Annotated in this window: 55 protein-coding genes and 1 pseudogene (1 of these 56 cut by a window edge); 16 read left to right on the top strand and 40 right to left on the bottom strand. The window is 69.3% G+C overall.

Annotated features, from left to right (window positions below; genetic code table 11):
- Positions 1–650 precede the first annotated feature (650 nt).
- From GVY64_RS04045 to GVY64_RS04035, 3 genes are all read left to right on the top strand, one after another.
- Entirely contained in the window at positions 651–1,187 is a 537-nt protein-coding gene (locus tag GVY64_RS04045; RefSeq protein WP_442939513.1) for a M23 family metallopeptidase, read from the top strand.
- A 124-nt stretch (positions 1,188–1,311) separates the two neighbouring features.
- On the top strand, positions 1,312–1,824 hold the full coding sequence (locus GVY64_RS04040) for a DUF1990 family protein (protein ID WP_159838792.1): 513 nt from the start codon (positions 1,312–1,314) through the stop codon (positions 1,822–1,824).
- 78 nt (positions 1,825–1,902) lie between these two features.
- Positions 1,903–2,394, top strand: coding sequence for a hypothetical protein (locus GVY64_RS04035; RefSeq protein WP_159838790.1), 492 nt, complete (start codon positions 1,903–1,905; stop codon positions 2,392–2,394).
- 12 nt (positions 2,395–2,406) lie between these two features.
- On the opposite strand, the gene GVY64_RS04030 is transcribed toward GVY64_RS04035, so the two are convergent.
- The 5 genes from GVY64_RS04030 to GVY64_RS04010 all read right to left on the bottom strand — a co-directional run bounded on the left by GVY64_RS04030 (position 2,407) and on the right by GVY64_RS04010 (position 7,176).
- Entirely contained in the window at positions 2,407–4,308 is a 1,902-nt protein-coding gene (locus GVY64_RS04030; protein ID WP_159838788.1) for an alkyl/aryl-sulfatase, read from the bottom strand.
- 48 nt (positions 4,309–4,356) lie between these two features.
- Complete coding sequence (locus GVY64_RS04025) at positions 4,357–4,665, bottom strand: DUF202 domain-containing protein (RefSeq protein ID WP_159838786.1); 309 nt, start codon at positions 4,663–4,665, stop codon at positions 4,357–4,359.
- Positions 4,662–5,027, bottom strand: coding sequence for a YidH family protein (locus GVY64_RS04020; protein WP_159838784.1), 366 nt, complete (start codon positions 5,025–5,027; stop codon positions 4,662–4,664). The genes GVY64_RS04025 and GVY64_RS04020 overlap by 4 nt, the downstream gene beginning before the upstream one ends.
- Positions 5,028–5,580: 553 nt before the next feature.
- Positions 5,581–6,303, bottom strand: coding sequence for an acetoacetate decarboxylase family protein (locus GVY64_RS04015; RefSeq protein ID WP_159838782.1), 723 nt, complete (start codon positions 6,301–6,303; stop codon positions 5,581–5,583).
- A 126-nt stretch (positions 6,304–6,429) separates the two neighbouring features.
- Entirely contained in the window at positions 6,430–7,176 is a 747-nt protein-coding gene (locus GVY64_RS04010; RefSeq protein WP_159838780.1) for a TetR/AcrR family transcriptional regulator, read from the bottom strand.
- A gap of 54 nt (positions 7,177–7,230) precedes the next feature.
- On the opposite strand from GVY64_RS04010, the gene GVY64_RS04005 reads away from it, so the two are divergent.
- From GVY64_RS04005 to GVY64_RS03995, 3 genes are all read left to right on the top strand, one after another.
- A complete protein-coding gene (locus tag GVY64_RS04005) occupies positions 7,231–8,694 on the top strand; it encodes an MFS transporter (RefSeq protein WP_236566593.1) in 1,464 nt (487 codons plus the stop codon).
- A 108-nt stretch (positions 8,695–8,802) separates the two neighbouring features.
- Positions 8,803–9,117 (top strand): hypothetical protein, encoded by a 315-nt coding sequence (locus GVY64_RS04000; RefSeq protein WP_159838778.1) that lies wholly within the window; start codon positions 8,803–8,805, stop codon positions 9,115–9,117.
- Positions 9,118–9,289: 172 nt separating this feature from the next.
- Positions 9,290–9,955: a serine protease gene (locus GVY64_RS03995; RefSeq protein ID WP_159838776.1), complete on the top strand. Its 666-nt coding sequence runs from the start codon at positions 9,290–9,292 to the stop codon at positions 9,953–9,955.
- A 36-nt stretch (positions 9,956–9,991) separates the two neighbouring features.
- Here GVY64_RS03995 and GVY64_RS03990 read toward each other — a convergent pair whose 3' ends face one another.
- Positions 9,992–10,717: an FHA domain-containing protein gene (locus GVY64_RS03990; protein WP_236566592.1), complete on the bottom strand. Its 726-nt coding sequence runs from the start codon at positions 10,715–10,717 to the stop codon at positions 9,992–9,994.
- A gap of 169 nt (positions 10,718–10,886) precedes the next feature.
- On the opposite strand from GVY64_RS03990, the gene GVY64_RS03985 reads away from it, so the two are divergent.
- Positions 10,887–11,384, top strand: coding sequence for a GNAT family N-acetyltransferase (locus tag GVY64_RS03985; RefSeq protein ID WP_159838774.1), 498 nt, complete (start codon positions 10,887–10,889; stop codon positions 11,382–11,384).
- Between the two features lie 12 nt (positions 11,385–11,396).
- On the opposite strand, the gene GVY64_RS03980 is transcribed toward GVY64_RS03985, so the two are convergent.
- The 13 genes from GVY64_RS03980 to GVY64_RS03920 all read right to left on the bottom strand — a co-directional run bounded on the left by GVY64_RS03980 (position 11,397) and on the right by GVY64_RS03920 (position 25,593).
- Positions 11,397–12,320 carry a tyrosine-type recombinase/integrase gene (locus GVY64_RS03980; RefSeq protein WP_159838772.1) on the bottom strand — a complete coding sequence of 308 codons (924 nt, stop codon included), beginning with the start codon at positions 12,318–12,320 and terminating at the stop codon, positions 11,397–11,399.
- 54 nt (positions 12,321–12,374) lie between these two features.
- Positions 12,375–13,553 (bottom strand): DNA-processing protein DprA, encoded by a 1,179-nt coding sequence (gene dprA / locus GVY64_RS03975; RefSeq protein WP_236566602.1) that lies wholly within the window; start codon positions 13,551–13,553, stop codon positions 12,375–12,377.
- A 296-nt stretch (positions 13,554–13,849) separates the two neighbouring features.
- The gene (locus GVY64_RS03970) at positions 13,850–15,358 is read right to left on the bottom strand and encodes a YifB family Mg chelatase-like AAA ATPase (RefSeq protein ID WP_159838768.1); all 1,509 of its coding nucleotides are present in this window, start codon (positions 15,356–15,358) and stop codon (positions 13,850–13,852) included.
- Complete coding sequence (locus GVY64_RS03965) at positions 15,359–15,715, bottom strand: YraN family protein (protein ID WP_159838766.1); 357 nt, start codon at positions 15,713–15,715, stop codon at positions 15,359–15,361.
- A gap of 102 nt (positions 15,716–15,817) precedes the next feature.
- The gene (locus GVY64_RS03960) at positions 15,818–16,123 is read right to left on the bottom strand and encodes a DUF2469 domain-containing protein (protein ID WP_011210678.1); all 306 of its coding nucleotides are present in this window, start codon (positions 16,121–16,123) and stop codon (positions 15,818–15,820) included.
- Between the two features lie 46 nt (positions 16,124–16,169).
- The gene (locus tag GVY64_RS03955) at positions 16,170–16,955 is read right to left on the bottom strand and encodes a ribonuclease HII (protein WP_201297898.1); all 786 of its coding nucleotides are present in this window, start codon (positions 16,953–16,955) and stop codon (positions 16,170–16,172) included.
- 46 nt (positions 16,956–17,001) lie between these two features.
- Positions 17,002–17,784: a signal peptidase I gene (gene lepB / locus GVY64_RS03950; protein WP_416382514.1), complete on the bottom strand. Its 783-nt coding sequence runs from the start codon at positions 17,782–17,784 to the stop codon at positions 17,002–17,004.
- Between the two features lie 76 nt (positions 17,785–17,860).
- Entirely contained in the window at positions 17,861–18,202 is a 342-nt protein-coding gene (gene rplS, locus GVY64_RS03945; RefSeq protein ID WP_040780792.1) for a 50S ribosomal protein L19, read from the bottom strand.
- A gap of 322 nt (positions 18,203–18,524) precedes the next feature.
- Positions 18,525–18,815, bottom strand: coding sequence for a hypothetical protein (locus GVY64_RS03940; RefSeq protein WP_236566591.1), 291 nt, complete (start codon positions 18,813–18,815; stop codon positions 18,525–18,527).
- Positions 18,816–18,877: 62 nt separating this feature from the next.
- A complete protein-coding gene (locus GVY64_RS03935; RefSeq protein WP_159838762.1) occupies positions 18,878–19,795 on the bottom strand; it encodes a hypothetical protein in 918 nt (305 codons plus the stop codon).
- Positions 19,796–19,822: 27 nt separating this feature from the next.
- The gene (locus tag GVY64_RS03930; protein WP_159838919.1) at positions 19,823–22,216 is read right to left on the bottom strand and encodes a Tex family protein; all 2,394 of its coding nucleotides are present in this window, start codon (positions 22,214–22,216) and stop codon (positions 19,823–19,825) included.
- Positions 22,217–22,321: 105 nt separating this feature from the next.
- The gene (locus tag GVY64_RS03925; RefSeq protein ID WP_159838760.1) at positions 22,322–23,962 is read right to left on the bottom strand and encodes an AMP-binding protein; all 1,641 of its coding nucleotides are present in this window, start codon (positions 23,960–23,962) and stop codon (positions 22,322–22,324) included.
- The gene (locus GVY64_RS03920) at positions 23,959–25,593 is read right to left on the bottom strand and encodes an AMP-binding protein (protein ID WP_159838758.1); all 1,635 of its coding nucleotides are present in this window, start codon (positions 25,591–25,593) and stop codon (positions 23,959–23,961) included. Before GVY64_RS03920 ends, GVY64_RS03925 begins: the two co-directional genes overlap by 4 nt.
- Positions 25,594–25,692: 99 nt before the next feature.
- Between GVY64_RS03920 and GVY64_RS03915 the strand changes: the two genes are divergently transcribed.
- Positions 25,693–26,544 carry a helix-turn-helix transcriptional regulator gene (locus tag GVY64_RS03915; RefSeq protein ID WP_159838756.1) on the top strand — a complete coding sequence of 284 codons (852 nt, stop codon included), beginning with the start codon at positions 25,693–25,695 and terminating at the stop codon, positions 26,542–26,544.
- A 315-nt stretch (positions 26,545–26,859) separates the two neighbouring features.
- On the opposite strand, the gene trmD is transcribed toward GVY64_RS03915, so the two are convergent.
- From trmD to ftsY, 13 genes and pseudogenes are all read right to left on the bottom strand, one after another.
- Positions 26,860–27,564, bottom strand: a complete 705-nt coding sequence (trmD, locus tag GVY64_RS03910) for a tRNA (guanosine(37)-N1)-methyltransferase TrmD (RefSeq protein WP_159838754.1) — start codon at positions 27,562–27,564, stop codon at positions 26,860–26,862.
- A 73-nt stretch (positions 27,565–27,637) separates the two neighbouring features.
- Positions 27,638–28,162, bottom strand: a complete 525-nt coding sequence (gene rimM, locus GVY64_RS03905) for a ribosome maturation factor RimM (protein WP_159838752.1) — start codon at positions 28,160–28,162, stop codon at positions 27,638–27,640.
- The gene (locus GVY64_RS03900) at positions 28,163–28,405 is read right to left on the bottom strand and encodes an RNA-binding protein (protein ID WP_011210690.1); all 243 of its coding nucleotides are present in this window, start codon (positions 28,403–28,405) and stop codon (positions 28,163–28,165) included.
- A 64-nt stretch (positions 28,406–28,469) separates the two neighbouring features.
- A complete protein-coding gene (gene rpsP / locus GVY64_RS03895) occupies positions 28,470–28,901 on the bottom strand; it encodes a 30S ribosomal protein S16 (RefSeq protein ID WP_159838917.1) in 432 nt (143 codons plus the stop codon).
- Between the two features lie 229 nt (positions 28,902–29,130).
- Positions 29,131–29,868, bottom strand: coding sequence for a class I SAM-dependent methyltransferase (locus tag GVY64_RS03890; protein WP_159838750.1), 738 nt, complete (start codon positions 29,866–29,868; stop codon positions 29,131–29,133).
- A gap of 49 nt (positions 29,869–29,917) precedes the next feature.
- A pseudogene (locus GVY64_RS03885) lies at positions 29,918–30,903 on the bottom strand (LLM class F420-dependent oxidoreductase).
- Between the two features lie 54 nt (positions 30,904–30,957).
- Positions 30,958–32,052, bottom strand: coding sequence for an amidohydrolase family protein (locus GVY64_RS03880; RefSeq protein WP_159838915.1), 1,095 nt, complete (start codon positions 32,050–32,052; stop codon positions 30,958–30,960).
- A 152-nt stretch (positions 32,053–32,204) separates the two neighbouring features.
- Positions 32,205–33,767, bottom strand: a complete 1,563-nt coding sequence (gene ffh / locus GVY64_RS03875; RefSeq protein WP_159838748.1) for a signal recognition particle protein — start codon at positions 33,765–33,767, stop codon at positions 32,205–32,207.
- A gap of 104 nt (positions 33,768–33,871) precedes the next feature.
- Positions 33,872–34,186, bottom strand: a complete 315-nt coding sequence (locus GVY64_RS03870) for a hypothetical protein (RefSeq protein ID WP_236566590.1) — start codon at positions 34,184–34,186, stop codon at positions 33,872–33,874.
- 121 nt (positions 34,187–34,307) lie between these two features.
- Positions 34,308–36,800: a [protein-PII] uridylyltransferase gene (locus GVY64_RS03865; RefSeq protein WP_442939512.1), complete on the bottom strand. Its 2,493-nt coding sequence runs from the start codon at positions 36,798–36,800 to the stop codon at positions 34,308–34,310.
- Positions 36,801–36,864: 64 nt separating this feature from the next.
- The gene (locus GVY64_RS03860; RefSeq protein WP_159838907.1) at positions 36,865–37,203 is read right to left on the bottom strand and encodes a P-II family nitrogen regulator; all 339 of its coding nucleotides are present in this window, start codon (positions 37,201–37,203) and stop codon (positions 36,865–36,867) included.
- A 5-nt stretch (positions 37,204–37,208) separates the two neighbouring features.
- Positions 37,209–38,588 (bottom strand): ammonium transporter, encoded by a 1,380-nt coding sequence (locus tag GVY64_RS03855; RefSeq protein ID WP_236566589.1) that lies wholly within the window; start codon positions 38,586–38,588, stop codon positions 37,209–37,211.
- 340 nt (positions 38,589–38,928) lie between these two features.
- The gene (ftsY, locus tag GVY64_RS03850; protein ID WP_159838746.1) at positions 38,929–40,422 is read right to left on the bottom strand and encodes a signal recognition particle-docking protein FtsY; all 1,494 of its coding nucleotides are present in this window, start codon (positions 40,420–40,422) and stop codon (positions 38,929–38,931) included.
- 193 nt (positions 40,423–40,615) lie between these two features.
- Between ftsY and GVY64_RS03845 the strand changes: the two genes are divergently transcribed.
- A complete protein-coding gene (locus GVY64_RS03845; RefSeq protein WP_019048221.1) occupies positions 40,616–41,005 on the top strand; it encodes a DUF2237 family protein in 390 nt (129 codons plus the stop codon).
- Between the two features lie 119 nt (positions 41,006–41,124).
- Here GVY64_RS03845 and GVY64_RS03840 read toward each other — a convergent pair whose 3' ends face one another.
- Positions 41,125–41,898 (bottom strand): TetR/AcrR family transcriptional regulator, encoded by a 774-nt coding sequence (locus GVY64_RS03840; protein ID WP_159838744.1) that lies wholly within the window; start codon positions 41,896–41,898, stop codon positions 41,125–41,127.
- A gap of 106 nt (positions 41,899–42,004) precedes the next feature.
- On the opposite strand from GVY64_RS03840, the gene GVY64_RS03835 reads away from it, so the two are divergent.
- Together GVY64_RS03835 and GVY64_RS03830 are read left to right on the top strand one after the other, a co-directional pair.
- On the top strand, positions 42,005–42,922 hold the full coding sequence (locus tag GVY64_RS03835; RefSeq protein WP_159838742.1) for an NmrA family NAD(P)-binding protein: 918 nt from the start codon (positions 42,005–42,007) through the stop codon (positions 42,920–42,922).
- A 260-nt stretch (positions 42,923–43,182) separates the two neighbouring features.
- Positions 43,183–43,380 carry a hypothetical protein gene (locus tag GVY64_RS03830; protein ID WP_159838740.1) on the top strand — a complete coding sequence of 66 codons (198 nt, stop codon included), beginning with the start codon at positions 43,183–43,185 and terminating at the stop codon, positions 43,378–43,380.
- Positions 43,381–43,392: 12 nt separating this feature from the next.
- Here GVY64_RS03830 and smc read toward each other — a convergent pair whose 3' ends face one another.
- A complete protein-coding gene (gene smc, locus GVY64_RS03825) occupies positions 43,393–47,004 on the bottom strand; it encodes a chromosome segregation protein SMC (RefSeq protein ID WP_159838738.1) in 3,612 nt (1,203 codons plus the stop codon).
- A gap of 432 nt (positions 47,005–47,436) precedes the next feature.
- Here smc and GVY64_RS03820 point away from each other — a divergent pair, with 432 nt between their 5' ends.
- Positions 47,437–49,062 (top strand): hypothetical protein, encoded by a 1,626-nt coding sequence (locus tag GVY64_RS03820; RefSeq protein ID WP_159838736.1) that lies wholly within the window; start codon positions 47,437–47,439, stop codon positions 49,060–49,062.
- A gap of 57 nt (positions 49,063–49,119) precedes the next feature.
- Here the strand turns inward: GVY64_RS03820 and GVY64_RS03815 are convergent, their stop codons facing one another.
- Entirely contained in the window at positions 49,120–49,545 is a 426-nt protein-coding gene (locus GVY64_RS03815) for a DUF1707 SHOCT-like domain-containing protein (protein ID WP_159838734.1), read from the bottom strand.
- 223 nt (positions 49,546–49,768) lie between these two features.
- On the opposite strand from GVY64_RS03815, the gene GVY64_RS03810 reads away from it, so the two are divergent.
- Both GVY64_RS03810 and GVY64_RS03805 read left to right on the top strand, forming a co-directional pair.
- Entirely contained in the window at positions 49,769–50,854 is a 1,086-nt protein-coding gene (locus GVY64_RS03810; protein WP_159838732.1) for an S-(hydroxymethyl)mycothiol dehydrogenase, read from the top strand.
- On the top strand, positions 50,848–51,477 hold the full coding sequence (locus tag GVY64_RS03805; protein ID WP_442939515.1) for an MBL fold metallo-hydrolase: 630 nt from the start codon (positions 50,848–50,850) through the stop codon (positions 51,475–51,477). Before GVY64_RS03810 ends, GVY64_RS03805 begins: the two co-directional genes overlap by 7 nt.
- Positions 51,478–51,511: 34 nt before the next feature.
- On the opposite strand, the gene GVY64_RS03800 is transcribed toward GVY64_RS03805, so the two are convergent.
- From GVY64_RS03800 to GVY64_RS37145, 5 genes are all read right to left on the bottom strand, one after another.
- A complete protein-coding gene (locus GVY64_RS03800) occupies positions 51,512–52,381 on the bottom strand; it encodes a potassium-transporting ATPase subunit C (RefSeq protein WP_159838728.1) in 870 nt (289 codons plus the stop codon).
- Between the two features lies 1 nt (position 52,382).
- A complete protein-coding gene (gene kdpB / locus GVY64_RS03795; protein ID WP_236566600.1) occupies positions 52,383–54,440 on the bottom strand; it encodes a potassium-transporting ATPase subunit KdpB in 2,058 nt (685 codons plus the stop codon).
- A 100-nt stretch (positions 54,441–54,540) separates the two neighbouring features.
- Complete coding sequence (kdpA, locus tag GVY64_RS03790; protein ID WP_159838724.1) at positions 54,541–56,211, bottom strand: potassium-transporting ATPase subunit KdpA; 1,671 nt, start codon at positions 56,209–56,211, stop codon at positions 54,541–54,543.
- Positions 56,212–56,298 (bottom strand): K(+)-transporting ATPase subunit F, encoded by an 87-nt coding sequence (gene kdpF / locus GVY64_RS39040; protein ID WP_063709536.1) that lies wholly within the window; start codon positions 56,296–56,298, stop codon positions 56,212–56,214.
- Positions 56,295–56,399 carry a potassium-transporting ATPase gene (locus tag GVY64_RS37145; RefSeq protein ID WP_236566588.1) on the bottom strand — a complete coding sequence of 35 codons (105 nt, stop codon included), beginning with the start codon at positions 56,397–56,399 and terminating at the stop codon, positions 56,295–56,297. Before GVY64_RS37145 ends, kdpF begins: the two co-directional genes overlap by 4 nt.
- Before the next feature lie 268 nt (positions 56,400–56,667).
- Here GVY64_RS37145 and GVY64_RS38610 point away from each other — a divergent pair, with 268 nt between their 5' ends.
- Positions 56,668–56,793, top strand: a complete 126-nt coding sequence (locus tag GVY64_RS38610; RefSeq protein WP_268895584.1) for a hypothetical protein — start codon at positions 56,668–56,670, stop codon at positions 56,791–56,793.
- Positions 56,794–56,880: 87 nt separating this feature from the next.
- Positions 56,881–57,671, top strand: the beginning of a protein-coding gene (locus GVY64_RS03780; RefSeq protein WP_159838720.1) for a sensor histidine kinase. The gene runs 1,756 nt beyond the window's last position; the window shows 791 of its 2,547 coding nt (coding positions 1–791); its start codon is at positions 56,881–56,883; the stop codon falls past the right edge of the window.

Below are 57,671 nucleotides of genomic sequence, written 5' to 3'. Positions count from 1 at the left end.
CCGGTTGACGCAGCGAATCGGTGATCCACTGCCCTGGCGCCGCCGAATCGTCGGACCCGACCACGAAGGTGGGGACCAGCCGGCGATTCCCTGTTCCGAACACGCTGCCGCGAACCCAGATGTATCGAGTCCGATTCGAACAGCGCCGCTATGAACAAGCACGGGTGGCGCGCGAAGTCGGTCCATGCAGGCACGGACCGCTCGATCAGTTTACGGCCTTCCGGCACGCAGATCTAAATCGGTCCGAGCCGAAAGCTGTGACCAGGGAAAACAGCGGCTTTTCACAGGCCGGCGAGTTATCCCCATTCCGTAAATGGAGCCCTCGGCGACGCCGGAACCACGGAAGGCTGGAGCCATGAAACCGATCTCCACCGCGACCACTTTCCTCGTACCGCTCTTCTTCGTGCTCGGCGTCGTGACCGCACCGCCGAGCGGAGCCCGAACGCCTGCCGAGCGACCCGCACCGGGGGCGTGCACGGGATCGGTCTGCCTGCCGTCTCTGTCCGGCTTGCTGCGCCGCACGCCGCTTCCATTCCGGCAATCCGGCCTCGATACGGGCGGCGACCGGACGCCTTCCGCCTCCGCTGATGAACTGTGCGCACCGCCCGTACCCCTCTGTGGGTCGTAATCGGCCTGCTGACCGGGCCCGAATGCCCAGTCCGAACGCCTTGCGACGTGGTCGGCGTCTTTCCTCGGCGCTGGCTCTGGGTATCACCGCGATCGTCGCGACGACTCCGGCCGCGACAGCCGGATCCGACGGTCGGTTCGGCTGGCCGCTGCAGCCGCGCCCGGCGGTACTACGACACTTCGACAAACCAGCGCAGAACTGGCTGCCGGGACATCGCGGGGTCGATCTGGCCGGGGCGGAGGGGCAAACGGTCCTCGCGGCCGGGGACGGGATCGTCGTGTTCGCCGGAACGGTGGCCGACAAGCCGGTCGTGTCCATCGAGCACCCGGGCGGGCTGCGTACGACCTATGAGCCCGTACGCGCCGAGATTCCCGTGGGAAGGCGGGTCGGACGCGGCACCCGGATCGGCACGCTGGAGTCCGGCCACCCGGGATGCGCGACGGCGTGTCTGCATTGGGGAGCCCGCGTAGAAGGCGATCGCCGCCGTAACCGTGAGTATCTGGACCCGCTCGGACTGCTGCGCCTCACTCCCCTGCGGCTCAAACCGGTGCGCCCCTGAATGTGACGATCCGCGGCTTCGTTCGCGGGTCGGCTCAGGTCTTCGGAGCAGCCGGGACAGTCAGGACCGGCGTGTCGGCGATCCGCGGTGGCGGGACCGGGCCCGGTGGGGTGAAGATCGGGGCATGGCGGATGGGTTGTCGCCGTTTACGTATTCCGAGGTCGGTGCGACGCGGGATGGACTGCCGGAGGGCTATCACGGGTTGCGAGTGCGGCGGCGTCTCGGCCGGGGGCGCGCGCTGTTCGAGCGCGCGGGTGCGGAGATTCTGAGCTACCGCGTGCAAAAGGGCACCGGAATCTTCCGGTCCGCCGATACCCCGACGGCTGAGCCCGGCACCGCGATCACCGTGCGGCTCGGATTCGGTCCGTTCGGGATCACCGCCCCGTGTCGCGTGGTTTACGTCCTCGATGAAACCGACCGGCGGGGTTTCGCCTACGGAACCTTGCCCGGCCACCCGGCGTCGGGCGAGGAATTGTTCGCCGTGGAGTACGACCGCGCCGACGACACGGTGTACGGGCTGATCGTCGCGTTCTCCCGCCCCGCCACCTGGTACACCCGGCTCGGCGGACCCGCGGTGCGGCTGATCCAGCGTTTCGTCGCGGGCCGATACCTCGCGACGTTGCCGACGTCCGATTGAGCACAGTGCCGACGAATCGGTTCGCAGCAAAACTTTTGACCACCGGCAGTGGACCGGGACGCAGGCGATACTGTTTCGGTGACCGGCGAACCCGAGATGGCCGAAAGTCTCCCGGATCTCCCTGTGGAAAGTGACGCACCCTCGCCCATTTACGGCGAGGCGCTCGACAGCCGCGCCGAAATCCAGGAGATCATCGATTCTTCCCGACTGATGGGCGTCGAAGCCCTGTCATTCGATCAGATGACGACCTACATCACGGCGAAACGCGAATACCAGGCATCAGCCTATGCCGACACAGAAGCCGTCGATCGGGCGCGGCGGGACCATGAGCTACAGGCGGAGTCGCGACGCACCGAGCTGATCAAGGAAGAAGCGGAGGCGAAGAACAAGATCTTGGAGGCTCGCTACCGCGCAGGACTCGCCGCCGCGCTCGTGGCGGGCACGGTCGCCGGTGTCATCTTCGGCATCGTCAAAGGTCTGCCCGCCCAGGAACTTACGCAATACCTGGCGCCCGTGTCGGGCCTCGCCGGGATCGTTGTCGGCTACTTCTTCGGCCGGGAGGCTCGATGATCAAGGCTCGAACTAGGGTGTGACGATCGCGAAATCGGGATCGGGGGCGTCGAAGATGTCCACCAATTCGGCGAGCTTGGTGACATCTCCCTCGATGACGATGTCGCCCGCGGCCGCCGCGACGCCGAAGTCCTCGCCGGCCAGCAACACCCGGATCAGGGTGTTCTTGGCCAGCGTGAAGGTGGCGTCCGGTTCGGGCAGTTTCATGCCCGGCGCGACGTCGAAGTGGGTCAGGCGGCCGTTGCGCAGCTCCAGCCGGTGCGTGCGGTCCTGGTCGGTGAGAATCCAGTCCGTCACGAGCCGGTGGTTCCACGCCTTGGGGCCGTCGACGCGCAACGCCAAGGCATCGAAGATCTGGTCGACGGACAGAGCCGCCACCATGGTGGGTGATTCGGTCTTGGTCGGCGTGCCGAACGAGCCGTAGCGCAGCTCGTAGGCTCCGCTGAGATAGAAATTGCGCCAGGTCGCGTTCTCCGCGCCGTAGCCGAGTTGTTCGAAGGTGCTGGCCTGCAACTCTTTCGCGGCGTCGTTGTCGGGGTCGGCGAAAATGACGTAGTCGAGCACCTGCGCCACCCAGCGGTAGTCCCCCGCGTCGTAGGAAGTCCGCGCTTTACGCAGCACTTCCTCCGCGCCGCCCATGAATTCGACGTGCCGCCGGGCGGATTCGACCGGCGGATGTTGCCAGAGGTGCGCGGGATTGCCGTCGAACCAACCCATGTACCGCTGGTAGATGGCCTTCACGTTGTGGCTGACCGAACCGTAGTAGCCGCGCGCGTGCCAGGCTTCCTCGATGGCGGGCGGGAGGGTGACCAGTTCGGCGATCTCCGCGCCCACGTACCCCTGGTTCAACAGGCGGACGGTCTGGTCGTGCAGATACCCGTACAGGTCCCGTTGCAGCGAGAGGAATTCGACCAGCCGGGCGGTGCCCCAGATGGGCCAATGGTGCGAGGCGAAGACGACGTCGGAGTCCCGGGCGAACAGGTTGATCGCCTCGGTCAGGTATCTCGCCCAGATGTGGGCGTCGCGCACCAGCGCGCCGCGCAACGTGAGCACGTTGTGCAGGGTGTGGGTCGCGTTCTCCGCCATGCAGAGGGCCCGGCGGTCGGGGAAGTAGAAGTTCATCTCCGCGGGGGCTTCGGTGCCGGGTGTCAGCTGGAAGACCATCCGGATGCCGTCGATCGTCTCCTCTCGACCGGTGGCGGTGATGTCGACGGTCGGCGGGATCAAGGTGACCGTGCCGACCGACGTGGTCTGCCCGAGGCCGGAACCCACCGCGCCCAGCGGTCCGCGGGGCAGCACCGCGCCGTACATGTACCCTGCGCGGCGCGCCATCGCCGTGCCCGCGTAGACGTTCTCGGCCACCGCGTGTTCCAGGAATCCGGCAGGCGCCAGCACCGGACAGCGCCCGTCCTCCACCGCCTCGACGGTGGTGACTCCGGAGGCACCGCCGAAATGGTCGGCGTGCGAATGGGTGTAGATCAGGCCGGTCACCGGGCGGTCGCCGCGATGGGCGCGGTAGAGCGCGAGACCGGCCGCCGCGGTCTCGGCCGAGATGAGCGGATCGATCACGAGGACGCCGGTTTCACCCTCGACCAGCGTCATATTGGAGATGTCGAGACCACGGATCTGATAGATGCCTTCGGTCACCTCGAACAGCCCTTGTCGCACCGCGAGGCCGGACTGCCGCCAGAGGCTCGGATGGACCGAGACCGGGCAGGGTTCCCGCAGGAACGAATAGGAGTCGTTGTCCCACACGACCGTTCCGTCGTCGGAGGTGACCACGCCGGGCTTCAGCGCGGCGATGAAACCACGCTCGGCATCGGCCGCATCGGCTGTGTCGGCGAAGGGCAGTGTGGCGGCGGCCCGCCGATGCTCCGCGACGATGAAGTCACTCGGCTCGCTCGCTGTGCTCATTGTCGTCCTCCTGTCGTCTCGACCAACGTTGCTGGACCGCTCCCCCGTTCAGGGAAGCGGATCGAGGAAACCGCCTACGGCGGCGGCCACCGCGACCAGGACCACCGCCGCGGCCGTGGCAGCGATGACGCGACCGCCATGGGCGTAGCGGCCTCCGCGCAGGCTCCGGTTGCGCAGATAGCAGGTCCCGGCCAGCGCCGCCATCGTGATCGCGGCGCCGACGGGCGCGACCGCGGCCGCGTGCCGGCCGCTGCCGAGTGCCTGATGCATGAACAGCGTGCCGACAACCATCGCCGACACGGCCGTGCGCCGCCACGCCAGCGCGGTGCGTTCGGCGGACAGATGTGGCGCGCTCATCGCAGCAGCACCGCCACGGCTGCCAGCACGGAGACGATCGCGATGCCTGCCGACAGGATCGGCACCAGCACCGTCTCCGGCAGCGGATCTCCGCGCCGCATGGCCACCCCGACGCGCCGCCAGTGCCCGTACGCACCGACCGCGACGACCGCCGCCAGGGCCAGGCAACTCAGCGCGATAGCGCGCCGCAATCCGCCGATCCGGAACGACTGCACCAGCGTGTGCACGGCGACGCCACCGGCCAGCAACCCCAGCGCGGTGCGCATCCAGGCCAGGAACGTGCGCTCGTTCGCGAGCGTGAAGCGGTAGTCGAGTTCCTCTTCGCCCTCTTCCGATTCGGCTTCCGGATTCGGCAGCGTCACGCCGCCTCGGTTCGGGTCGGCAGAGGCCGCGTCCCCGCGCACGCGCGTCCGGCGGCGCCGGTTCGCCCACACCGAATGGCGTGGACTCTTCTTGCGCGAAGCGGTGTCCCGGTGCACAGGGTGATGCCGGACTGCACGGTGCTCACGACGAACCACGCTAGTGCGGACCGCCGGAACTCGCGCCGGGCGATCACCGGCCACGGTAACGCGCTGCATATCGGTTCGCGCGCCGGACGCGCCCTCTCCGGGGACACGCACATCGCCGCAGTATTCGAACGGCAGAGCGCGAGTCGGCACCTTCCCGATTCGGCTGGCAACCTGAATTCGAGGACTGGCACAGCAGCGCGCGATTCTCCCGCCGATCGGCAGCTGCCGCACGATCTAGCCAGTTCGCAGCCTTGTTCGGCGACGCGTTTCCGGGCGGCGACGGTCACGGGCACACTCCATACTGAGCGTTCGGCAAACGATCGGCTACGTCAGGCTAACCGGAGCCGCGCCGGACCGTCCACGCTCCTCGCCCCGCCGTGACCGGGTGGTTATGCGGCCTAGCGGGTCAGATCGCGGTCGCGTCTTCGAAGGTCATGGCCAGTCGCGACACCGACGAAGACATCAACGCGCGCCGGGGCAGTCCCAGCGACCGGAGTTCCGCGGCGATCTCGTGGTCGCCCAGGGTCAGCCTCGCCCCGCCCAGGCGCGCTCGCATACCGGAGGGACGCATCTGCCAGCGCGTGCAGCGAGTGACGCCCTCGATGTGCGAGTAGGCGTCGAACGAGGACGCGGCGCCGCGGTTCGGGGCCGCGAACCCCGGCCGTACCGTGAGATCCGCGATGAGCCGCCCGTCCTGGTGCAGCGCGCCGCTGCGCGTCCGACTGCCGTGGTCGACGACGAAGTCGGCGAGTTCCTTGGGAAAACCCCAGATACCGCGCCCCGCGGCCAGGGTGAAATCGCCGTCCACGGGCAGCCGGTGGATCAACACCCCCGCACGCCCGGTGACCAGCGCCTTCAGATTGCCCGGTCCCGATGCCGCGGTGTGGTGGCGCACCATGAAGGAGACGCCGAACTCGTTGTAGGGGCCCAGATCGCCGTCGACGTAGTCGACGAAGACCAGCGTGCACATCGCGCGTCCGCCCGGGAGCCGAAGAATCTGCAGGCCGGAGTAGTCGATGAGGCGCTGCGCGGGCCCCGCGGGCACCAGATAGGTCGCCATGAACGCGTGCGCGAGCCGGATGCGCACCGGCATGCGCACCTCTCGGCCGAGAACGGTGTGCGTGCTCATATCGAAGCCTTTCTGCGCAGCAGCGCCCCGCGTCGTCATGCGCCCTGCGGACACATGCATAGAACACGTTTCAATTTATCGGCACAGTACCGACCTACGGTTGCTTTTCAATATGTAGAACACGTTTCACGCCCGACCGGGGTCACTCGCCGGAGACTCCTGCCCGGCTTCCCGCCTGTTGCGCAAACGGGCTTCGAGGCCGTCGAGGACGCAGAGCAAGCCGAAGTCGAACGCCATCGCACGTGCGGCCTCCTGGTCGGTCGGCACGGTCGCCTGATAGTCCGCGAGCATCTCGGGATAGTCGCCGGCCACCTCCCCCATCACGCGCAGCATGCCGTCGGCATCGATCTCCATACCTTCGGACACTTTGTCCCAGGCGATCTCCGGGATGACCTGACCGAGGACGAAACACATCACCGTTCCGCTGGCCAGGTAGATGTCCACACCGCGAAAACCGGCTCGGACGAACGCGCGGCGCAGCCGATCGCTCAACCGCAGCGAGTTCGGGCCGATACTGGGCAGTTGCCCGACCAGCGAAGCCATCCAGGGATGCTCCCTGATGGTCGCGCGCAGGCTGTAGGCGAAGGTGTTCAGCAGCTCACGCCAGGAGGTCTGCTCGGGCTCCGGCGTGCGCACCAGACCCCAGAACTCGTCGAGCACCAGCTCGAGCAGTTCGTCCTTGTTGGACACGTGCCAGTAGAGACTGGTCGCACCCGCGCCCAGTTTCGCGCCGAGCTTGCGCATGCTCAGCGATTCCAGCCCTTCGGCATCGAGTATCTCGACGGCCGCCGCGATGATCTGCTCGCGGCGCAGCCCGGACGACTTGGGCTGGCGCGGCTGCTTGGTCCATACCGATGCGAACTGCTTGGTCACAACACGATCTTATAATCGCTCGCACACTGTTCGAGTTTCTCGTACGCTGTGCGAGTGGAATCGAACGTTGTACGAGACCCCCGCCGCTGGTGGGTCCTGGGGGTCCTCTGTCTGTCCTTGCTCGTGCTGATGCTCGACAGCACCGTGCTCAATCTCGCGATCCCGTCGCTGATCCGGGAACTCGGCGCCACCCCGTCGGACGTGCAGTGGATTCTGGACGCCTACGTGTTGGTGTTCGCCGGGCTCCTGCTCACCGCGGGCAGTCTGTCCGACCGGTTCGGCAGGCGGCGAGCGCTGATCACCGGATTGGCCGTGTTCGGGGTGGCGTCCCTGGCCGCCGTGCTGGCGACCGAACCGTGGCAGGTCGTGGCGGCCCGCGTCGCGATGGGCGTCGGCGGGTCGCTGCTGATGCCGTCGACCCTGTCGATTCTGATGACCACCTTCGCCGAGGACGAACGACGCACGGCGATGGCGGCGTGGTCGACGGTCTCCATGGTCGGCATCGTCGCCGGACCGACGCTCGGAGGCTTCCTGCTCCAGCACTACTGGTGGGGTTCGGTGTTCCTGCTCAACATCCCGGTGGCGCTACTGGCGATCGTCGCGGCTGTCGTCCTGATGCCGGAGACCACCGGCGAGCAGCGGCCGATCGACCTGGTCGGCGTCGTCCTGTCCGTCGTGGCGCTGAGCGCGACGGTCTACGTGATCATCGAGCGGGAGTGGAACATCGGCGCGATCGTCGCGGCGGTCGGCGCGGCGATCGCCTTCGTCGTCTGGGAGAGCCGGTCGGAGCATCCGATGCTGCCGTTGGCGGTGTTCCGCAGCCGCGATTTCACCGGCACCTGCTTCACCCTGCTGCTGATGGTCTTCGGCATGGGTGCGGTCATGCTGATGCTCACCCAGTACCTCCAGTTCGTCCTCGGCTACGGCCCGATGAAGGCCGGGCTGGCGCTGCTGCCGTACGCCGTGGCCGCGGCGGTCTGCAACGGTCTCGGCGCGACGCTCGGCAAGACGCTGAGCAACAAGACGCTCATCGTGTCGGGCCTGCTCGTCATGGGTGTGGCCTTCGGCATCCTCGCGGCAGGCAGCGGGTATGTGTGGGTGCTGGTCAGCATGCTGGTGATGGGCGTCGGCGGCGGGCTGGCGGGTCCTGCGGCCTATGCGGCCATCATGAGCGCGATCCCGCTGGAGCACGCCGGTGTCGGCTCCGCGATGAACGACACGATCCAGCAGGTGGGCATGGCGATCAGCATCGCCGTCCTCGGCAGTGTGCTGGCCGGCGTGTTCACCTCGCACATGCCCGCCGACGCCCCGGATGCGGCGCGCGAATCCATCGGCGCGGCCTTCCAACTCGGCTACATCGAGCCCGCCAAGGATGCCTTCACCGCCGCCATGTCCACCGGCGCGTGGATCAGCGCCGGCTTCACCATCGCCGCAGCCCTGCTCGGCGCGGTGCTGCTGCGCGCCCGGCGGCCGCAAGCAGCCGGGCAACCGGAAACCGCTCCGGTCGCGCAGGGCTGATCGGGCCTGCACAATAGCGATTCCGATGTCTCCGCGGTTCCCCCGGTATGAATGATTCCGACCCCCGGGCTCATGGTCTAGCGCGCGCCCGCCGAGAAGAGTTGATGTGTGTTCACAATGACGGCCTTCAACAAACGAGGGCTGGTGAAGCAATCAATCGCTGGAGACATCATGATCACGAACAAAATGCGCGTAACGGCGGCGGCGGTAGCGCTCGCACCGATCATCGCCCTCGGTTCAGGTTTCGCGTCCGCTGCTCCGGACGTAGCACCAGGACCTGTGCAAGTGGCGGATAATGCGGTACCGGCTCAGGTCGAGCCCGCGACATTGGGCCTGATTTGGCCGCTCGGCATTTTCTGCGCCCCTCTGCTGCTCCTTCCGCCGGTGGTCAACGCGGTTGCCGTGTTCGTCTGCGCCGCTTGACCGCATTCGTCAGAAGTGCCTCGAATACGGGTGCGCCTCGGGCTGTGACCAGCCCGAGGCGTCCGCCTTTCTCAGCGCTCTGCTGATTTCGTTTCGGACTTGCGGAAGCACCGATCCGATGAACATCCGGGAATCAATCGTGACGCCTGGATAAGTGCGGTTGAATTACCGGATGACCAAGTTCAGGAAACTCGTGGGCGCTGCGGCGGCATCAGCCGCTGTCACCGCGCTGTTCGGGGCACCCGGGACCGCGCAGGCCGAGACGCCATCCGTGCTGGGTGGCGGCTCCGGCATCGTCGTCGGCGGTCAGAACATCTGCACGCTCACCACCATCGGGCGCGACACCGGCGGTCGCCTCGTCGGGTTCACCGCGGCCCACTGCGGTGACGCGAATGCCGCCATCGTCCCCGAAAGCGATCGCGGCGCCGGTACTGTCGGCACGGTCGTCTTCGCCAACCGCGAATTGGATTACTCTGTGATCGAATTCGATCCGGGTAAGGTCACGCCGGTCAACCAGGTGGGCGGCACGACCATCACCGGTCTGGGTGGGCCTGCGCGGCCCCCGGACACCGTCTGCAAGGAAGGCCGGACGACCGGCCGGACCTGCGGACCGGCCTACGGCGACATGCTCACCGGCGGCACTTCGACGTGGACGCAGACATGTGTAGTCGAGGGCGATTCGGGCGCTCCGCTCGTCGTCGGGACCACACTCGTCGGCATGGTCAGCGGCTACTTGGCCGTACCGTGCCTCGGCCCGCAACTCGGCACCGACATCACCGCGGTCGTCGCCGACATCAATGCGCGCGGCGGCGCGGGCGCGGGTTTCCAACCGATCTGACCGGACCGGGAATCTTCCGACGAGCCGGCCGGAGCCTTACCTCTCCTGATCGGTGACGACACCGAATTCGATAGCGCGTTCGACCAGGAACAGTCGTTTCTGGTTCGGCGGTAAGGCTTCGACCTGGAATATCCGGAACAGCGCACGCATGTGCGTCTTGACCGTCGAAAGGCTCAGGCACAAATCGTCCGCGATCTGCCGGTTGGAGGCCGGGTAGGAATAGGCGTCGCGCGCGTCGTACGGACGGCACAGCGCCGAGAGAACCAGATACTGGGCCGGCGTCAGTGAATTACGGGTCGGCAGGGGTGAATGCGCGAGCGTCATTTCCTCGTGGAAGGATTCGGCGATTCGGAAGACGAATGCCGACCGACCGACGCGAATCGTATCCCCCGAACCGAGTTTCCGCCGTCCGCCAACGCGTTCGCCATTGACGAATGTCCCATTCTTGGACAAGCCGTCGTCCACGATGGTCCAGCATCCGCCGATGCGCTCCAGAATCGCATGCAGCCGGGACACGGTCGGGTCGGAAGGCACGATGATATCGGCGGCGCCGGACCGCCCGATCGTCATTCTGGACGCGCCGCCGTCGAGCGAGATTTCCCGCACACCTTCCTGCGCGACGGACTGTGGCGAAATGGAAGCAGGACGCTCCCACGCGGACTGTCCCGCCAGTGGGTACAGTTCGCGACGCAGGGCCTGTGGTCCGCTGGACGTAGACATCGTTCGTCTTCCCACTCGAAGTACGCCGGGAACTGCGGGCACCGATTCGCTACTCCCAGGGTGCCCTTTCTCGGTGGCGGAAACATGCAGATTCGACTACTTCGTCCCATGAGTGAGTCGCTATCGGACTTCAGACACGGGAACCGGCATGAAACCAACCGATCAGTCGGATAATCGTCATCCGGGCGGGCGAACGGCCCACAACAGCCGGATGAGCGTCCTCATCCGACCGCGCACCGAAGCCGACCTCGACGCCTGCGCCGCGGTCCTGCGACACGTCCACGACGTCGACCGATATCCCGAGGTCTGGCCTACCGACCCCGCCGGCTGGCTGGCACCGCCCAAACTCCTCACAGCGGTCGTCGCCGACCGCGACGGCACCGTAGTCGGGCACATCGGCCTGGGCACGAGTGACAACACCCCGGAGGCCGTGCGTGAATCGGCGGGCGCGGAAGCGGTCGTGTCGGTGATCCGGTTGTATGTCCGCCCGGATGCCCGCCGAGCGGGAGTGGGCTCACGATTGCTGGCCGAAGCCGCACGCATCGCCGGGAGCTGGGGGCAGCGCGCCGTCCTCACGGTGGCGTCCGACAGCACAGCGGCGATCACCCTCTACGAGCGGCACGGTTGGCGGCAGGTGCACAGCGGGCCCGGCGGCTGGCACACCGCGGACGGCCGGGAGGCTCGAGTGCACTACTACGTCGGTCCCTGATCCGTGCGCCGGTCAAGCCCGGGGATGGGCCTGGTCGTGCACCTTCTTGAGCCGGTCGATGGAGACGTGGGTGTACAGCTGCGTGGTGGCCAGACTGGCGTGCCCGAGAAGTTCCTGCACCACACGAAGATCGGCCCCGCCTTCGAGGAGGTGGGTCGCGGCAGTGTGCCGCAGACCGTGCGGACCCAGGTCCGGCGCACCCGGGATGGCCGAGACCACCTCGTGCACGACGGTTCTGGCCTGGCGTTGATCGAGACGCCTGCCACGGCGGCCGAGCAGCAGCGCTCGACCGGACTCGGCGGTGGCGAAGGCCGGGCGTCCGTAGCGCAGCCAGTTGCCGACCGCCTCGTCGGCGGGCGCGCCGAACGGCGCCGATCGCTCCTTGTTGCCCTTCCCGAGGACGCGCACCACGCGCCGTTCGCGGTCCACGTCCTCGACGTCCAGGCCGCACAGCTCACTGACCCGGATGCCGGTGGCGTACAGCAACTCCACTATCGCCCGGTCTCGCAGTGCCATCGGATCGCGCTGCGCCGCACCGGATTCCGCGGCGTCCATGGCGCCCAGCGCCTGTTGCCGCCCGAGTACAGCGGGAAGGACGCGGTGCGCCTTCGGGGAACCCAGCCGCAGCCCCGGATCAGCGGGCAATCGGCCGGTCCGGCTGAGCCAGGCCGTGAATGTGCGCGCCGACGACGCGCGCCGTGCCACAGTCGTGCGCGCCGCGCCCGCCGCCGCTTGCTGGGCCAGCCACGAACGCAGCAACAGCAGGTCCAATTCGCGGATCGCCGAATCCGCCGACCGCGTGTACAGGTGCGCCAGTAGGGATCGCGCGTCCCCCAGGTATGCGCGCGCGGTGTGCTCGGAGCGGTTGCGTCCGAGCCGCAGATGCCTGCCGTACTCCACCAGCAGCGCTTCCAGGTCTTCGGGCAACTCCTCCATGCTTCCACCGTCCCGATCCGCGGCGCGGATCGCAAGCGGCCGCGCCGAACGCGCTCATCCGCGCCGCGCCCTTCGATGCCAACCGTTTTCGTCACTGGCCACCAGACCCGCCAATTCGAGCGCGGACAAGGTCGCACGAACCGCCGGAAGGTGCAGGCCGCACTGCCGCGATATTTCCAGTGGCAGCCGGGAACCGATCCTCGGCAGCGCGGCGAAGACCAGCGCCTCGTCTCCGGCCAACTGGTCCTCCGGGTTGCCGCCCGCGGCCGCCGCTGCGGGGAGCGACAGCCGTAACGGCCCCGCTTCGTCGACGACTTCCTCCGCTTTGGTCACCAGGAGGGCTTCGCCGTCGCGGATCATGCGGTGACAGCCCACCGAAGCGGCCGAGGTCACCGGGCCGGGCACGGCCAGGGCCGGACGCCCCAGGCGACGTGCCCATTTGACGGTGTTCCGCGCACCGCTGCGCAGCCCGGCCTCGATGACGAGCACGCCGTCGGCGAGGGCGGCGATCAATCGGTTCCGCGCGAGGAACTGGTGCTTCTGCGCGGAGACGCCAGGCGGGTATTCGCTGACCACCAAGCCGGACTCGGCTATGTCGGTCAGCAAGCGCTCGTGCTGCGCCGGGTAGGGCCGGTCGATACCGCAAGCCAGCACGGCGATCGTAGGGCCCTCTACCGCCAGCGCCGCCCGGTGCGCCATGGCGTCTATCCCGAAGGCGGCCCCGGAAACAATGGTCCACCCCTGTGCGGCGAGATCGCCCGCGATTTCACCCGTGACCCGGTTGCCGTACCCGGTGCTGCACCGCGCGCCGACCACAGCCACAGCACGCTCGCTGGACTCCAGCAGCGAGCGCGGGCCGCGCACCCACAACACGAGCGGTACGGCGCCGTCACGATCCCGGCCCGGCTCGAGCTGGGCGAGACCGAGCATGCGCCAAGCGGGCCACTCCGGGTCGTCCGGCGTCACCACCCGCCCGCCGATCCGCTCGATCATCTCCAGATCCCCGGCCGCCACATCGACCTCGCGGCGCTGCGCCGTCGGCCCGCGAAGCGGTTCGGGCAAGGCGCACTCGCGCACCGCACGCGCCGCCTCCACCACCCCGACCGACTCGACCAGCGCCGACAGCGGCGCACACGGCCCCTGCACCACCCGCGAGAGGTACACCCACGCGAGCCGCCGGGCATCCGGTTCGCCGGACGGCGCTCCGGAACCGCACGCGGGCGCCCGGACCACCGAGCGCCCGGCCGCGACCGCAGACCCTCGGGCCACCGCGCACGAGTCGGCGACCGTGCGCACGTTCGCCGCTGCCGGTACGTCCGCCGCAGGCGGATGCGCGACCGCAGGCGCATTCGCGACGACCACTTCCCCGCCTCCAGGCAGATTTGTGGCGGCAGGTGCGTCCGCGGCCGCGGGTAGATGCGCAACGACAGGCAAGTTCGCGAGAGCAGCCTCGTCCCCGTCCGCAGCGTCGCGTACGGTCACCGCCGCAGGCGGGTTTCCGGTCTCATCTTCGGCGGGCGTCATCGCGCTCACTGGGCACCCCGCTGGCGAAAGTTGAGAGCGGCCAGAACGTCCTGTGCCGAGGGCAGCCCACCGCCGCGCAAGTCGGAAATCGTCCAGGCGACGCGAATGGCCCGGTCCGCACCACGCGCGGACATGCGACCGAGACGTAGTGCGGCCTCGACGGGCGCGAGCGATTCGCGCGGCAATCGGAAGCGTTGGCGCAAGATGTGGCCGGGCACCTCGGCGTTGGTCAGCCAGCCGTATTCGCGCCAGCGCTCGGCGGCGGCGCGCCGAGCGACGGCGACCCGGCCGCGGACCACCTCGCTGCTCTCCGCGGCGTCGGTGCTGAACGCCGCGCCGGACTGCCCGTGCATCCGCACCCAGATGTCGATCCGGTCCATCAGCGGCCCGGACAGCTTGCCGAGATAGCGGCGGCGCGCCAGCGGCGCGCAGATGCAGTCGACATCGCGCGCCGGGGCACACGGGCACGGGTTGGCAGCCAGAACCAGCTGGAAACGAGCTGGATAACGCGCGACACCGTCGCGCCGGGCGATACGCACCTCCCCTTCCTCCAATGGCGTTCGCATCGCTTCCAGCACCTTCGTACCGATCTCGGCGCACTCGTCCAAGAACAGCACGCCGCGGTGGGCCCGGCTGACCGCGCCCGGCCGGGCGGTCCCCGACCCACCGCCGATCATCGCGGTCACCGAAGTGGAGTGATGCGGGGCGACGAAGGGTGGCGCGGTGACCAGCGGATGATCTCCCGCCAGCGTGCCCGCCATGGAGTGGATCGCGGTCACCTCCAGCGCCTCGGCCTCGGTGAGAGGTGGCAGCAGACTCGGCAGACGTTGCGCCAGCATCGTTTTACCGATGCCGGGCGGCCCCGTGAGCAGGAGATGGTGCCCGCCCGCCGCGGCCACCTCCAATGCCCAGCGGGCCTCGTCCTGCCCCACCACTTCGCTGAGATCGCCGCCATGGCGCACCGTGTCCGGCAGGTCACCGTCCGGCTCGTCGAGCGCGCCTTCCCCGCGCAGCCAGGCCACGACGGCACGTAGGCTGCGCGCCCCGAGAACCTCGATGCCCTCGACCAGTCCCGCTTCGGCCATGGTCACCGCCGGGACCACGACCGTGGACCAGCCGGCCTTGCGCGCCGCGAGCACGGCGGGCAAGATGCCGCGCACCCGCCGCACCCGGCCGTCCAGCGCGAGTTCGCCGAGCAGCACGGTCTTCGCGAGCCGATCGGAGGGAACCGAGCCGGACGCGTCCAGCACCGCGACCGCGAGGGCGAGGTCGTAGACGCTGCCCAACTTCGGCAATGTCGCGGGCGACAGCGCGAGGACCACCCGGCCGTCGGGCCACTTCTCCCCCGAATTCGCCACCGCGGAGCGCACCCGGTCGCGCGACTCCTGCAACGCGGTGTCGGGGAGCCCGACCAAGTGGACCGACGGCAGGCCTTGCCCGATATCGGCCTCTATCTCGACGAGCAGACCGTCCACGCCGGTGACCGCGACCGAGTGCGCCCGGCCGAGGGCCATTCAGAACACCGCCCGGAGATGATCGATGACCGGTGTGCGACCACGCGCCACCAGCACCGACACCACGTCGAACCGGATGCGCCGCCACGGTCCGTCCTGCTCGGCCAGCCACAGCAGAGCCAACCGTCGAATCCGCTGCTGCTTGGCGAAGGTGACCGACTCGGCCGGAGTTCCGTAGCCCACGCCGGAACGGGTCTTGACCTCCACGAACGCGGTCACGTCCCCGTCTGTGGCGATCAAGTCGAGTTCGCCGTATCGGCAACGCCAGTTCCTGGCGACGATCTGCATTCCGGCGGCGCGCAGAAATGCCGCCGCCAGTTCCTCCCCGTGCGCGCCGAGCGCCTGTCTGTCTGTCACCCGGCCAGCGTGCGCCGGACCCGGAATCAGGTCAGCACCGTCGACCTGGGAAAAGGGAAAGCCTGTTGATAACCGAGTCGCTGTGCAGAACTGACGGCAGGCTCACTCGGGCAACCGCAGGTCCGGCTTCTCCAGCTCCTCGATGTTGACGTCTTTGAAGGTGATGACCCGGACGTGCTTGACGAAGCGGGCCGGGCGGTACATGTCCCACACCCACGCGTCGCTCATCCGCACCTCGAAGTACACCTCGCCGTCCGCGTTCTGCGGGCGCAGCTCCACGGAATTGGCCAGGTAGAAGCGGCGCTCGGTCTCCACCACGTACGAGAATTGACCGACGATGTCCTTGTACTCGCGATACAGCGAGAGCTCCATCTCGGTTTCGTACTTCTCGAGGTCCTCGGCACTCATCGGGTGGGACGTCCTCCTTCTCGCCGCATCGCGTCGTGTGGTGACATCATCGCGCATGCGCTGCGTCGGTAGCTACTCGGCCAGCCGTACGCCCGTCCGGAAACTGCTCCGACAGCGCCTCCTCGACGCCCTCGGCCAGCAGTGCGTCCGCCTCGTCGGCGGCCGCCGCGACCGGCCGCAACCCGGCGGCTTCGCGCACGTTGCGCCACGAGCGGCGGTGTTCGCTGCTGGGTCCGAGGCGGTGCAGCGCGGCGGTGTGCTCGGGCGTGTTGTAGCCCTTGTGGGCGGCGAAGCCGTAACCGGGGAACCGCTGGTCCAGCTGGACCATGATGCGGTCCCTGGTGACCTTCGCGAGGATGCTGGCCGCCGCGATGCAGGCCGCCGCGCCGTCGCCCCCGATCACGGGCAGCGAGGGCACCGGGATGCCGGGCACCCGGAATCCGTCGGTCAGCACGTATCCGGGAGTGCGCCCGAGCCCGGCCACGGCGCGGCGCATCCCCTCGATATTGGCGACGTGGATGCCGATCGAGTCGATCTCCCAGGCCGGGATGACGACGACCTGGTAGGCGAGCGCCAGACGAACGATCACCGGATACAGCTCTTCACGGGTGGCCTCGGTGAGCTTCTTGGAGTCGTCGAGGCCGGCCAACTTGTCATACGCCTTCGGAGCGAGCAGGCACGCGGCCACCACGAGCGGTCCCGCACAGGGTCCGCGCCCTGCTTCGTCCACACCGGCGACCGGCCCGAGACCGCTGCGGATCAATGCCGCCTCGAGCGTGCGCAACCCTCCGGCCCTGCGCATCACCACGCGCGGCGGCCAACCGTTACCCACCGGCACTCGCCCTTGCCCCACCGTCCAATTATCCTGCGCCGCGCGCTCAGTTCTCCTGGGGATTCTCCGAACGGACCGGGCCGATCCGGCCGGGCGGCCAGATCTTGAACACCGCCTTGCCGCGGACATTCTCCACGGGGATGGTGCCCTGCAATTCGTCGGTGATATGGGCGCGGGAGTCGGCCGACTGGTTGCGGTTGTCGCCCATCACCCACAGATGACCCTCGGGCACCTTCACGGGCTTGAACTCGCGTCCGCCGCTCGCGTTGTACGGCTGGCCCGGAACGTAGGGGGCGAGATAGCGGGCGTACGGCTCGTCCAGCGGTTTGCCGTCCACGATGACCCGGCCCTGCGGATCGCAGCACTCCACGGTCTGGCCGCCGACCGCGATCACCCGCTTCACCAGATCGTTCTCGTCCGGCGGCACCAGCCCGAAGAAGGAGAAGAAGTTCTGCACGCCGCGGACCGCGGGGTTGTCCGAACGGATCGACTGGTAGTGGGTGTTCCACGAGGGCGGCCCGACGAACACGACCACGTCGCCCGGTTGCGGATCGCCCCAGTAGTAGCTGAGCTTCTGCACGTAGATGCGGTCACCGGTGCATCCGGCGCATCCGTGCAACGTGGTTTCCATCGATTCCGACGGGATCACGTACGGCCGACCGACGAAGGTGACCATCAGCGCGGCGATCACCGCGGCGATCACGATGAGAATCGGCAATTCCTGCCAGAACGGCCGCTGCTTCTTCTTCGGCCGCCGCTTTGCGCGACCTGCCCGCGTACCCTCGTCGCCCGATTCGGACACCGACACCGACCCACTTTCGTCTGCCACGCCGAACAGATTAGCCCGGCAGCGAAACCGTGGTCCGATGCCGGGCTGGGGAAAATCTGTGTACCGAAAAGCTAACTCAGCGCTTTTCCTTGATCTTGGCGGCCTTGCCGCGCAGCTCGCGCAGGTAGTACAGCTTGGCCCGGCGGACGTCACCGCGGGTGACGACATCGATGTGGTCGATGTTCGGGCTGTGCACCGGGAAGGTGCGCTCCACGCCGACACCGAACGACACCTTGCGGACCGTGAAGGTCTCGCGGATGCCACCACCCTGGCGGCGGATCACGACGCCCTTGAAGACCTGGATGCGCTCCTTCGAGCCTTCGATGACCTTCACGTGCACGTTGAGCGTGTCGCCCGGCCGGAACTCGGGGACGTCGCTGCGCAGCGACTTCTCGTCGACGAAGTCAAGGGTGTTCATTTCCATCCTTCTGGTTTCGCGCGAACAGAGGACCCTGGCGGCACTGGACGTGCTCGGCCGGTTCATGCTCCGAATAAGGGGGTGCGCCGGGTCGACAACCGCCCAGGGCAACCTGAGCATTGTGCCAGATCGGCGCGCCGCGGAAGAAATCGGGCGGTGCGGCGGCGCCCTTTCACGCTACCCCCGGCGCGCCACGGTGCACGACCGCCGCCTGTTACCGACTGCGGGGTGACACCGTTTCCGCGCGGAGGACCTCGAGTGCGCGACGGCACGGCGGTTGCGAACTCGGCGCGGCGGCCCCGGCTGCCCCTCGTCTTCCGGCTCAGGACTCCGGCGGGAGAATCGGCGACGCGAACACCTCTTCCAGCGGAGTCGGCCCGGTGTAGCGGCGGCATTGGCACCCAACCCATTCCCGCAGGCCATGCGTGCCCTTACGGGAGATCTCGGCGTGGCAATTGCCGGTGGCGCGGTCGTGCAGCGCCAGGTCGTGCCCGCAACCGCAGCGCGCCGGAACTCGCTCTCTCGAAAAGGTTCGGCGATGTCCGAACCGGCCACAGGCCCAGCCGATACCGACGAGGCCGGCGCCGACCGCGAGACTCAGGGGATCCACCACAGTCACAGTATACGTATACGCATAGCGCGACGTCTGCCGAATCTCCACCGCATACGCCGTTCTCAGTGTTTGTGTTCGCCGGAGACCGCGTCCTCTGCGGGAGGGCCGGGCGTGTACGGCGAAACATGGTCGGCGTGCCAGAGCGGGTGGTGCCGGTGCGGGGCGGGCGGAGCGGGCACGACCGTGCGGGTGAGCTCCGCTTCCGCCGCCGTGCGGACGTGCTCGACGTCCGGTTTTCCCGCGACCAGGTCCTGCACGAAGATCTTCGCGCGGATGACCGGGCGGCGATAGCGCCGTTCGCGGACGATGGCCCGGTACCTCAGGCGCCTGCGGTCGGCGTAACGCCAGCGCGCCCACGGCGCACCCGGACGGCTCAACCGCAGCGCGCCGACGACCAGCAGGGGGAGGAAGAACATGCCGAACAGACCGGTCCAGATCTTCCCTTTGGCGATCACGATCGCCGCCAGAGCGAGATTGACGACCGCGAACGCGACGACGAAGGCGCGCACCTCGGTACTCGGATCGTGCCGGAAATCGTTGATGTCCAGCATCCACAACGGGTGGAAGCCCAGCAGCAGCAGTCCCGTCACGGCGAGCGCGACGAAGACCGCGTCCACCGACGTGCGTCCCTGCTCCTCCCAGTACACGTCGCGCAGATAGAAGATCAGCGCGAACTCGTCGAGCACCAGCGCCGCCCCTACACCGAAGGAGGCGGCCAGGATGCTCGCCGTGGCCGTATCGGCGCTCTGGTATTGGGCCACCATGCCGACGCCGGAGGCGAGCACCAGGATGACCCCGAACACCATGTGGTGGATGTGCGTGTCACCGGCCCGCAGATTGCCCGGCCACCACCGCACCCGCGCCCGGATGAGCCGGACGCTGACGCGGATGAACAGGAATCCGACGATGAATCCGAGGAGGAAGCACAGCAACGGCAGCCGCCCTTGGGCGATCACGTCCTCGTGGAGCCACCGTCGCATGGCCGCTACTTCCTCCCGCGCACCGGACTACTGGCCGAACCCCGCCCTGCGCAGCGCGTCCGCCATCGCGCCGCTCGGTGCGGGCGCGTTCCGGCGCTGGTTGCCGCCGCCGCGCCCCTGGCCTTGGTTGCGGTTCTGACCCTGCTGCCTGTTCTGACCATTCTGCCGCTGCCGCTGCTCGCCGCCTCCGGATCGCCCGCCCTGATCGGATCGGCCGCCTTGACCGCGCTGGCGGTTGTCGCCGCCCTTGGCGGGTGCGCCCGGCTCGTCGTCCAGGCGCAGCGACAGGCCGATGCGCTGGCGCGCCACGTCCACCTCGAGCACCTTGACCTTGACCACGTCGCCGGACTTGACCACCTCGCGCGGGTCCTTGACGAAGTTGTGCGACATGGCCGAGACGTGCACCAGACCGTCCTGGTGCACGCCCACGTCGACGAACGCGCCGAACGCGGCCACGTTGGTCACCACGCCCTCGAGCACCATGCCCGGTTTCAGGTCGGCGACCTTCTCCACGCCCGCGGCGAACTCGGCGGTCTTGAACTCCGGACGCGGGTCGCGGCCCGGCTTCTCCAGCTCGGCAATGATGTCGGTGACGGTCGGGACACCGAAGCGCTCGTCGGTGAAATCGCCGGCGCGCAGCGAGCGCAGGACCGTGGTGTTGCCGATGACCTCGGCGATGCCCCGCCCGGTGGATTCGAGGATGCGCCGCACCACCGGATACGCCTCCGGGTGCACCGCGGAGGTATCCAGCGGATCGTCGCCGCCGCGGATGCGCAGGAAGCCCGCGCACTGCTCGAACGCCTTCGGGCCGAGGCGCGGGACGTCGAGCAGCGCGGTCCTGCTGCGGAAGGGGCCGTTCTGGTCCCGGTGCGCCACAATGCTCTCGGCCACCGACCCGGCGATGCCGGACACCCGCGACAGCAGCGGCACCGAGGCCGTGTTCACGTCGACGCCGACCGCGTTCACCGCGTCCTCGACCACCGCGCCCAGCGAGCGGGCCAGCAGCGATTCGGACACGTCGTGCTGGTACTGGCCGACGCCGATGGATTTCGGATCGATCTTCACCAGTTCGGCCAGCGGGTCCTGCAGCCGCCGCGCGATCGACACCGCGCCGCGCAGCGAGACGTCCAGGTCGGGCAGTTCCTGCGAGGCGTAGGCCGAGGCGGAGTACACCGAGGCGCCCGCCTCGGAGACCACGATCTTGGTGGGCTTGTTCTCCGGGATACGCGAGATCAGTTCGGCGGCAAGGGCGTCGGTCTCGCGCGAGGCGGTGCCGTTGCCGATGGCGATGAGCTCCACGCCGAATCGTGCGACCAGCGCGCCGAGCACCGCCAGCGACTTCTCGGTCTGGCCCTGCGGCTTGTGCGGATAGATCACCTCGGTGGCGACCACCTTGCCGGTGGCGTCGACCACCGCGACCTTCACGCCGGTGCGGTAGCCCGGGTCCAGACCCATCGTCGTGCGGGTGCCCGCGGGGGCGGCGAGCAGCAGGTCGCGCAGGTTCGCGGCGAACACGTCCACCGCGTCCTTCTCCGCGGCCTGCCGCAGGCGCATCCTGGTGTCGATGCCGAGGCTGACCTGCAACTTGGTGCGCCAAGCCCAGCGCACGGTGTCCAGCAGCCAGGAGTCGGCGGGGCGGCCCCGGTCGGCGATGCCGAAGCGCGTGGCGATGCGGCCCTCGTAGACGGTGCGCTCGCCCGGCTGCGGCTCCTCGGTGTCCGGCTCGAGGTGCAGTGTGAGCACCTCTTCCTTCTCTCCGCGCAGCAGCGCGAGGATGCGATGCGAGGGCAGCTTGTCGAACGGCTCGCTGAACTCGAAGTAGTCGGCGAACTTCGCGCCCGCTTCCTCCTTGCCCGCCCGCACGGTCGAGGTGATCTGTCCGCGGTTCCACATCAATTCGCGCAATTCGCCGACCAGGTCGGCGTCCTCGGCGAAGCGTTCGACCAAGATGGCGCGCGCGCCGTCGAGCTGCTCGGCGGTGTACTGCGCCGGATCGGTGTTCGGATCCTCGATCAGGGCATCGGCCACCGGCTCGTGCCCGGCCTCCCGCGCGATCTGAGCCTTCGTACGCCGCTTCGGCTTGTACGGCAGGTAGATGTCCTCGAGCCGGGCCTTGGTCTCGGCGAGCATGATCTGCCGGTGCAGGGCGTCGTCGAGTTTTCCTTGGCCACGGATCGATTCGATGATCGATGCGCGGCGCTCGTCGAGTTCACGCAGGTAGTGCAGACGTTCCTCGAGCACGCGCAGCTGCGCGTCGTCCAGTCCGCCGGTGACCTCTTTGCGGTACCGGGCGATGAACGGCACCGTCGAGCCCGCGTCGAGGAGCTCGACGGCGGCGCGCACCTGGGGCTCACGCACCGCGAGTTCCTCCGCGATACGACGGTTCACGCTGGCTGGGCCCGCGGTGTCGGAGCGTGGCACGGCGGGTGTGGACTCTGCACTGGCAGTCTCGGGCGCTGTCGTCACGTCGGAGACACTACAGTCGCCGCCTGACACGCGGTCCACGCCCAGGTGAACCTCCCCACCTCAACCCTCGCCGAGTCCGAGCAGCCGCCGGGACAACTCCCGCATCCGGGCCTTGCGGATCTTGCCGGTCACCGTCATCGGGAATTCCTCGACCACGTGCACGTAGCGGGGAATCTTGAAGTGCGCCAGCTTGCCCGCGGCGAACTCCCGCAGGGCTGCGGCGTCCAACGGCGTTGCGCCCTCGCGCATCCGGACCCAGGCCATCAGCTCCTCGCCGTACTTCGGGTCCGGTACGCCGATCACCTGCGCGTCCAGGATGTCGGGATGGGTGTAGAGGAATTCCTCGATCTCCCGCGGGTAGATGTTCTCGCCGCCACGGATGACCATGTCCTTGATCCGGCCGGTGACGGCCACGTAGCCCTCGGCGTCCATCACGCCGATGTCGCCGGTGTGCATCCAGCGGGCGGCATCGATGGCCTCGGCGGTCTTCTCCGGATCGTCCCAGTACCCGAGCATCACCGAGTAACCACGCGTGCACAGCTCACCGGGCTCGCCGCGCGGCACCGTGAGACCCGTTGCGGGATCGATGATCTTGACCTCCAGGTGCGGCCCGACCCGGCCGACCGTCGCGGTGCGCCGGTCGATGCCGTCGTCGCGCCGGGTCTGGGTGCTGACCGGCGAGGTCTCGGTCATGCCGTAGCAGATGCTCACCTCGCGCATGCCCATCCGGCCGATGACCCGCTTCATCACCTCGACCGGGCAGGGCGAGCCTGCCATGATCCCGGTGCGCAGGGTGGACAGATCCACAGCGGCCGTGTCCAGTTCGGCGAGCATGTCGATGAACATCGTCGGCACGCCGTAGAGCGAGGTGCAGCGCTCCGCCGCGACCGCGGCCAGCGTCGCCTTCGGATCGAACGAGGGCACCGGGATGACGATGGCCGCACCGTGGCTGGTGCTCGCGAGATTGCCCATGACCATCCCGAAGCAGTGGTAGAAGGGCGTCGGGACGCAGATCCGGTCCTGCTCGGTGTATCCGCACAACTCGCCGACGAAGTACCCGTTGTTCAGTATGTTGTGATGACTGAGCGTCGCGCCCTTCGGGAAACCCGTTGTGCCCGAGGTGTACTGGATGTTGATCGGGTCGTCGGCAGACAGCCGCGCAGCCAGCGTGGTGAGCCGATCGGCGTCGATCGTGGTGTGCGTCAGCGCGTCCCACGCGGGCGTGCCCAGCACGAGCACCTCGGTCAGCGCCGGGCAATCCGGCCGGACCTGCTCGATCATCGCGACGTAGTCCGAGGACTTGAACCGCTCGGCCGCGACGAGCATCCGCACGCCCGCCTGCCGCAGCACGTATCGCAGTTCGCTGGTGCGGTAGGCCGGGTTGATGTTGACCAGGATCGCGCCGATCTTCGCCGTGGCGTATTGCACGATGAACCATTCCGCGCAGTTCGGCGCCCAGATGCCGACCCGGTCCCCCTTACCGATGCCCTGGTCGGCGAGTCCGCAGGCCAGCGCGTCGACGGCGGCGCCGAGCGCACGGTAGGTCCAGCGCCGTCCGCTCGGCCGGTCCACCAGCGCTTCCCGATCCGGGAACGCCGCCACCGTGCGATCGAGATTGCCGCCGATGGTGTCGCCGAGCAGGGGGACGTCCGAGACACCGGAGGCGTAACTGGGCAGGGGCAGCGCGGCGGCCGAGGTCATCGGGCACCGCCCTGCCGCAGCACGAACCGCTGCACCTTGCCACTGGGCGTCTTCGGCAGGCTGTCCACGAAGTGGACCGTGCGCGGATAGGCGTGCGCGGCGAACTTCCTCTTCACCAAGCTCTGTAACTCGGCTTCCAGCTCCGGACCGCCTTCCGCGCCGTCGCGCAGCACGACGAACGCCTCGAGCACCTCCCCGCGCAATTCGTCCGGCATGCCGACCACCGCCGCCTCCGCGACCCGGTCGTGCAGCACCAGCACACTCTCCACTTCGAACGGGCCGATGCGGTAGCCCGCCATGATGATCACGTCGTCGTCGCGGGAGGAGAAACGGAAGAAGCCGTCGGCGTCCTGCGAGCCCGCGTCGCCGGTCAGATACCAGCGGCCGTCGGTGGTGTAACGCTGCGCGGTGCGTTCCGGAGCGTCGAGGTAGCCGAGGAACCACAGCAGCGGGCTGCGTTCGGTGTCGATCGCGACGCGACCCAATTGCCCTGGCGGGGCCACGGTGTCGGCATCGTCGGCGAGCACGGCGCAGGTCCAACCCGGCAACGAGCGGCCCATCGATCCCGCGGGGGTCTCGATGTCGAGGTCTTCGTGCCAGGCGTTGCAGATGACCATGCCGTGCTCGGTCTGGCCGTAGTGGTCGCGCACCGCGACACCCAGGTATTCGACGGACCAGGCGACGACCTCCGGGGTCAGCGGCTCCCCCGCCGAGGAGGCGCGGCGCAGCCGGGAGTGCACGGGCGGCGTGGCGCCGTCGGCGCGCAACGCGCGATAGACCGTCGGGGCGGCGGCGAAGTTCGTGACGCCGAAGGTGTCCAGCACCTGCCAGGTGAGCGGGGCGGAGAAACCGGCGTGCAGCAGGATGCTGCGGATACCGGTGGCCAGCGGGCCGAGGATGGCGTAGTAGAGGCCGTAGGCCCAACCCGGGTCGGCGGCGTTCCAGAAGACGTCGTCGGGCCGGACGTCCAGCGCGAATTCCTGATAGGCGTGGAACGAGGCGAGCGCACGCAGGGGTATCGGGACGCCTTTGGGCGTGCCCGTGGTTCCGCTGGTGAACAGCTGGACCAGCAGCCCGTCGCCGCCCACCGTGACCGGGCGGGCGTGCGGGTGGGCAGCCGAGTGGGCGTCGAGCAGGGCGTCGAACCGGAGTGCGCCCTCGGGGGCCTCGGCGCCCGCGACGATCAGCCGCCAGGGCGGGTCGGCGGGGAGATCCGGTCCGGGCGCCAGCTTGGGCGCCTGGTCGGCATCCGCGACGACGACCGATGTGCGGCTCGCGTCCAACCGCAGGGCGATGGCGGGCGGCGCGAAGGCGGTGAACAGCGGCACATGCACCGCGCCGCGACGCCAGATGCCGAGCAGCGCCACCACCAGGTCCGCCGACTTCGCCATCAGCGTGGCGACCCGGTCGCCGGGCTCGACGCCGAGCCCGGCCAGCGCGGCGGCAAACCGGGCGGAGCGTTCGCGCAGCTCACCGTAGGTGAGGTCGGTCGAGGACAGGTCGGCCTCGACGATCGTGAAGGCGACCCGGTCGGCCGGGTGCCGGTCGCACAGCAGGTCCGCCGCCGACGCGTCGGCACGGTCGTAACAGTCCAGCAGTTCGCGCACCCGCTGATTCGGATCGGTGCCCATCTTCAGTTCTCCTCGTTCTGTGATCCAGCGCAACCCGGGTGTGCAATAGGATGTGGGTCACATCCCGCCGCCCACTACCCCCGAAAAGGGGTGAGTCCCGTGACCCACATCGCTCTGCTGCGTCCGCGCGACAGTGACGCTCTGCGCGCCGAGATCCGCTGGGTGGCGAGCACGGCGGGCGTGCCGGTGGCATTCGGCGGCGAGGTGCACGGCGACGCGCTGTTGCTCTCGGAATTCGTCGGCACGCTGACCAACGGCCTGCGTGGCCTGGCCGTCGTGCGGACCTCGGGGCTGGGCGGCCGCGTGATGGATTCCGGGCGGCCCGCCGCGGTCTCGGACTATCGCCGCGCCTCCTCGATCACCCATGACTACGACGGGCCGGTCGTCGGCGAGGGCATCCGCTCCGTACTGGCCGTGCCCGTAGTGGTGGACCGGCAGCCCCGCGCGGTGCTCTACGCCGCGACGCGTGGCGCGAGCCCGCTGGGCGACCGCACCGCGGATCTCGTCGTCCAGGCCGGTCGCCGCCTTGCCACCGAGATCGCCGTGCGCGACGAGGTCGACCGCAGGCTGCGAATGCTGGAGGCGGCCGCGCCGTCGCCGGTGGCGGCCCCGGCGATCACCGAGGAGCTGCGCGACATCCACGCCGAACTGCGCGGCATGGCGCGCTCGGCCGATGACGACCGGTTGCGCGGACGTCTGCACGCGGTGTGCGAACGACTCACCCGGGTCCTCACCGGCGAGCCGCAGGCCGACCGCCCGAAACTGTCCCGCCGCGAACTCGACGTGCTCTCCCAGATCGCCCTCGGTTGCTCCAATCAGGAAGCGGCGCAGCGGCTTTCACTCGGAGCGGAAACCGTGAAGAGCTATCTGCGCAACGCGATGGTCAAACTCGACGCCCATTCCCGGCACGAGGCGGTGGTGGCCGCCCGCCGCCACGGCCTGCTGCCGTGAGACGTGCGGGTTTCCGTCACGACGCCGGACGGAGATAGGCGAGCAGATCGTCCACCAGGTCGGCGGCATCGGCGTGGCCTTTGCCGTCCGCGGCGAGGCGGCCCGCCGCGGCCGGATCGGCGGCGCCGGGCCAAGTGCGCGCAGGAGGGCCGCACCAAACGCGTCCTACGCCGCATCCGCGGCCACGGCGAGTTCGGCGGAGTCGATCGTCCACACGCCGGAGACCAACTCGAAGCGAGCCGGATAGGCCAGCACCCAGCGCCGCACGGCTACGAGCCGGTATGTGGCCCCGGGTGCGCGGGAGGCGAATCCGGTCTATCGCCCGGGTCCGGCCTCGTCCTGCGCCGCGAGCAGGTCGGGCCGCCGTTCGCGGGTGCGGGCGAGGGATTGCTCGCGTCGCCAGGCCGCGACTTTCGCGTGGTCACCGGACAGCAGGATCGGCGGGACATCGAGGCCGCGCCAGGAAACCGGGCGGGTGTAGCTGGGGCCTTCGAGCAGCCCGTCGGAGAACGAATCCTCCTGATGAGACTGCTGATTGCCGAGCACGCCCGGCAGCAGCCTGACCACGGCCTCGGTCATCACCAGCACGGCCGCCTCGCCGCCGATCAGCACGTAGTCGCCGATGCTGACCTCCTCCACCCGCACGCGGCGGGCGGCGTCATCGAAGACGCGCTGGTCGATGCCCTCATAGCGGCCACAGGCGAAGACCAGATGCCGCTCGGCGGCCCAGCGGTGCGCGGTCGACTGCGTGAACGGCACGCCGGCCGGGGTGGGGACCACGAGCAGTGCGTCGTCGGGGCAGACCTCATCGAGCGCGGCGCCCCACACGGTCGGCTTCATGACCATGCCCGGCCCACCCCCGTAGGGGGCGTCGTCGACGGATTTGTGCACGTCATGTGTCCAGCGGCGCAGGTCGTGCACGGTGAGGGAGATCAGTCCCTTGTCGATCGCCTTACCGAGCAGCGCCGTGCGCAGCGGCTCCAGATATTCCGGGAAGATCGTGACGACGTCGAGTTTCATGCCTGTCTCCTCTCGCCGCGGGGCCGCGTCCCACCGGCCGGGCGAGCGACGCGTGAGCGGATCCCGCACCGCCTCATTCCGGGTGGAGCAGGCCCTCGGGCGGATCGATCACGATCACACCCTCGGCGAGCGACACCGTCGGCACGATGGCGGTGACGAACGGGATCAGGATCTCTCGCCCGTCGTCGGCGGCACGCACCTCGAGCAGCTCACCGGCCGCGGAGTGCAGCACTTCGCGCACGGACCCGACCACCGTGCCGTCGGTGAGCCGAACCTCCAGCCCCTCCAACTCGTGGTCGTAGAACTCGTCCGGGTCCTCGGACGGCGGGAGCTCGGCGCTGTCGACCACGAACAGCATGCCGCGCAGCGCGTCGGATGCGGTGCGGTCGGTCACGCCGGCCAGGAACACCAGAAGCCGGCCCGAGTGCTCCCGGGCCGACTCCACGGTGAATTCGCGGACCTCCGCCGCTCGCGGCAGCCTGCCGCGCAACCTGGTGCCCGGCGCGAAACGCGCCTCGGGCTCGTCGGTGCGCACCTCGACGACGAGTTCGCCGCGCACGCCGTGCGACTTGGCGACCCGCCCGACGACGAGTTCCATCTACTGGTCGGTGTCGACCACGTCGACCCGGATGCCCCGGCCGCCGATACCGGCGACGAGGGTGCGCAGCGCGGTCGCGGTGCGTCCGCCGCGGCCGATCACTTTGCCCAGGTCATCGGGATGAACGTGCACTTCGACGGTGCGCCCGCGGCGGCCGGTGATCAACTCGACGCGGACGTCATCGGGATTGGCGACGATGCCGCGCACCAAGTGCTCGACGGCATCGGCGACGACGGCGCTCACTGCTCCATCACCTCGAGACGCGACTCACCCGTCGTCCGGGCCGGTCCATGGGCGGCGGGGGACATTACTCGGCGGCCTCAGCGGACTCGGCGCCCTCTTCGGCGTCCTTCTTGCCCTTCTTCTTGGGCGTGACGGCCTCGGCGACCGGCTCGTTGTCGGCGGCGGCCAGCGCGGCGTTGAACAGGTCCAGCTTCGACGGCTTGGCCGGCTTGACCTTCAGGGTGCCCTCGGCGCCGTCGATGCCCTTGAACTTCTGCCAGTCACCGGTGATCTTCAGCAGCTGCAGGACCGGCTCGGTCGGCTGCGCGCCCACGCCCAGCCAGTACTGCACACGCTCGGAGTCGATCTGGATCAGCGACGGCTCTTCCTTCGGGTGGTACTTGCCGATGGACTCGATGGCCCGGCCGTCGCGGCGGGTGCGGGCGTCGGCGACGACGACGCGGTACTGCGGGTTGCGGATCTTGCCCAGGCGGGTGAGCTTGATGCGGACAGCCACTGCTGATCTGCCTTTCGTTTGGTTGGTCACGACGCAATTCGGCGACCCGCATGGTCTGCGAGCCCGGTTTTGCGCTTTCGAGTGTGTGACCGCCGCGCGGTACGGAACCGGAGACGGGCTGACACTTGTCCGGAAGGACGGTGGTCCATTGTGCCAGACCGGGCGATCACGTCGGAAATCGCGTCCCGCGTTCACGAAGCGGCGTCCGCCCGCCGTAACACCTCCAGCACTACCCCGGAGCGACGGCGGTGAGGGCTCGCGTGGGCACCCAAGGACCGCCCCACCACATCCGCCACCCCACCGGGCGCAGGGTGAGGGCGGTCGCGCCGTCGGCCGCCAGAACGGCGCGATATTCCCGGGTCTTGCCGATGTCGACGATGACCAGTTTGCCGCCGGGACGCAGCACACGGCACGCCTCGCGGACCGCCGCCGCGCGGCCCTCGGCGGTCCGGATGTTGTGGATGGCCAGGCTGGAGACGACGACGTCGAAGGCGTCGTCCGGGAACGGCATGCGGGTCATGTCGCCGGTGTGCAGCTCGATCCGGTCGGCGACGTTCTCCGCGAGCGCGTTCTGCTCGGCGGTGGCCGGGGTGTTGCCGCAGTTGTCGGCCGAGCACCACAGATCCAGGCCCACGGCGCGCCCGGCGGGCAGGCGGCGCGCCGCGGCCAGCAACACCGCCCCGCGGCCGCACCCCATGTCCAGTAGTCGTTCGTCGCCGCGCAGGTCCAGATCGTCGAGCAGGCCCGCCCAGACCTGGAACTTGCCCCGGCGGGTCGCGTGCAGGAACAACCCGAACTGCGCGGCCAGCACGACGCCGATCAACAGCAGCAGCAGACTCGGACGCAGTTGCTGGAACAGCGCCACCACCAGGGCGGCGGCGAGATACCCGACCGCGAGAACTCCCAGCAACAGCAGCACCGACGGCGCGTCGACACCGTACGACGCGCGCCACGGAGGGGCTATCATCGGCCGATTGTATCCAGCGCCAATGCTATTCGCGCCCGGTTCGCGCTCGTCAGCGCACCAGCGGAGCAAGAGTGCGCCCGGCGAGCTCGACCGCTCCCGGTTCGTGCCCGTTGAACACCATATTGATGATCAGGCCGTCGACGCCGTGGTCGAGAACGCGGGTCCGCAGCTGTTCGGCAACATCGTCCGGGGTGCCGACGAACTGGCGGTCGGCCGGGCTCTGCGCTCGCTCGGCGTCCGAGAGCGCCGACAGGTCGATACCCATGCGGCTCAGATAATCCCGCTGCTGCTTGCGCACCAGATCACCGTCCTCGTCCATCATCACGAAGCACAGGTAGCTGGTCTCCAGAGTCTGCGGATCCCGGCCGGCCTCGGCGCAACGCGCTCGCAGCGCCTCGATCTTGCGCGGCAGTTCGGAGGCGTTGCAGATGATGTTGAGATGGTCGGCGAAGCGGGCGGCCAGGCCGAAGGTCTTCCTCTCGCCGCTGCCGCCGAGCAGAATCGGCAGGTCGTCGCGCACGCGCGGCTCGTTCATGGCGTTCTCGACCCGGTACCACTTGCCCTCGAAGGTGGGCCGCTCGCCGCGCAGCATCGGCTGGATGATGTGCAGCGCCTCGTCGAGCCGCTCGAAGCGGTCGGTGAACGTGCCGAATTCGTACCCGAGGGAGCGGTGCTCGAGTTCGAACCAGCCCGCGCCGATGCCGAGCGCACCGCGCGGCCGCCGCTGGCCACGTCGAGCGTGGTGACGGTCTTGGCGAGCATGGCCGGGTTGCGGTAGGTGTTGCCGGTGACCAACGCCGACAACTGGATTCGCTCCGTCGCCGTGGCCAGGCCGCCGAGCGCGGTGTACGCCTCGAGCATCGGCTCGTCGGGCGTGCCGATGCCGGGCAGTTGATAGAAGTGGTCCATGACGAAGGCCGTGTCGAAACCTGCGGCTTCGGCCTCCCTGGCCTGCGCGACAACCGTGGGGAACAGCTCGCGCACCGACTTGCCGTAGCTGAAGTTGGGCATCTGATATCCGAGGCGAATCGTCACGGAATCCGACCTTACGCCGCGTTCGCGAACGCGCGGGTGAGCCGCGGTGACGAGTTATCGATGCCCGGTGACCGGACCGCGTCCGCCGTACACCCGCCCGCCCAGGACGACGGCGTAGGGGGTAGTGAGCGTTTCCGGGTGGATGCGCGGGTCCTGCTCGTAGACAACGAAATCCGCCGGCGCGCCGGGTTCGATGCCGGGCCGCCCGAGCCAGTCGCGCGCATTCCAGGAGGCCGCGCCGAGCGCGTCGTGCCGGGACAGGCCCGCGGCGGCGAGCGCCGCGATCTCGTCGGCGATGCGCCCGTGGCGGATGGAGCCGCCCGCGTCGGTGCCCGCGAAGATCGGCACGCCCGCCTCGTGCGCGGCGGCGACTGTGCCGTGCACCCGCCGGTGCAGGTCGCGCATGTGCGCGGCGTAGACCGGGAACTTGCCCGCGCTGTCGGCGATGCCAGGGAAGGTGTCGATGTTCACCAGGGTGGGGACCAAGGCGGTGCCGTGCTCGACCATCATCTCGATGGTCTCGTCGGTGAGGCCGGTGCCGTGCTCGAGGCAATCGATACCGGCGTTGATCAGGCCGGGTAGCGCGTCCTCCCCGAAGACGTGGGCGGTGACCCGGGCGCCGTTGGCATGCGCGGCGTCGATGGCCTCTTTCAGGATCGTGTCGCTCCACAGCGGGCGCAGGTCGCCGACGGAGCGGTCGATCCAATCGCCGACGATCTTCACCCAGCCGTCGCCGAGGCGAGCCTGCTCGGCGACGATCTGCGGCAGGTCGCGTTCGTCGTCGAGTTCGATGCCCAGTTCGCGAATGTAGCGCTTCGGGCGGGCGATGTGGCGGCCCGCGCGGATGATGCGCGGCAGCTCGTCGTGATCGTCGATGAAGCGGGTATCGATCGGCGAGCCCGCGTCGCGCAGCAGCAGCGCCCCGGCGTCGCGCTCGGTCTCGGCTTGTGCGATCGCGCCCGCACGGTCCTCGTGACCCCCGCCGTACCGGATCCCGACGTGACAGTGCGCGTCGACGAGGCCGGGCACGATCCATCCCGTGCCGCAGAACGTTTCGGCTCCGGGCACGGGCTCGAACGACACCAAGCCGTCGCGCACCCAGAGGTCGCGCAGCTCGTCTTCGGGCAGAACCACACCGCGCAGATGCACAGCAACCTCCAGGACGTTGTCGGTTGCTTCCAACCTAGTGTCCGATTCCGGAATCGGTCATTCGCGCGGACACGGTGCGGACAGCGACGCTCGTCGAGCGAGGCCGCTGCCCGCGGTGCCGTCGTGGGTCGAGCCGCGAACCAGTGCGTGTCCTACTTCTTGGGGAACTTCAGCTTGCTCAGATCGAAGCCTTCCAAGCCGGGCGGCAACTGGTCGAGACCGGCGGGCATGTCGGACAGGTCGGGCATCCCGGCGGGCATGCCGGGCATGCCGCCCATCCCCGGGAAGCCGCCACGCACCTTCGGCGGCGTCGGGCCGCGCCCGCCTTTCTTCCCCTTCTTGCCCTTCTTCGCGTTGCCGCGGCGGGAGCCGGGCAGGCCCATCTGGCGGCCCATCATCGCCATCATCTTCTTGGCCTCGAAGAAGCGGTCGACCAGCTGGTTGACCTCGGAGACCTGAACTCCGGAACCGTTGGCGATGCGCAGGCGGCGGGAGGCGTTGATGATCTTCGGGTTGGCCCGTTCGGCCGGGGTCATGCCGCGGATGATCGCCTGCACGCGGTCGAGCTGCTTGTCGTCGACCTGGGCGAGCACGTCCTTCATCTGGCCGGCACCCGGCAGCATGCCGAGCAGGTTGCCGATCGGGCCCATCTTGCGGATGGCCAGCATCTGGTCGAGGAAGTCCTCGAGCGTGAGCTCGCCGCTGCCGATCTTGCGGGCGGCCTCCTCGGCCTGCTTGGCGTCGTAGACCTGTTCGGCCTGCTCGATCAGGGTGAGCACGTCACCCATGCCGAGGATGCGGCTGGCCATGCGGTCCGGGTGGAAGACGTCGAAGTCCTCGAGCTTCTCACCGGTCGAGGCGAACAGGATCGGCACACCGGTGACCTCGCGGACGCTCAGCGCCGCACCGCCGCGGGCGTCGCCGTCGAGCTTGGTCAGCACCACACCGGTGAAGCCGACACCGTCGCGGAACGCCTCGGCGGTGTTGACCGCGTCCTGGCCGATCATCGCGTCGAGCACGAACAGGGTCTCGTCCGGTTGCACGGCGTCGCGGATGCCCGCGGCCTGGCGCATGAGCTCCTCGTCGATGCCGAGACGGCCCGCGGTGTCGACGATGACGACGTCGTACTGCCTCTGCCGCGCCTCCTCTACACCGCCGCGCGCCACGTTGACCGGATCGGCGGCCGAGATGCCCAGCGGGTTGTCTCCACCACCGACGGACGTGCCCGGGTGCGGCGCGTAGACGGGTACGCCCGCGCGCTCGCCGACCACTTGCAACTGGGTGACGGCGCCGGGCCGCTGCAGGTCACACGCCACCAGCAGCGGCTGGTGGCCTTGACCCTTCAGCAGTTTCGCCAGCTTGCCCGCGAGCGTGGTCTTACCGGAACCCTGCAGACCGGCCAGCATGACCACGGTCGGCGGGTTCTTGGCCAGGTTCAGCCGCCTGGTCTCGCCGCCGAGGATGCCGACGAGCTCCTCGTTGACGATCTTCACGACCTGCTGCGCCGGGTTCAGCGCCGCGCTGACCTCGGCGCCCTTGGCGCGCTCCTTGATCCGCCCGATGAATCCGCGGACCACGGGCAGCGCGACGTCGGCCTCCAGCAGGGCCAGGCGGATCTCGCGGCAGGTGGCGTCGATGTCGGCCGGTGACAGACGCCCCTTACCGCGCAGATCCTTGAGGGCACCGGTAAGCCGGTCGGACAGGGATTCGAACACCGATCGCGCTCCTGATCTCGGGGGACGTCACATTCTCTCCCAGGGTAATGGGATCGCCCACGTGTTCGCGCAGGCGGTGCGTCCTTCCCCGCGGAGCGGGCCCGCTAGTCGAGCACGCGACGGCGCGGCTTGGCCGTTTTGCGGTAGTCGTGGTTCTCCTCCGCCACCATGAAGACCGCCTCGTTGGCGGTCAGGCCCAGCTGCAGGGCCAGGCCGTCGAGGACGGCCCACTCCGCCGTGCTGGGGATGGGCGAGGTGGCGACGGTCGAGGCGATCGTCATCGCGGTCACCGCCTGTCGCCCGGTCAGGGTGCGACCCGGAAGCCAGGAGACCACCCAGCGGTCACCGCCGACGCAGCGTGCCATGTGCGTGGTCTCGTCACTCGTCATCGTGGACGCCGAAACGACTTCAATTGCCACCGACTTGCTCCCCTCGTGCTCGCGATAGCAGGACGCTCTAGATCGTAGGGGCGGCTCACGAGCCGGGAGTTCGGATGCAGCAAATATCTCGCAACGGATTGATCACCGCATAAATCTGCTGCTAAATACCTTTTTCTGCATTCGCGACACCTTCCGGAGGAGGCTTCGGCGCAGTTCTGGGAACCACCGCGAGCAGCGCTTTCTCGATCGTTTCCCGGCGCGCGGGACCGTCCTCGGAGCCCAGATCCAAGCAGAAACTGTCGACCACCGCCGATCCCATCGTGACCACCTTGGCCCAGCGGACATCGGCTCCGCAATCGGCCAGCTCGGCGGCGAGGCGGCTGAGCAAGCCGACCCGGTCCTCGGCGCGCAATTCCAGGATCACCTGACCGGGCACCGAGGTGTCCGACCAGATCAACCGGGGCTGCGCCTGCGCGTAGCGGCTGCGGCCGATGGTGCTCGCCTCGCGCTCGCGTTTGGCCAGCGCCGCCGATACGTCCAGGTCCCCGGCCGTGGCACGGATCAGTTCCTGGCGCAACAGTCCCGGATCCGGCGGATCACCGAATTTGGGCGCGACGACGAAAGTGTCCACCGCGGACGCGCCTTCGACGCCGAGCGCGGCCGACAGCACGCGCAGCGAATGCAGCGCCAGCACGCCCGCGGCGTCGGAGAGCAGGCCGGAGCTGTCGGGCGCGATGACGGTGACCACGTATGTGTGCTTGCTCTCCCCCGGCTTCAGATCGACGTGCACCCCGCCCGCCCGGGCCCGCTCGACCAATTCCGGTGCGATCGGCTCCGGCGTCGGCAACTGGTCGCCCGCCATGACCAACCGGCAGCGCCGGACCAGTTCGCCGATCAGCGACGCCTTCCAGTCACCCCACACGCCGGGACCGGTCGCCTGCGAATCCGCCTCCGCCAGAGTGTGCAGCAGCTCCAGCAGTTGCGGATCGCCGTCGAGCGCGTCGACGACGTAGCGCACCGTTTCCGGATCGGACAGATCGCGCCGGGTCGCGGTTTCCGGCAGCAGCAGGTGATGACGCACGACCGCGCTGAGAGTGCGGACGTCCGACGGCCACAGACCGAGGCGGCGGCCGATGTGGGTGGCCAGTTCCGCGCCGACCACGCTGTGATCACCCGCACGGCCCTTGCCGATGTCGTGCAGCAACGCGCCCAGGGCGAGCAGGTCCGGGCGCGCCACCCGCGTGCTCAGCCCGCCCGCGTAGGCGACGGTCTCCATGAGATGGCGGTCGACGGTCCAGATGTGCTGGACGTCGCGCGGCGGCAGGTCGCGCACGGCCCCCCACTCCGGCAGCAGCCTGCCCCATAATCCCGTGCGGTCCAGCGCCTCGATCGCGTCGATGGTGCCGCGGCCCGCGCCCAACAGCACCAGCAGGTCGTTGAGGGCGTCTTTGGGCCACGGCTCGCGTAGCTCGGGGGCGTCCTCCGAGAGCCGGTTCAAGGTGGTGGCCGACATGGGCAGACCGGTCTGCGCCGACGCGGCCGCCACGCGCAGGATCAATCCTGAGTCGCGCTGCGGGCGGGCGTCCCTGGCCAGCACGACTTCGCCCGCGTGCTCGACGACTCCCTCGTCCAGCGGCCTGCGTACCGGCATCCGGCGCAGGCGCGCCAATCCCCGGCGGGGCAGCGCGTTGGCCGCGGTGCGCAGCCCGACGTCGACGGAGTAACTGACCGTCCGGGCCGAATCGCTCAGGGTGCGCGCCAGATCGAACCGATCGCCGATGCGCAGGGCCGCGCCGATCTCGTCGGCGTCCTGCGCCCGCAGCTGGTCGCGGGCCCGGCCCGCCACGCGGTGCAGTTCGGTGCGCACGTCGAGCAGGCGCCGATGCGCCTGCTTCAATCCGCCGCCCGGCACGTCCGGGCCCAGTCCCGGCATGGCGTCGGTGAGCTGGGCGATGGCCAGCGCGTCGAGCAGCTGGATGTCGCGCAGCCCGCCGCGCCCGTTCTTCAGATCGGGCTCGGCGCGGTGCGCGATCTCGCCGTTGCGCTCCCATCTGGCTTGGGCCTGGGCGATGAGCTCGTCGAACCTGGAGCGGATGCCGGTGCGCCATTCCCTCCGCACCCCGCCGATCAGCAGATTGCTCAATTCCTGGTCGCCGACGATGTGCCTGGCCTCGAGCATGCCCAGCGCGGCGATGAGATCGTCCGAAGCCACCCGCAGCGCCTGCGGAACGGTCCGCACGCTGTGGTCGAGTTTGATGTGGGCATCCCACAGCGGGTACCACAGCTGGTCGGCGACCTCGGCCACCCGGGCCGGGTCGACGTCGTCGTGCAGCAGCACCAGATCCAGATCGGAGAACGGCAGCATCTCGCCGCGACCGAGACCGCCGACGGCCACCACGGCCAAGCCGCTGTCGGAAGCGATGCCCAGTTCGGCGCCCTTGCTGGTGAGCCACAGTTCGTAGAGGTCGACCAGGGCATGGCGCAACGACTCGGCGTCGAGCCGGGGATTGCGCGGCTGGCCGCCGTCGAGCAATTGGGTGCGCGCGCGGACCAGGTCGGCCGCGCCGTTGGACACCTTGCCGTTGCCTTCTCCGGTGACCTTCGGATCACCGTCGTGCTGGTACTGACTACCCACAACCCACCGCCCATTCATGCGCGCGGCCCCGCCCCGACCGGGAGGTCCGGCGGGAGCGGGGCCGCCGCTCGACTCGTTTCCGCTATAGCGCGTCGGTGCCGCGTTCGCCGGTCCGCACCCGGATGATGGACTCCACCGGGGTGACCCAGACCTTGCCGTCGCCGATCTTGCCGGTACGGGAGGCCTCCACGATCACCTCCACGACCTTCTCGACGGACGCGTCGTCCACGACGACCTCGACGCGCACCTTCGGCACGAAATCCACGGAGTACTCCGCGCCGCGGTACACCTCGGTGTGACCCTTCTGCCGGCCGTACCCTTGGACCTCGCTGACGGTCATGCCCAACACACCCGCCTGCTCGAGCCCGGACTTGACGTCCTCGAGCGTGAACGGTTTGACGATTGCGGTGATCAGTTTCATGTTCGTCATGCCTCCTTGACGGCCGAACGTGCCGTGCTACCCAGAGCGGCGAAGTCGTAGGCGGTTTCCGCGTGCTCGGACTCGTCCAAGCCCACCGACTCTGCTTCCTCGCTCACGCGCAGCCCAATGGTGAACTTCACGATATAGGCAATGATCAGCGTCGCGATGAAGGAGAAGGCAAGTACCACACCGGCGCCCACCGCCTGCCGCCACAGCTGATCGACTCCGCCGCCGTAGAACAGACCGGTCTTGGCCGCACCCGCCTCGGGCGCCGCGACGAAACCGACCATCAGGGTGCCGACGATGCCGCCGACCAGGTGCACGCCGACCACGTCGAGCGAGTCGTCGAAGCCGAACTTGAACTTCAGGCCGACCGCGAGGGCGCACAGCGCGCCGGCGACGACGCCGATGGCGAGCGCGCCGAGCACGTTCACCGAGGAACACGACGGGGTGATGGCGACCAGGCCGGCCACGATGCCCGAGGCGGCGCCCAGCGAGGTGGGCTTGCCGTCGCGGATCTTCTCCACCAGCAGCCAGGCCAGCATGGCGGCGCAGGTCGCGATGGTGGTGGTGACGAAGGTGGAACCGGCGAGGCCGCCGGAGGTCACCGCGGAACCGGCGTTGAAGCCGAACCAGCCGAACCACAGCAGACCGGCGCCGAGCATGACGAACGGCAGGTTGTGCGGGCGGAACGGCGTCGTCGGCCAGCCCTTGCGCTTGCCGAGCACCAGCACCAGGGCCAGACCGGCCGCACCGGCGTTGATATGCACCGCAGTGCCGCCTGCGAAGTCGACGGCGAGCAGCTTGTTGGCGATCCAGCCGCCCTCGTGCACGACGTTGCCGTCGGCGTCCTTCACGTCGAAGTCGAACACCCAGTGCGCGACCGGGAAGTAGACCACCGTGGACCAGATGCCCGCGAAGAGCAGCCACGCGCCGAACTTCAAGCGGTCGGCGACCGCGCCCGAGATGAGGGCAACCGTGATGATGGCGAACATCAACTGGAAGGCGACGAAGACGGTCGCCGGAATCGTGCCGGCGAGCGGGATGTTCACCGCTTCGGTGGTGACCGCGCCCGCCGCGTCCTTGACCTCGGCGACGGAGTTGCCGCCGATCAGGCCCTTCAGGCCGAAGAACTGCGTCGGGTCACCGATCACACCGAACTTGTTGTCACCGAAGGCCGTCGAGTATCCGTACAGCGACCACAGCACGCCGACCAGGCCCATGGCGCTGATGCTCATCATGATCATGTTGAGCACGTTCTTCGACCGGACCATGCCGCCGTAGAAGAAAGCCAAGCCGGGCGTCATCAGCAACACCAGCGCCGAGCTCGCCAGCATCCATGCGGTGTCACCGGTATCCGGTGCACCGGTAAGTGGAAAAGCCACTTTAATGTCCTCCTCATCTCGGGCCCCGCCGATTCCGGCAAATGGACCTGAACAGAAGGGTCCTTACTCGGTGTTTCATCCGTAGAGCTGACGTGTTTCACCTACGTGAACGGATGGCGCAGCTGTGTTGCCACTACGTTTCGTCAGGTACACCGGGCGTTTTCCGGCGCTGTGAGGTCACCGTCCGGGAATCGGATATTCGTTATCGCCGAAGAGGACTCGGCAAACATCCGGGGTGTGATCGCCCTCGCATTCCCGCGGCGCGGGATGGACCGCGGCCCGCCGACCGGAACAGAGCGGGCCGCAGTCCCTTTCGAAGGAGGCCTGCGAGCGGGAAGACTCAGCCCAGCAGCGCGTCCACGAACGCTGCGGGCTCGAACGGAGCCAGGTCGTCGGCCCCTTCGCCCAGCCCGACCAGCTTCACCGGCACGCCCAGTTCGTGCTGGACCTGGAAGACGATGCCGCCCTTGGCCGTGCCGTCCAGCTTGGTCAGCACCACGCCGGTGATGTCGACCACTTCGGCGAACACCCTGGCCTGGGTCAGCCCGTTCTGCCCGACGGTCGCGTCCAGGACGAGCAGGACCTCGTCGACGGCGGCCTTCTTCTCCACCACGCGCTTGACCTTGCCCAGCTCGTCCATCAAGCCCGTCTTGGTGTGCAGTCGCCCGGCCGTGTCGATGAGCACCGCGTCCACGCCGCGCTCGATACCCGCCGCCACCGCGTCGAACGCGACCGCAGCGGGATCGGCGCCCTCGCGGCCGCGGACGGTGTCGGCGCCGACCCGGTCGCCCCAGGTCTGCAACTGGTCGGCGGCCGCGGCGCGGAAGGTGTCGGCCGCGCCGAGCAGCACGCGGCGGCCGTCGGCGACGAGCACGCGCGCGAGCTTGCCGGTGGTGGTGGTCTTTCCGGTGCCGTTCACGCCGACCACCAGCAGGATCGAGGGGTGATCCGGGTGCGGCAGCGCGCGCACCGAGCGGTCCAGCTCCGGTCGCAACTGCTCGATCAGCACGTCGCGCAGCACGGCACGGGCCTGGTCGGTGGTGCGCACGCTGCGCGCCGCCATCTCCGAACGCAGCCGTGCGACGACGGCCGTGGTGCTGGCGGTGCCGAGGTCGGCCAGCACGAGGGTGTCCTCGACCTCCTCCCAGGAGTCCTCGTCGAGGTCACCGCCGCCGAGCAGGCCGAGCAGGCTCTTGCCGACCGCGTTCTGCGAACGGGACAGGCGTCCGCGCAGCCGGACCAGGCGCCCGGCCGTGGGTTCGATCTCCTCCAGCGCGGCGGGCGCCTCGACGCCCGCTGGCGTGTCGGGAGCGACCAGGTCGGTAGCCGCTCCGGTGTCCGGGCCTGCGGTGACCGGCTCGGCGGTCGTGTCCGCGGCCTCGGTCTCGTCCGCCGTTACGGGGGCGCTGTCGGCGACCGGGCGCTCCGGCGGCGCCACCGCATCGGTGGCGGGTGGTGTCGTCTCGGGTTCGGCCGGCGCGGCCCCGGCGGCGGGCGGCGCCTCGGCGACGTCCGCGTCCGGCAACGGAACGTTGGTGATGCCGCGTCTGGGCGCGTCGCGCGGGATCGCCGCGTCGTCGCCGACGTGCGGCTGTCCTTCGGTATCGGTGCGCTCGACCGGTTGCGGTTCGGTCGCCGTGCCACCCCGGCTGAAGGCGAATCCGCCGGACGCGGTGTAACCACCGGACCGATCGGTCACCTCCTTGTCCTGCGTGGGCGGAGTCAGCGACACGCGGCCGCGCTTGTACCGGACGAAACCGGCGACGAGCACGACGAGCAGCAGTGCGGCGACCGCGGCGATCAGGATCCAGACTTCGGGACTCACGCGAACCATCCTTGCAGACCGATCGTCACGTACCCGGCCCCGAGCCGCACCGGGCGCGCGAGTCGCCGCACCGGGCAAACCGCACGAGTTCGGCGAACACCGCAGGTACCGGGCCGCGGACGCGCCCGGGTGGGCACCGACACAGCCCTCCAGATTTCTTGTCCTGCGGAACTTCTCGCGAAGGGACAATAGGATCGGCGACGTGACCGATCGAAACGTGCTTGGGGGGCCGCTGGAAGAGTGCGGCACCGATCCTCTCACCGGCTTCTACCGGGACGGCTGCTGCAGTACCGGGCCGGAGGATCTGGGCAGCCACACCGTGTGCACCGTCGTCACGGCAGAATTCCTGGAACATCAAGCGTCCATCGGAAACGATTTGAGCACGCCGCGCCCGGAGAACAATTTTCCCGGTCTGCAACCGGGCGACCGGTGGTGCGTGGTGGCCGTGCGATGGCTGCACGCGCACGAGGACGGCGTCGCCGCGCCCGTGGTGCTGGCCGCCACGCACGAGAACGCCCTGGAAGTGATCTCGATGGACATCCTGCGCAAGTACGCCGTCGATGTGCCCGACGACGTCAGCGATCTGCTCTGAGTCGCCGCTAGCATCCCGGATCGGCCACCAGGGGGCTGCCGGCGCAGGCGACCGCCTCCACCCCGCGAGCGGCCTCGTGTCTCAGCAGAGCACCGAATGGCACAAATGCGCCAGTGCGGCTACCGCGCCGCGGCGACGCGTCGACGGTGCGCTTTCTGGCGGCATGCCGCCGAGCAGTATCTGGCTCTGCGCCCGATCCCGGTACGGGGCACCGGCGCGTGACAAACCGGACAACCCTCGCCCCCGGTTTCGTTACGTTCCGCCGTTTCGTTACGGCCCTCGTCCCCGGTCGAGCGTTCCGTTACGACCGCAGCGCCCGGCCGCACCCGCAGCGCGTCGAGCACGATTGCGGCGGTACGGTCGATGCCGCCCCGGGTCTTCCGAAGCTGTTGGATCGCAACGCATCCGGTGAAGATCGCGAGCACGTCGTCGATCCCGATGTCGGCGCGGACCGCGCCCTGCCGCTGAGCGGCTACCAGCAGCACGTCCAGCGCGCGGTGAAACCGCACACCCGCGCTCTGCAAGAGCGCCCGGGGCCAGCCGTCGTCGGACTGAACCAGGTCGCACAATGCCTGGTTGCCCGGCGTGGTGGCGATCACGGTGGTGCAGAAGTCGAAGAAGGCGGCCCCGGCGTCCGATGCGCCGACATGCTCGGCGGCAAGCCGCGCCAGACCGTCGATGCGCTGCTGCATCACGGCTTCCAGCAGATCGGCCTTGGTCGGGAAGTGCCGATAGACCGTGCCCGCCCCTACACCGGCTCTGCGGGCGACTTCGGCCAGTGACACCGAGGCGCCCTGCTCGGCGAAGGCGCGCTGTGCGGCCGCGAGCACGCGGGCCCGATTGCGCCGGGCGTCCGCGCGCGACGTCGCGGCCGGGGCGAGCGATGCGGTCATTTCGTTACGGCCTTCCGACAAGTTCCCTAGTGGATCGGGTGGGGGCACCCGTATCGTCCGAATCCGGGTTACCCAACCCGATTCTATCGAGCAGAGAAGGCGAAGCATGTCCTTTCAGCACACCCTCATCCTGGTCACCGGCGCCACCGGCAAACAGGGCGGCGTGACCGCCCGCAAGCTGCTGGCGGACGGCAAGGCGGTGCGCGCGCTGGTCCGCGACACGCATGCGCCGGCCGCGCGCGAGTTGGCCGCGGCGGGTGCGGAACTCGTCGTCGGCGATTTCGATGCGCCGGAAACCTTGCCCGCGGCGCTGGCCGGTGTCACCGGGCTGTTCCTGGTCCCGCCCGCGGCCTACAGCGCGCAGGGCTGGGACGTCGATCTGGAAGCCGAGCGCGGACAGGCGATCGTGCGCGCGGCGCTCGACGCCGGTGTGCAGCAGATCGTGTTCACCGGCATCGCCTCGATGGGCGACAACACATCGTGGGGCGCGACCGGCAAGCAGCGCATCGAAGAGGCGATCGTCACCGCCGGCGTCCGCTACACCCTGCTGCGCCCGGTGCGCTTCATGGAGAACTATCTGCTGCGCACGTCGCCCGTCGACGGCATCTTCGACGGCGTGCACCGGCACCTGTTCCCCGCCGCGGGCCCGATGAAGGTCATCGCGCTCGCGGATATCGGCGACATCGCCGCTCTGGCGTTCGCCGATCCGGACGAATTCCACGGCCGCGTCCTGGAACTCGCGGGCGATGTACTGGCTCCGCCCGCGGCCGCCGCGGCGATCGGTGCGGCGACCGGCCACCCCGTTCGCTATCACGAGGTGTCCGAAGCCGAAGCGGACGCCATCGGCGCGGAGATCGGCAACACTTGGCGCTTGATGCGGCACACCGGCGGATGGAGCGCCGACGTGGACGAGATCCGCCGAATCCATCCCGGACTGCGTACCTTCGACACCTGGCTGGCGGAAACCGGTGCGGCGCAGATCAAAGCGCTGCTGGACCAGGAGAAGGCGGGCACCGGACGGTGACCGGGTCGGACGATCGGGGGCTCACGCCGCCGGGCCGCGTCGACGGTGGCGGACCGCTGCCGCCCGTGCATCGGCCGGGATGAGCGGGACACCCGTTCGGCCGACCGCTGGGCTTCGCGACAGAGACAATCGGCCGGCCCAGGCCGGGTGGCGAGCCGGTCGGCCCGCCGGCGTGTGCGGGCTGGTGCGCGCGACATCCATTCGACCGCATCCGCCCTGCTCATCGAGCTGATCGAGCTGCGGGGCGTACCCTCGGCACGGTGGTACGCCTGCGCAGACGATCCCGCCGTGATCCGGTGGGCGCCGAAGTCGACGAGATCTTCGGGCCGTCGCGCAAGCACGTCCACGAGCGCAAGGAGTGGGTCGCGATCGCGAAGGTCGACGATCGCCTCTCCGGCGACGATCCGCTGGTCGATCTGGACTCCGGCACCGTCACCCTCCCCGGACCCCGCGGGTGACCGTGTGGCGGCTCAGCCCACCGGGGCCAGGTTCTCCCCGCGCAGCCGCTGGGAGATCACCTGGGTGATGCCGTCGCCGCGCATGCTGACGCCGTAGAGCGCGTCGGCGATCTCCATCGTCGGCTTCTGATGGGTGATGACGATCAGCTGACTCTTCTCCCGCAACTGCTCGAACAGGCCGATCAGGCGGCGCAGGTTGGTGTCGTCCAGCGCCGCCTCGACCTCGTCCATCACATAGAACGGCGAGGGCCGGGCGCGGAAGATGGCCACCAGCAACGCGACCGCGGTCAGCGACTTCTCGCCGCCGGACAGCAGGGACAGCCGCTTGACCTTCTTGCCCGGCGGCCGGGCCTCCACCTCGATGCCGGTGGTGAGCATGTCCGAGGGGTCGGTGAGCAGCAGCCTGCCCTCGCCGCCGGGGAACAGTTTCGCGAAGACCTCGACGAACTCGCGCTCCACGTCGGCGTATGCCTCGGTGAACACCTGAAGGATGCGTGCATCGACCTCGGCGACGACGTCAAGGAGATCCTTGCGTGCGCTCTTGACGTCCTCCAGTTGGGTGGCCAGGAAGTTGTAGCGCTCCTCCAGCGCCGCGAACTCCTCCAGCGCCAAGGGATTCACCTTGCCCAGGGTGGCGAGGTCCTTCTCGGCGCGCTTGGCACGGCGCTCCTGGGTCTGCCGGTCGTACGGCATCGGGGCGGGCTCGCTGACCTGCTCGCCCCGCTCCTTGGCCTGCTCGTACTCCTGCATCTCCAGCGCCGAGGGCGGCAGCGGCACGTCCGGACCGTATTCGGCGATCAGGTCGTCGAGGGCGATGCCGAACTGCTCGGCGATGGTCGCCTCCAGTTGCTCGATGCGCAGCGCGGCTTGGGCTTTCGCCACCTCGTCCCGGTGCACCGCGTCGGTGAGCTGGGACAGCTGCGCGGTGAGCGCGCGCACCCGCTCCTTGATCTGCTCGACCTGTGCGGCGCACTCCGAGCGCCTGCGCACCAGTTCGTCGCGCCGAGCGCCCGCCTCCCCGACGACGCGCTCCAGTTCGGCGGCGATCTTCGCACCGGATTCGGCGACCGCGGCGGCCACCTCCGCCGCCTGCTTGCGCGCGGCCTGGGCGCGTTCGGCCCGTGCCCGGTTCTCCCGTTCGGCGCGCGCGGCGCGGCGTAGCGAATCCGCCTTGCCCCGTACGGATTCCGCTCGTTCCTCGGCGGTGCGCACGGCAAGCCTGGCCTCGACCTCCATGGCACGCGCCTCGGCCAGCGCGGCCGCCGCTTCCTCCCGTGCGCGCCCGGCGGATTCGGTGCCCGCCGCGCCCGCACCGTCGGCGTCCACCTCGGATTGTTCGAGCTCCGCGTGCCGCAGGCGATCCTCCAGCTCGGCCAGCGAGGCCAGCGCCTCTTCCCGGCTCGCCTCCGCGTCGTCGCGCTGGCCGAGCAGCCGTTCGCTCTCCGCGTGCGCGGTGCGGGCGGTCTGGCCGAGCCTGCCCAGGCGTTCGTAGATCGCGACCAGCGCCTGATCGGATTCGTGCAGGGCGAGCAGCGCCTGGTCGACGGCGTCCTTGCGGTCGGACTGCTCCTCGAGCGCGCCGGACAGCGCGGCCTCGAGTTCCTCGGCGCGCCGCTGCGCGGCGGCCAGTTCGGTCCGGGCGGCATCGATGTCGGCCTGGATCTCCAGCTGGCTGGGCGCGCGATCCGAACCACCCAGCAACCAGCCGTTGCCTGCGAGATCGCCGTCGCGGGTGACCACACGCAACTCGGGCCGCGCCGAGACCAGCACGCGGGCCGACGGCAGGTCGTCGGCCACGGCGATTCCCGCGGTCAGCGCCGCGATCGCGCCACGCATCTGGTCGGGGCACGCCACCACGTCGACCAGCCAGCGGGCGCCGTCGGGCAAGGCGCCCGGCTTCGGCGGCGCACCACTGTCGGTGCCGAAGACGACGGCGGCGCGGCCACCGTCGGCGTCCTTGAGCGCTTGGATCGCGGCGTGCGCGGACTCGGCGGTGTCGGCGGCGACGGCGTCGGCCAGCGGGCCCAGCGCGGCCGCGACCGCCGCCTCGAAGCCCGCGTGCACGCGCAGCAGGCCCGACAGCGGTCCGAGCAATCCCTGCTCGCGGTGCTCCACCAGCCAGGCCACACCGTCGCGGCGGGCCAGGTTCATCCCCAGCGCCTCGATGCGGGCGCTCAGCGACGCGACCCGTTTGCTCGCCTCGCGGTCCTGCTCACGCAGTTCGGTGACGCGCTGATCGGCCAGTTCGAGGGCCTGCACGGCGTGCTCGTGCTGGGCGTCGAGCCCCGCCTCGCCCGCGTCGAGTTCGGCGAGTTCGTCCTGCACCGCGTCGAATTCGGTCTGTGCCGCCTCGCCGCGGTGGCGGGCGTCGGCGATGGCGACCGACAGGCGCGCGATCTCCGCGTCCACCGACTGCGCCCTCGCCCGCAGCGTGTCGACCTTGCCGGACAGCCGGGCCACGCCTTCGCGGCGGTCGGCGATCGCCCGCACAGCCGCCAGATGCGCCTGCTCGGCGGACTTGGCGGCGTGTTCGCGTTCGGCCAGCTGGTCCCTGGCCGCTTCCAGGGTCTCGGCGGCCATCTCGACCGCCTCGCGCAGCTCGGCCTCCTCGGCTTCGACACGGTCGGCCTCGGCCTCGAGCTGCTCGGGATCGCGGCCGGTGCTGACCGGAGCGGCGGCGTCCAGGTGCCGAGCCCGGTCGCCCGCGATCCGGATCGTCGCGTTGACCCGCTCGGCCAGCGCGGACAGCTGGAACCAGATCTGGGCGGCGGCCTCGGCGCTCGGCGTCAGCCGTGACAGCTGGAACTCCTGTTGCGCCAGCGCCGCGTTGGCCGCGTCCAGCTCGGTCTGCACGGTGATCTGCTGCTCGCGCGCGTACGCCTCCTTGCTCTGCTGACTCGCGAGCTCCGCGCGACGGGTGACCAGGTCGTCGGCGGCCAGGCGCAGCCTGGCGTCGCGCAGATCGGCCTGCACGGTCTGCGCCCTGCGGGCCACCTCGGCCTGCCTGCCCAGCGGTTTGAGCTGGCGGCGCAATTCGGTGGTGAGGTCGGTCAGCCGGGCCAGGTTGGCCTGCATGGCCTCCAGCTTGCGGACCGCCTTCTCCTTGCGTTTGCGGTGCTTGAGCACACCGGCGGCCTCTTCCACGAACGCGCGCCGGTCCTCCGGGCGCGACTCGAGGATGGCCGACAACTGCCCCTGCCCGACGATGACGTGCATCTCCCGGCCGATGCCCGAGTCGCTGAGCAGTTCCTGCACGTCCATCAAGCGGCAGGAGTTGCCGTTGATCTCGTATTCGCCCGCCCCGTCGCGGAACATGCGCCGGGTGATGGACACCTCGGCGTAGTCGATCGGCAGCGCGCCGTCGGAATTGTCGATGGTCAGCGTGACTTCGGCGCGGCCGAGCGGAGCCCGCCCGGCCGTGCCCGCGAAGATCACGTCCTGCATCTTGCCGCCCCGCAGCGCCTTCGCGCCCTGCTCGCCCATCACCCAGGTGAGCGCGTCGACGACGTTCGATTTACCCGATCCGTTCGGACCGACCACACATGTGATGCCGGGCTCCAACCGCAACGTCGTCGCGGACGCGAAGGATTTGAAGCCCTTCAACGTCAGGCTCTTCAGGTGCAAGTTCGACGACCTTTCCGTGTTCTGCGCGGTCGGCCGTTCTGCGTGGTCGAGGCAGCGCATCCGGCGACCAGTCATGGTATCCGTCGCGTGCCGGGCGCTTCCCGGCCCCGACGGCGCACGCGGCCGAGTGGCGGTTCGGCGACATCCGTAGGTTATCGACTCGCCGCCGGTTCGCGCGCATTTCGATGTGCCCGAGGTTTGCCGGCACGGCTCCCGGCCGCGTCGGCCGCACCCGGTCAGGCCGGTTGCGCCGGCCCGGCGCAGGACGCGCCGCGGTGCGCGGAAGCACCCACGCGCTCGGTCGATCCGATACCCGCTCCGCGCCCGCGGGTCCGCCGATTCCGGGCGGTCTCGAACTGGCACTGACGTCGCGCGCTCCGGCCACATACGATCCCTCTGATTCGCCAGCGGAACGTTCGGGAGCGCACCACGATGTCGGCCCCTTCACCAGGGACAAGCACGCGGTTCCGCCTTGCCCGCATCACGGGGCTGGTACTCGGCAGCCTGGTATTCCTGCACGCCTGTGAGCGCAGCAAGAGCGCTCTGCTCAGCGATGTGCGGGTGGAGGTGGCGGTCGCGGTCGCCCTCGCGGCGGCCGCCCTGGCCGCCGCGTGGTTCGAGATCAAGCTGCGAGCGCTGGAGGAGGACGCCCACCCCTCCTGGGACGACCCCGACGAGGATGAAACTCCCAGTTCTGGGAATTTTCGCGGCCGAGCCGGGGACTCGGCCGACCCGGCGTACGGCACCGGCCGACGAGCCGCGCGCAGCGGCGTCGGCGCGCGGCCCGCGCCCGCACCCGACCCCGAGGACGACGACCAACCCGAACCCGGGCGCGGCGATCTCGTCGCCGGGATAGCGCGGACATTGCGGATCACCCGAAGCGATACCTCGGACGACCGGCAGCCACTGCTCCCGCTGGGCGCGATGACGAAATGGCTGCGCCGCATCGACCCGGACGACGAGGGCGACCCCGGCGAATTCGACGACCACGACGACCACGACGAGACGGAACAGGTCACCCGCACCGAGACGGGCGAACTCGTCATCGAATCGAGCAGGCGAACGGTGCGGGTGAGGATTTCCCGTTCCGGTGACCTCGTCGTGCACGGCCGCGGGCACAGTGGCGCGCCGCCACGCTCCGAATGGAAGTGGACGTTCCGGCCCGACACATTCCCCGCCATCCGCGCCGCGCTCGGCGACGGGCACGGCGACCTGCTCGACCTGCTCGAGGAGACCATCCCCTGGCTCGACGCCGGAGCCCGCCACGACCCCGGCGCATGGCTGCGCGCGCACGACGTTCCCGCGACCTATCGGGAGAAGGGCGTCAGCGCCACCCAGGAAACCCGCGAACTGCCCGTACTCCAGCCGGGGCGTCCTCCGGGCAGGTCCCCCCGGAAGCCGCCGCGCGACACGTCCGGCGCCTCGCGCACGCCCAACCGAGCCGTGGACGCCCGATCCCGCCGCGAAGAATCCGCCGCGCGATCCCCCGAACCACCGCCCGCGCGAGCCGAAAGGCGCTCCGCCCAGCGCAGCAGCGACGATTCGCAGTCCTCGTCCCGGCGGCACGACGCCGATCGAGTGCGCGGGGACGCTCCCCGGTCCGCCGGACGACGCTCGTCCGACGACTACGCTTCGCCCCCGCGCCGCGATCGCGAGGAGCCCGAACCCGCCCGGCGGGGCCGACGATCCCCGCGAAGCGAAGGCGCGGATCCGCTCGCCCGCCCTACGCCGGGCCGTCCCGACCTGCCGCGACGTCGGCATCAAGCGCCCGCCGACAACCCGCACCACGCCGGCGCACAGCCGGAGGAATACGACGACGCGGATGCCCGGCGGCCGCGAACGGGTCGGCAGGCCGGGCGCAGGGATAACCCGCAGACGCCCGCGGACCTCGAGCCCAGGACCAGGCGGCGAGAGCGACCCGAGCCTCCCTACCGCGACGGCCCGCCCGACCCCGGTCCGGAACCGACCTACGACCAACCGCCGCCCGGCCGCCGCCATCGCGGCGATCAGCGATCACGGCACGAAACCTCGCACGAGTCCTCCCGGCGCGGCTGGTAGGGAACGAAAACGGCGCCGCCACCCGATGGACCGGGTGGCAGCGCCGCGAAGCGAAGCTCAGCTCATCCGATGGGTGAAACGGCCGTTCTCGAAGCCGGCCACCATGCGGAACGCAAGGACCGCGCCCCACGGGCCGATCACCCAGATCGGCCAGAAGTAGGTGAAGGCGCCGACGCTCAGCGAGATCGCGCCCCAGATGACGAGCACCAGCAGGCTCACGCCGAGCCAGGTGCTGCCTTCGATGCGCTGCCAGATCGGAATCCGCGGGCGCGCGGTAGCCGGTGCGGCGGCGTCCTTGCCGAGGTCCGGTAGATCGGACAGCACCGCGCGCAGGTCCTCGCGATCGGTGGTGGCGTACACCTGGGCGACGCGCTGGTCGTATTCGGGCAGATCGAGCCGCCCGTCTGCCATATGCCTGCCGAGCAGGCGCACCACGGCGTCGCGTTCGGCATTCGAGGCGCGGGTGCCAGTGGAGATGTCCATGCCTGGTCCTATCGACGGTTCCACCCTCCATAGTGGAATATGACTCCATCATAACCCTCCAAAGTGGAATGTCAACTCTGTGCTGATTCCCGCCGGAAACGCGAGCCTCGACGCCATCCAGCGGTAGGGTTCCATCAGGAACAGCTGTACGGACAGGTGTTCAGCTCACGGGTTCGCCGAGCGGGCGGATCCGCGTCCCGACGAACTCGCTCAGGAGGCACAGGTGTCGGAGACCGTCCGCGGGGTCGTGGCCCGCAGCAAGGGCGCACCGGTGGAGATCACCGAGGTCGTGATCCCCGATCCGGGCCCGCACGACGTGGTGGTGCGGGTGCAGGCGTGCGGCGTCTGCCACACCGATCTGCACTATCGCGAAGGCGGGATCACCGACGACTTCCCGTTCCTGCTCGGCCACGAGGCCGCCGGGGTGGTGGAGACCGTCGGCGCCGCGGTCACCCACGTGGCGGAGGGCGACTACGTGATCCTCAACTGGCGCGCGGTCTGCGGTGAGTGCCGGGCGTGCAAACGGGGCCGTCCCTGGTACTGCTTCGACAGTCGCAACGCGAGCGCGAAGATGACGCTCGCCGACGGAACCGAGCTGGCACCGGCTCTCGGCATCGGCGCATTCGTCGACAAGACTCTCGTGCACGAGGGCCAGTGCACCAAGGTGGATCCGGCCGCCGACCCCGCGGTGGCGGGCCTGCTCGGTTGCGGCGTCATGGCGGGCATCGGCGCGGCGCTGCACACGGGCAACGTCTCGATCGGCGACAGTGTCGCGGTGATCGGCTGCGGCGGCGTCGGCGACGCGGCCATCGCCGGGGCCCGTCTGGCCGGCGCGAAGACCATCGTCGCGGTCGACCGCGACGCCCGGAAACTGCGCTGGGCCACCGACTTCGGCGCCACCCACACGGTCGACGCCACCACCGAGGACGTGGCCGAGAAGATTCGGGAGTACACCGACGGGTGGGGCGCCGACGTCGTCATCGACGCCGTCGGTCGGCCGGAGACCTGGAAGCAGGCGTTCTACGGCCGCGATCTGGCCGGCACGGTCGTTCTGGTAGGCGTGCCGACTCCGGAGATGACCATCGAGATGCCCCTGCTGGACCTGTTCTCCCGCGGCGGCGCGCTGAAGTCCTCGTGGTACGGCGACTGTCTGCCGGATCGCGACTTCCCCAGCCTGATCGACCTGCACCGCCAGGGACGGCTGCCGCTGGACCGCTTCGTCACCGAACGTATCGGCCTCGATCAGGTGGAGCAGGCCTTCGCCCAGATGCACACCGGCGAGGTGCTGCGCTCGGTGGTGGTCTGGTGACCACCCGGATCGACCGCGTCGTCACTTCCGGCGACTTCTGTCTCGACGGCGGCACCTGGGCGGTGGACAACAACATCTGGCTGGTCGGCGGTGACGACGAAGTGGTCGTCATCGACGCCGCCCACAACGCCGACCCGATCGTCGCGGCGGTCGCCGGGCGCTCGGTCCGCGCGATAGTCTGCACCCACGGGCACAACGATCACGTGACGGTCGCCCCCGAACTGGCCGAGCGGCTGAACGCCCCGATCCTGCTGCATCCCGGAGACGAGCCGCTGTGGCGCATGACCCATCCGGAAGCCGGATACCGGCCACTGGCGGACGGTGATCGGATCACCCTGGCCGACAGCGAGATCCAGGTGCTGCACACACCCGGCCACTCCCCCGGGTCGGTCGCACTGCATCTGCCCGACGCGAAGGTCGTGTTCACCGGCGACACGTTGTTCGCCGGTGGGCCCGGCGCGACCGGCCGCTCGTTCTCCGATTTCGGCACGATCATCGAGTCGATTCGCGAACGCCTGCTGACGCTCCCGGACGAGACCACGGTCCATACCGGACACGGCGATTCCACGACCATCGGCGCGGAGAAACCTTTCCTCGCCGACTGGATAGCCCGCGGCCACTGAGCGCTTCGGGCGGCACACGGCTGCACCGCGCGGGTCATCCGCGGTAGGGATACCGGCGATCCAGATCCAGATTCACCTGGAGGACGTCTATCCGCGGCTCACCGAGGAATCCCAGCGTCCGGTCGCTGGTGTGCTCGTCCACCAGGGCACGCACCTGGTCTTCCGAGATTCCGCGCGCCTTCGCGACACGGGACACCTGGATGGCCGCGTACTCCGGAGAGATGTTCGGGTCCAGTCCGCTCCCGCTCGCGGTGACGGCATCGGCCGGCACCGCCGGATCGGCGGGCGCGTCACCCCGGATCGGGACGACACGCCCAGCGGAGTAGTCCTGTCCCGGTTCGGCGCAATCGACCCGGACGCCGTGGTAGGCGACGACGAACGGCCGCGCCGGGCACGCCTCGTTGACGCTGACGACCCGCACGGGATGCGAAACGTCCCCATCGCGGTCCCGTGGTCCGATCACCGAGAGCACCGCGCCTACACCGTCTTTCGTGCAGAACGGACGGCTGCCGTCGACCCCCTCACGGTCGCCGACCTCCTTGCTGCGGGCGCACACCGTGGTGAGCAGGCTCGCGCGTGCCGGGGTGTCGACGATGTCCTCGGGTCCGAGATTGCTCGCGCCGGTGGACATCGGATCGTAGCCGGCACCGGCGGCCGACGGACGGCTCTGGAAGTACTGCACCAGAGCCGCACCGCCGGAGTCGGTGAACGACTGCCCGATCAGCCCGGAGCCCACGGTCGTCCCGTTCACCTCGACCAACGACCCGTCCGCCTTCTCGTGCAGGCCGGGCAGCTGGGCCACCGCGAAAACGGCCAGGGGGTACACGATTCCGGTGATCGCCGTGAGCGCGAGCAGTGCTCGCAGGGCGGCGAGATGCTGCCGGATCCAGTTCGAAAGGCGCATATCAGGACATCCCGGGGAGGAATTGGACCGCGAGGTCGATGAGTTTGATGCCGAGGAACGGCGCGATGATGCCGCCGAGCCCGTAGACGGTCAGGTTGCGGCTGAGCAACTTCGACGCGTTCGACGGCCGGTAGCGCACGCCGCGTAGAGCCAGCGGGATCAGCGCCACGATGACGACGGCGTTGAAGATCACCGCGGACAGGATCGCCGACTGCGGGCTGGACAGCCGCATGACGTTGAGCAGGTCGAGACCGGGGAACAGCGGCACGAACAGCGCGGGAATGATCGCGAAGTACTTGGCGATGTCGTTGGCGATGGAGAACGTCGTCAGCGCCCCGCGCGTGATGAGCAACTGCTTGCCGATCTCGACAATCTCGATCAGCTTGGTGGGGTCGGAGTCCAGATCGACCATGTTGCCCGCCTCTTTGGCGGCCGAGGTCCCGGTGTTCATCGCAACGCCCACGTCGGCCTGTGCGAGCGCGGGCGCGTCGTTGGTGCCGTCGCCGGTCATCGCGACGAGCCGTCCGCCCTCCTGTTCCCGTTTGATCAGGGCCAGCTTGTCTTCCGGCGTCGCCTCGGCGAGGAAGTCGTCGACGCCCGCTTCGTCCGCGATCGCCTGGGCGGTCAGCGGGTTGTCGCCGGTGATCATCACCGTGCGGATGCCCATGCGGCGCATCTCGTCGAACCGCTCGCGCATGCCCTGCTTCACCACGTCTTTGAGGTGGATCACGCCGAGCACCCGGGCGCCGTCGCCGTCGACCCGGCCGACGACCAGCGGCGTGCCGCCCGCGGCGGAGATGCCGTCCACGGTCGCGCCGAGTTCAGCGGGCACCGAACCGCCGTGCGACCGCACCCATTCGGTGACCGCACTCGCCGCGCCCTTGCGCAGCATCCGGTCATCGACGTCGACGCCCGACATCCGGGTCTGCGCCGTGAACTCCACCCAGCGCGCGTGACTCAGCTCGCCGGGCGTCCGTTCCCGCAAACCGTAGGCCTGTTTGGCGTAGACCACGATGGAACGGCCCTCCGGCGTCTCGTCGGCCAGGCTGGAAAGCTGCGCGGCGTCGGCCAATTCCGCCTCGTGCACGCCTGGCGCCGGGACGAAGTCCGCCGCCTGGCGGTTGCCGAGCGTGATGGTGCCGGTCTTGTCCAGCAGCAGCGTGTTCACATCGCCCGCGGCCTCGACGGCACGGCCGGACATGGCGAGCACATTGCGCTGCACCAGACGGTCCATGCCCGCGATCCCGATCGCCGACAGCAACGCGCCGATGGTCGTGGGAATCAGGCACACCAGCAACGAGACCAGCACGATGCCGGTGACTCCGTGCGCGTCCAGCGCCGAGGTGTCCGGCACGCCCGGGTTGTTCGCCTTGCTGAAGATCGCCATCGGCTGCAGCGTGACGACCGCGAAGACGAAGATGATCGTCAGCGCGGCCAACAGGATGTTCAGCGCGATCTCGTTCGGGGTCTTCTGCCTGCTCGCGCCCTCCACCAGCGCGATCATCTTGTCGATGAAGCTGCGGCCGGGCTCCTGGGTGATCCGCACGACGATCCGGTCCGACAGCACGGTGGTGCCGCCGGTCACCGCCGAACGGTCACCGCCGGATTCCCGGATCACCGGGGCGGATTCACCGGTGATCGCCGACTCGTCCACCGAGGCGATGCCTTCCACGACGTCGCCGTCGCCCGGGATCACCTGCCCGGCCTCGACCAGGACGTGATCGCCACGGCGCAGGTCCGGGGCGGCGACGCGTTCCTCGACCACCCGCGCGCCCGGCGACCACTCCACCAGCCGCCGCGCGACGGTGTCGGTCTTCGCCTTGCGCAGTGCGTCGGCCTGCGCCTTGCCGCGCCCCTCCGCGACGGCCTCGGCCAGGTTGGCGAAGATCACCGTGAGCCACAGCCACACGACGATCGACCAGGCGAAGAAGCTCGGGTCCGCCAGCGCGAGAACGGTCGCCCACACCGCGCCGAGTTCGACGATCAGCATCACCGGGTTGCGCCACAGGGTGCGCGGATCGAGCTTGCGAACCGCGTCCGGTAGCGACGTCAGCAGCATCTTGGGGTCGAGAACCCCGCTCGGGACATTCCTGCCCCGCCGCGGCCGCTCGGACTCGGACCGCACCGAGACCAGGTCATCGATTGCGGAACTGGACATGTCAGTGGATCCCTTCGGCGAGCGGCCCGAGCGCCAGCGCGGGCAGGAAGGTGAGCGCGACCAGGATCACCGTCACACCGACGACCATGCCGACGAACTGCGGCCGGTGCGTCGGCAGCGTGCCGATCGACGCGGGAGTGGTGCCCTGCCGTGCGAGTGAACCGGCCAGCGCGAGCACGAAGATGATCGGCAGGAAGCGACCGAACAGCATGGCCACGCCCAGCGCGGTGTTGTACCACTCGGTGTTGCCGGTCAGGCCCGCGAAGGCCGAGCCGTTGTTGTTGGCGGCCGAGGTGAAGGCGTACAGCACCTCCGACAGACCGTGCGGCCCGGAGTTCAGCATGCTCGCGCGCCGGCCCGGCATCGCCATCGCCGCGGCGGTGCCCACGAGCACGATCAGCGGGCTGATCAGGAAGTACGAGGCGGCGAGCTTGATCTCGCGCGGCGTGATCTTCTTGCCCAGGTACTCCGGTGTGCGTCCGACCATAAGGCCCGCGATGAACACCGTGATCACCGCCAGGATCAGCATGCCGTACAAGCCCGACCCCACACCGCCGGGCGCCACCTCGCCCAGCTGCATGTCGAACATGGTCATCATGCCGCCGAGGCTGGTGTAGGAGTCGTGGAAAGAATCGACCGCGCCTGTCGAGGTCAGCGTGGTCGAAGCGGCGAAGGTCGCCGAATTCGACACGCCGAAGCGCTGTTCCACGCCTTCCATCGACGCGCCGATCGCGGTCGGCACCGTGCCGTGGTGCTGGAGCTGGAACAGGTTCGTCAGCGTGACGCTGATCAGTGCGATCGTCCCCATCACCGCGACGATCGCGTAGCCCTGCCTGCGGCTGCCCACCATCCGGCCGAAGGTGCGCGGCAGCGAGAAGCTGATCATCAGCAGCAAGAAGATCTCCACCCAGTTGGTCCAAGCGGCCGGGTTCTCGAACGGATGCGAGGAGTTGGCGTTGTAGAAGCCGCCGCCGTTGGTGCCGAGTTCCTTGATCACCTCTTGGCTGGCGACCGGGCCGCCGGTGATGGTCTGCCGCGTCCCGCTCAGCGTCTGCGCCGCTTGGTCGTGCAGGTGAAAATTCTGGATCACACCCCCCGCCACCAGCACGAGCGCGAAGACGAAGGCGATCGGCAGCAGAATGCGCAGCGTGCCGCGCACCAGATCCACCCAGAAATTGCCGAGATCGCCGGTATGCCTGCGAGCGAACCCGCGTACGAGCGCCACGGCCACCGCCATGCCCACCGCCGCCGAGACGAAGTTCTGCACCGCGAGCCCGGCCATCTGCACCAGGTGGCCCTGGGTGGATTCACCGGAGTAGTTCTGCCAGTTGGTGTTGGTGACGAAACTGACCGCGGTGTTCCAGGCCAGCGCGGGCGTCATCTCGGTGCCCGGATCGTTCAGGTGCAGGGGTAACCGGCCCTGCACGAGCTGGAAGAAGAACAGGAAGAGAATGCCGACCGCCGAGAAGGCCAGCACGCTGCGCGCGTACACGGGCCAAGGCTGCTCGACTTCGGGGTGCGCTCCGATCGCGCGGTAGACGAGACGTTCGACGCGCGAATGCTCGCGTCCGTCGTAGACCCGGTACATGTAGTCGCCCAGCGGCACGTGCACCAGCGCGAGCGCCAGGATCAGGGAGGCCACGAAGACGATCCCCGCGGTTGTCGTGCTCACTCAGAACCTCTCGGGAAACAGCAGCGCCGCGATCAGATAGACCGCGACACCGACGGCGAGAACCAGACCGATCAGATTCGCCGTCACAACTTCTCCACCCCGCGCTGGATCAACCCCAGCAGCGCGAACGCCGCCACGGTGAGCGCGGTGAACACCACGACCGACATCACTCGACAACCTCCATCCACGCGCCATGCTTCGGCGCGACAGAGCGAGTGAAACGCCTCGATGGCGCGTCCGGTCGTCTCCTGACGACTTCTTGACGTCTCGGTACTCGGCATTTGCGCTTCGTTGACGGGCACGCGACGCCCGCAAGGATGGCGTCAAAGAAGGCGGACCGACCGTCAACACACCGTAAAAATGGAGGTCGGCCGGTCTGGCGGCGGTAGAAGTGGAGAACCGGCCAGGCGCGATATCTCCGCGCGACCGGCGCCATCCGGCAAAGAGAGGATCGCAATGTCGGCAATGATCATCGTCGTCGCCTTCGTCTGCTGCGTGCTGACCATCCGCGCGCTCGGCATGCGTGTGCAGGCGCCACGGCCCCAGCCGGTGGTGCTCGAGGCCGACGATGTGTGGCGGTGACGTCGGGCCCGCCGCGGTGACGTCGCCGCACGCCCAGACCACCCAGGGGTGCTCGGCCCGAGCAGCGCGACGCGCGATGATGAAGGCGTGAAACGCGGGCAGCTGCGTATCTACCTCGGCGCCGCGCCGGGAGTCGGCAAGACCTACGCCATGCTCGGCGAGGCGCACCGGCGGCTGGAGCGCGGTCGCGACGTGGTGGCCGCGGTGGTCGAGACGCACGGCAGGGAGAAGACCGCGAAACTGCTCGATGGCATCGAGCGCGTACCGCCGAAGCTGATCGACTATCGCGGCAGCACCTTCGCGGAACTCGATGTGGAGGCGGTGTTGCGGCGCGCGCCCGCGGTGGTGCTGGTCGACGAGCTGGCGCACACCAACACGCCCGGCAGCAAGCACGAGAAGCGCTGGCAGGACGTGGCGGAGCTACTCGACGCGGGTATCGACGTGATCTCCACGGTCAACGTGCAGCATCTGGAGAGCCTCAACGACGTCGTCGAGCAGATCACCGGCATCCAGCAGCGCGAGACCGTGCCCGACGCGGTGGTGCGCGGGGCGGACCAGGTGGAACTGGTCGATATCACCCCGGAAGCGCTGCGGCGCAGGCTTTCCCACGGCAATGTGTACGCCGCCGAGAAGATCGACGCGGCGCTGCGCAACTACTTCCGCGCGGGGAACCTCACGGCCCTGCGCGAACTGGCGCTGCTGTGGCTGGCCGACCAGGTCGACGCCGCGCTGGCCAGGTACCGGGCCGACCACAAGATCACCGAATTGTGGGAGGCGCGCGAACGCGTCGTGGTGGCGGTGACCGGCGGTCCGGAATCCGAGACCATCGTGCGCCGGGCCGGCCGGATCGCCACCAAATCCAGTGCCGATCTGGTAGT

The organism is Nocardia sp. CY41 (assembly GCF_009829325.1).
GTDB lineage: Bacteria > Actinomycetota > Actinomycetes > Mycobacteriales > Mycobacteriaceae > Nocardia.
Note: the sequence above shows the minus strand (reverse complement) of the source record. Positions and strands in the feature narration are given on the sequence as shown.

Excerpts from the sequence above, each read along its gene's own strand:
- GVY64_RS04045 (WP_442939513.1), top strand. The coding sequence starts at position 651 with ATGCCCAGTCCGAACGCCTTGCGACGTGGTCGGCGTCTTTCCTCGGCG.
- GVY64_RS04040 (WP_159838792.1), top strand. The coding sequence starts at position 1,312 with ATGGCGGATGGGTTGTCGCCGTTTACGTATTCCGAGGTCGGTGCGACG.
- GVY64_RS04030 (WP_159838788.1), bottom strand. The coding sequence starts at position 4,308 with ATGAGCACAGCGAGCGAGCCGAGTGACTTCATCGTCGCGGAGCATCGG.
- GVY64_RS04025 (WP_159838786.1), bottom strand. The coding sequence starts at position 4,665 with ATGAGCGCGCCACATCTGTCCGCCGAACGCACCGCGCTGGCGTGGCGG.
- GVY64_RS04015 (WP_159838782.1), bottom strand. The coding sequence starts at position 6,303 with ATGAGCACGCACACCGTTCTCGGCCGAGAGGTGCGCATGCCGGTGCGC.
- GVY64_RS03995 (WP_159838776.1), top strand. The coding sequence starts at position 9,290 with ATGACCAAGTTCAGGAAACTCGTGGGCGCTGCGGCGGCATCAGCCGCT.
- GVY64_RS03985 (WP_159838774.1), top strand. The coding sequence starts at position 10,887 with ATGAGCGTCCTCATCCGACCGCGCACCGAAGCCGACCTCGACGCCTGC.
- GVY64_RS03980 (WP_159838772.1), bottom strand. The coding sequence starts at position 12,320 with ATGGAGGAGTTGCCCGAAGACCTGGAAGCGCTGCTGGTGGAGTACGGC.
- GVY64_RS03970 (WP_159838768.1), bottom strand. The coding sequence starts at position 15,358 with ATGGCCCTCGGCCGGGCGCACTCGGTCGCGGTCACCGGCGTGGACGGT.
- GVY64_RS03960 (WP_011210678.1), bottom strand. The coding sequence starts at position 16,123 with ATGAGTGCCGAGGACCTCGAGAAGTACGAAACCGAGATGGAGCTCTCG.
- rplS (WP_040780792.1), bottom strand. The coding sequence starts at position 18,202 with ATGAACACCCTTGACTTCGTCGACGAGAAGTCGCTGCGCAGCGACGTC.
- GVY64_RS03935 (WP_159838762.1), bottom strand. The coding sequence starts at position 19,795 with ATGCGACGGTGGCTCCACGAGGACGTGATCGCCCAAGGGCGGCTGCCG.
- GVY64_RS03925 (WP_159838760.1), bottom strand. The coding sequence starts at position 23,962 with ATGACCTCGGCCGCCGCGCTGCCCCTGCCCAGTTACGCCTCCGGTGTC.
- GVY64_RS03920 (WP_159838758.1), bottom strand. The coding sequence starts at position 25,593 with ATGGGCACCGATCCGAATCAGCGGGTGCGCGAACTGCTGGACTGTTAC.
- trmD (WP_159838754.1), bottom strand. The coding sequence starts at position 27,564 with ATGAAACTCGACGTCGTCACGATCTTCCCGGAATATCTGGAGCCGCTG.
- rimM (WP_159838752.1), bottom strand. The coding sequence starts at position 28,162 with ATGGAACTCGTCGTCGGGCGGGTCGCCAAGTCGCACGGCGTGCGCGGC.
- GVY64_RS03890 (WP_159838750.1), bottom strand. The coding sequence starts at position 29,868 with ATGATAGCCCCTCCGTGGCGCGCGTCGTACGGTGTCGACGCGCCGTCG.
- GVY64_RS03865 (WP_442939512.1), bottom strand. The coding sequence starts at position 36,800 with ATGAATGGGCGGTGGGTTGTGGGTAGTCAGTACCAGCACGACGGTGAT.
- GVY64_RS03860 (WP_159838907.1), bottom strand. The coding sequence starts at position 37,203 with ATGAAACTGATCACCGCAATCGTCAAACCGTTCACGCTCGAGGACGTC.
- ftsY (WP_159838746.1), bottom strand. The coding sequence starts at position 40,422 with ATGGTTCGCGTGAGTCCCGAAGTCTGGATCCTGATCGCCGCGGTCGCC.
- GVY64_RS03840 (WP_159838744.1), bottom strand. The coding sequence starts at position 41,898 with ATGACCGCATCGCTCGCCCCGGCCGCGACGTCGCGCGCGGACGCCCGG.
- GVY64_RS03835 (WP_159838742.1), top strand. The coding sequence starts at position 42,005 with ATGTCCTTTCAGCACACCCTCATCCTGGTCACCGGCGCCACCGGCAAA.
- GVY64_RS03820 (WP_159838736.1), top strand. The coding sequence starts at position 47,437 with ATGTCGGCCCCTTCACCAGGGACAAGCACGCGGTTCCGCCTTGCCCGC.
- GVY64_RS03815 (WP_159838734.1), bottom strand. The coding sequence starts at position 49,545 with ATGGACATCTCCACTGGCACCCGCGCCTCGAATGCCGAACGCGACGCC.
- GVY64_RS03800 (WP_159838728.1), bottom strand. The coding sequence starts at position 52,381 with ATGCGCCTTTCGAACTGGATCCGGCAGCATCTCGCCGCCCTGCGAGCA.
- kdpB (WP_236566600.1), bottom strand. The coding sequence starts at position 54,440 with ATGCTGCTGACGTCGCTACCGGACGCGGTTCGCAAGCTCGATCCGCGC.
- GVY64_RS38610 (WP_268895584.1), top strand. The coding sequence starts at position 56,668 with ATGTCGGCAATGATCATCGTCGTCGCCTTCGTCTGCTGCGTGCTGACC.